The 55288-nt window shown below is 49.6% G+C and carries 63 protein-coding genes and 1 tRNA gene (2 of these 64 running past the window's edge); 32 read left to right on the top strand and 32 right to left on the bottom strand.

The genetic code is table 11. From position 1 onward, the window contains the following. Nucleotides 1-120, top strand: partial view of an ATP-binding protein gene (locus ACYQ27_RS03510; RefSeq protein ID WP_460040999.1) — the final stretch only. The gene continues 1137 nt to the left of window position 1, outside the view; the window shows 120 of its 1257 coding nt (coding positions 1138-1257); its start codon lies off the left edge, out of view; it ends in the stop codon at nt 118-120. Here ACYQ27_RS03510 and ACYQ27_RS03505 read toward each other — a convergent pair. Beyond that, nucleotides 117-821 carry a nucleotidyltransferase domain-containing protein gene (locus ACYQ27_RS03505; protein ID WP_460040998.1) on the bottom strand — a complete coding sequence of 235 codons (705 nt, stop codon included), beginning with the start codon at nt 819-821 and terminating at the stop codon, nt 117-119. The genes ACYQ27_RS03510 and ACYQ27_RS03505 overlap by 4 nt on opposite strands. Before the next feature lie 76 nt (nt 822-897). On the opposite strand from ACYQ27_RS03505, the gene ACYQ27_RS03500 reads away from it, so the two are divergent. Then, complete coding sequence (locus ACYQ27_RS03500; RefSeq protein ID WP_456393919.1) at nt 898-1326, top strand: hypothetical protein; 429 nt, start codon at nt 898-900, stop codon at nt 1324-1326. 28 nt (nt 1327-1354) lie between these two features. Here ACYQ27_RS03500 and ACYQ27_RS03495 read toward each other — a convergent pair whose 3' ends face one another. The 7 genes from ACYQ27_RS03495 to minD (ACYQ27_RS03465) all read right to left on the bottom strand — a co-directional run bounded on the left by ACYQ27_RS03495 (nt 1355) and on the right by minD (ACYQ27_RS03465) (nt 9212). Then, a complete protein-coding gene (locus tag ACYQ27_RS03495; RefSeq protein WP_456451962.1) occupies nt 1355-2539 on the bottom strand; it encodes a hypothetical protein in 1185 nt (394 codons plus the stop codon). A 72-nt stretch (nt 2540-2611) separates the two neighbouring features. Then, entirely contained in the window at nt 2612-3637 is a 1026-nt protein-coding gene (locus ACYQ27_RS03490; RefSeq protein ID WP_456393923.1) for an L-threonylcarbamoyladenylate synthase, read from the bottom strand. Between the two features lie 71 nt (nt 3638-3708). Then, complete coding sequence (locus ACYQ27_RS03485; RefSeq protein WP_460040997.1) at nt 3709-4743, bottom strand: glycosyltransferase family 4 protein; 1035 nt, start codon at nt 4741-4743, stop codon at nt 3709-3711. A 140-nt stretch (nt 4744-4883) separates the two neighbouring features. Further along, nucleotides 4884-6047 (bottom strand): cell wall-binding repeat-containing protein, encoded by a 1164-nt coding sequence (locus ACYQ27_RS03480; RefSeq protein ID WP_460040996.1) that lies wholly within the window; start codon nt 6045-6047, stop codon nt 4884-4886. 132 nt (nt 6048-6179) lie between these two features. Further along, nucleotides 6180-7622: an asparagine synthase (glutamine-hydrolyzing) gene (gene asnB, locus ACYQ27_RS03475; RefSeq protein WP_460041780.1), complete on the bottom strand. Its 1443-nt coding sequence runs from the start codon at nt 7620-7622 to the stop codon at nt 6180-6182. 109 nt (nt 7623-7731) lie between these two features. After that, complete coding sequence (locus ACYQ27_RS03470; protein ID WP_456451954.1) at nt 7732-8475, bottom strand: PRK13768 family protein; 744 nt, start codon at nt 8473-8475, stop codon at nt 7732-7734. Then, a complete protein-coding gene (minD, locus tag ACYQ27_RS03465) occupies nt 8475-9212 on the bottom strand; it encodes a cell division ATPase MinD (RefSeq protein ID WP_456393931.1) in 738 nt (245 codons plus the stop codon). The genes ACYQ27_RS03470 and minD (ACYQ27_RS03465) overlap by 1 nt, the downstream gene beginning before the upstream one ends. Nucleotides 9213-9319: 107 nt before the next feature. On the opposite strand from minD (ACYQ27_RS03465), the gene ACYQ27_RS03460 reads away from it, so the two are divergent. The 3 genes from ACYQ27_RS03460 (at nt 9320) to ACYQ27_RS03450 (ending at nt 12028) form a co-directional block, all read left to right on the top strand. Continuing rightward, nucleotides 9320-11134 carry a PINc/VapC family ATPase gene (locus ACYQ27_RS03460; protein WP_460040995.1) on the top strand — a complete coding sequence of 605 codons (1815 nt, stop codon included), beginning with the start codon at nt 9320-9322 and terminating at the stop codon, nt 11132-11134. 45 nt (nt 11135-11179) lie between these two features. Continuing rightward, on the top strand, nt 11180-11365 hold the full coding sequence (locus tag ACYQ27_RS03455; RefSeq protein ID WP_456451944.1) for a hypothetical protein: 186 nt from the start codon (nt 11180-11182) through the stop codon (nt 11363-11365). 108 nt (nt 11366-11473) lie between these two features. Continuing rightward, complete coding sequence (locus ACYQ27_RS03450) at nt 11474-12028, top strand: Maf family nucleotide pyrophosphatase (protein WP_456451942.1); 555 nt, start codon at nt 11474-11476, stop codon at nt 12026-12028. Between the two features lie 24 nt (nt 12029-12052). Here the strand turns inward: ACYQ27_RS03450 and ACYQ27_RS03445 are convergent, their stop codons facing one another. Beyond that, complete coding sequence (locus ACYQ27_RS03445) at nt 12053-12700, bottom strand: PHP domain-containing protein (RefSeq protein ID WP_456451966.1); 648 nt, start codon at nt 12698-12700, stop codon at nt 12053-12055. A 128-nt stretch (nt 12701-12828) separates the two neighbouring features. Between ACYQ27_RS03445 and ACYQ27_RS03440 the strand changes: the two genes are divergently transcribed. The 8 genes from ACYQ27_RS03440 to ACYQ27_RS03405 all read left to right on the top strand — a co-directional run bounded on the left by ACYQ27_RS03440 (nt 12829) and on the right by ACYQ27_RS03405 (nt 20457). Next, nucleotides 12829-13257, top strand: a complete 429-nt coding sequence (locus tag ACYQ27_RS03440; protein ID WP_456393961.1) for a cobalamin B12-binding domain-containing protein — start codon at nt 12829-12831, stop codon at nt 13255-13257. 43 nt (nt 13258-13300) lie between these two features. Further along, entirely contained in the window at nt 13301-14257 is a 957-nt protein-coding gene (gene meaB, locus ACYQ27_RS03435) for a methylmalonyl Co-A mutase-associated GTPase MeaB (protein WP_456393963.1), read from the top strand. Further along, on the top strand, nt 14254-14655 hold the full coding sequence (gene mce / locus ACYQ27_RS03430; RefSeq protein ID WP_456453632.1) for a methylmalonyl-CoA epimerase: 402 nt from the start codon (nt 14254-14256) through the stop codon (nt 14653-14655). Before meaB ends, mce begins: the two co-directional genes overlap by 4 nt. A gap of 135 nt (nt 14656-14790) precedes the next feature. Next, on the top strand, nt 14791-15216 hold the full coding sequence (locus ACYQ27_RS03425; RefSeq protein WP_456453633.1) for a DUF835 domain-containing protein: 426 nt from the start codon (nt 14791-14793) through the stop codon (nt 15214-15216). Between the two features lie 196 nt (nt 15217-15412). Further along, on the top strand, nt 15413-18979 hold the full coding sequence (smc, locus tag ACYQ27_RS03420; RefSeq protein WP_456453634.1) for a chromosome segregation protein SMC: 3567 nt from the start codon (nt 15413-15415) through the stop codon (nt 18977-18979). A gap of 5 nt (nt 18980-18984) precedes the next feature. Further along, nucleotides 18985-19389, top strand: a complete 405-nt coding sequence (locus tag ACYQ27_RS03415; protein WP_456453635.1) for a HEPN domain-containing protein — start codon at nt 18985-18987, stop codon at nt 19387-19389. Beyond that, nucleotides 19376-19795 carry a nucleotidyltransferase domain-containing protein gene (locus ACYQ27_RS03410; protein WP_456453636.1) on the top strand — a complete coding sequence of 140 codons (420 nt, stop codon included), beginning with the start codon at nt 19376-19378 and terminating at the stop codon, nt 19793-19795. The genes ACYQ27_RS03415 and ACYQ27_RS03410 overlap by 14 nt, the downstream gene beginning before the upstream one ends. 5 nt (nt 19796-19800) lie before the next feature. Continuing rightward, nucleotides 19801-20457, top strand: coding sequence for a segregation/condensation protein A (locus ACYQ27_RS03405; protein ID WP_456453637.1), 657 nt, complete (start codon nt 19801-19803; stop codon nt 20455-20457). Here the strand turns inward: ACYQ27_RS03405 and ACYQ27_RS03400 are convergent. Genes ACYQ27_RS03400 through ACYQ27_RS03390 form a run of 3 tightly spaced genes read right to left on the bottom strand, consistent with a single transcriptional unit; the run spans nt 20406 to nt 21587 of the window. After that, nucleotides 20406-20918 carry a PIN domain-containing protein gene (locus tag ACYQ27_RS03400; RefSeq protein WP_456453638.1) on the bottom strand — a complete coding sequence of 171 codons (513 nt, stop codon included), beginning with the start codon at nt 20916-20918 and terminating at the stop codon, nt 20406-20408. The genes ACYQ27_RS03405 and ACYQ27_RS03400 overlap by 52 nt on opposite strands. Then, nucleotides 20903-21124: a hypothetical protein gene (locus ACYQ27_RS03395; RefSeq protein ID WP_456393942.1), complete on the bottom strand. Its 222-nt coding sequence runs from the start codon at nt 21122-21124 to the stop codon at nt 20903-20905. The genes ACYQ27_RS03400 and ACYQ27_RS03395 overlap by 16 nt, the downstream gene beginning before the upstream one ends. A gap of 25 nt (nt 21125-21149) precedes the next feature. Continuing rightward, entirely contained in the window at nt 21150-21587 is a 438-nt protein-coding gene (locus ACYQ27_RS03390; protein WP_456453639.1) for a hypothetical protein, read from the bottom strand. 49 nt (nt 21588-21636) lie between these two features. On the opposite strand from ACYQ27_RS03390, the gene ACYQ27_RS03385 reads away from it, so the two are divergent. Continuing rightward, nucleotides 21637-24003 carry a DEAD/DEAH box helicase gene (locus ACYQ27_RS03385; RefSeq protein ID WP_460040994.1) on the top strand — a complete coding sequence of 789 codons (2367 nt, stop codon included), beginning with the start codon at nt 21637-21639 and terminating at the stop codon, nt 24001-24003. 101 nt (nt 24004-24104) lie between these two features. On the opposite strand, the gene ACYQ27_RS03380 is transcribed toward ACYQ27_RS03385, so the two are convergent. From ACYQ27_RS03380 to ACYQ27_RS03365, 4 genes are all read right to left on the bottom strand, one after another. After that, complete coding sequence (locus ACYQ27_RS03380) at nt 24105-24947, bottom strand: M55 family metallopeptidase (RefSeq protein WP_460041779.1); 843 nt, start codon at nt 24945-24947, stop codon at nt 24105-24107. Between the two features lie 53 nt (nt 24948-25000). Then, nucleotides 25001-26074 (bottom strand): hypothetical protein, encoded by a 1074-nt coding sequence (locus tag ACYQ27_RS03375; protein WP_460040993.1) that lies wholly within the window; start codon nt 26072-26074, stop codon nt 25001-25003. A 58-nt stretch (nt 26075-26132) separates the two neighbouring features. Beyond that, nucleotides 26133-26501: a hypothetical protein gene (locus tag ACYQ27_RS03370; RefSeq protein ID WP_456452778.1), complete on the bottom strand. Its 369-nt coding sequence runs from the start codon at nt 26499-26501 to the stop codon at nt 26133-26135. Nucleotides 26502-26667: 166 nt separating this feature from the next. Continuing rightward, nucleotides 26668-27042, bottom strand: a complete 375-nt coding sequence (locus tag ACYQ27_RS03365) for a hypothetical protein (RefSeq protein WP_460040992.1) — start codon at nt 27040-27042, stop codon at nt 26668-26670. A gap of 298 nt (nt 27043-27340) precedes the next feature. Between ACYQ27_RS03365 and ACYQ27_RS03360 the strand changes: the two genes are divergently transcribed. Then, a complete protein-coding gene (locus tag ACYQ27_RS03360; protein ID WP_456393967.1) occupies nt 27341-27580 on the top strand; it encodes a hypothetical protein in 240 nt (79 codons plus the stop codon). A gap of 17 nt (nt 27581-27597) precedes the next feature. Here ACYQ27_RS03360 and ACYQ27_RS03355 read toward each other — a convergent pair whose 3' ends face one another. Further along, nucleotides 27598-28365 (bottom strand): phosphoglycerol geranylgeranyltransferase, encoded by a 768-nt coding sequence (locus ACYQ27_RS03355; protein ID WP_460040991.1) that lies wholly within the window; start codon nt 28363-28365, stop codon nt 27598-27600. After that, entirely contained in the window at nt 28343-28804 is a 462-nt protein-coding gene (locus ACYQ27_RS03350) for a GIY-YIG nuclease family protein (RefSeq protein ID WP_456452784.1), read from the bottom strand. The genes ACYQ27_RS03355 and ACYQ27_RS03350 overlap by 23 nt, the downstream gene beginning before the upstream one ends. Before the next feature lie 70 nt (nt 28805-28874). Between ACYQ27_RS03350 and ACYQ27_RS03345 the strand changes: the two genes are divergently transcribed. Further along, nucleotides 28875-29279, top strand: a complete 405-nt coding sequence (locus ACYQ27_RS03345; RefSeq protein ID WP_456452786.1) for a DUF2095 family protein — start codon at nt 28875-28877, stop codon at nt 29277-29279. On the opposite strand, the gene ACYQ27_RS03340 is transcribed toward ACYQ27_RS03345, so the two are convergent. From ACYQ27_RS03340 to ACYQ27_RS03315, 6 genes are all read right to left on the bottom strand, one after another. Beyond that, complete coding sequence (locus ACYQ27_RS03340; protein WP_460040990.1) at nt 29276-30787, bottom strand: AMP phosphorylase; 1512 nt, start codon at nt 30785-30787, stop codon at nt 29276-29278. The genes ACYQ27_RS03345 and ACYQ27_RS03340 overlap by 4 nt on opposite strands. Before the next feature lie 201 nt (nt 30788-30988). After that, nucleotides 30989-31234, bottom strand: a complete 246-nt coding sequence (locus ACYQ27_RS03335) for a hypothetical protein (protein ID WP_456393950.1) — start codon at nt 31232-31234, stop codon at nt 30989-30991. Between the two features lie 179 nt (nt 31235-31413). Further along, the gene (locus ACYQ27_RS03330; protein WP_456394471.1) at nt 31414-31662 is read right to left on the bottom strand and encodes a hypothetical protein; all 249 of its coding nucleotides are present in this window, start codon (nt 31660-31662) and stop codon (nt 31414-31416) included. Then, the gene (gene minD, locus ACYQ27_RS03325) at nt 31662-32441 is read right to left on the bottom strand and encodes a septum site-determining protein MinD (RefSeq protein ID WP_456394465.1); all 780 of its coding nucleotides are present in this window, start codon (nt 32439-32441) and stop codon (nt 31662-31664) included. The genes ACYQ27_RS03330 and minD (ACYQ27_RS03325) overlap by 1 nt, the downstream gene beginning before the upstream one ends. A gap of 195 nt (nt 32442-32636) precedes the next feature. Continuing rightward, nucleotides 32637-33473: a slipin family protein gene (locus tag ACYQ27_RS03320; protein WP_456394464.1), complete on the bottom strand. Its 837-nt coding sequence runs from the start codon at nt 33471-33473 to the stop codon at nt 32637-32639. Between the two features lies 1 nt (nt 33474). Continuing rightward, nucleotides 33475-34812, bottom strand: coding sequence for an NfeD family protein (locus tag ACYQ27_RS03315; RefSeq protein ID WP_456452814.1), 1338 nt, complete (start codon nt 34810-34812; stop codon nt 33475-33477). A gap of 166 nt (nt 34813-34978) precedes the next feature. Between ACYQ27_RS03315 and ACYQ27_RS03310 the strand changes: the two genes are divergently transcribed. From ACYQ27_RS03310 to ACYQ27_RS03290, 5 genes are all read left to right on the top strand, one after another. Then, nucleotides 34979-35290 (top strand): hypothetical protein, encoded by a 312-nt coding sequence (locus tag ACYQ27_RS03310; protein ID WP_456394463.1) that lies wholly within the window; start codon nt 34979-34981, stop codon nt 35288-35290. Next, complete coding sequence (locus tag ACYQ27_RS03305; protein WP_456452788.1) at nt 35263-36081, top strand: DNA-3-methyladenine glycosylase family protein; 819 nt, start codon at nt 35263-35265, stop codon at nt 36079-36081. Before ACYQ27_RS03310 ends, ACYQ27_RS03305 begins: the two co-directional genes overlap by 28 nt. Before the next feature lie 14 nt (nt 36082-36095). Further along, nucleotides 36096-36440 carry a hypothetical protein gene (locus ACYQ27_RS03300; RefSeq protein ID WP_456452816.1) on the top strand — a complete coding sequence of 115 codons (345 nt, stop codon included), beginning with the start codon at nt 36096-36098 and terminating at the stop codon, nt 36438-36440. Next, nucleotides 36397-36792 (top strand): hypothetical protein, encoded by a 396-nt coding sequence (locus ACYQ27_RS03295; RefSeq protein WP_456452790.1) that lies wholly within the window; start codon nt 36397-36399, stop codon nt 36790-36792. The genes ACYQ27_RS03300 and ACYQ27_RS03295 overlap by 44 nt, the downstream gene beginning before the upstream one ends. Nucleotides 36793-36874: 82 nt before the next feature. Beyond that, complete coding sequence (locus ACYQ27_RS03290; protein WP_456452792.1) at nt 36875-39895, top strand: alpha-mannosidase; 3021 nt, start codon at nt 36875-36877, stop codon at nt 39893-39895. Here the strand turns inward: ACYQ27_RS03290 and ACYQ27_RS03285 are convergent. From ACYQ27_RS03285 to ACYQ27_RS03265, 5 genes are all read right to left on the bottom strand, one after another. Continuing rightward, nucleotides 39882-40367, bottom strand: coding sequence for a type II toxin-antitoxin system VapC family toxin (locus ACYQ27_RS03285; RefSeq protein WP_456452794.1), 486 nt, complete (start codon nt 40365-40367; stop codon nt 39882-39884). The two genes, ACYQ27_RS03290 and ACYQ27_RS03285, sit on opposite strands and share 14 nt — an antisense overlap. 83 nt (nt 40368-40450) lie before the next feature. Beyond that, nucleotides 40451-41206, bottom strand: a complete 756-nt coding sequence (locus ACYQ27_RS03280) for an aspartate/glutamate racemase family protein (RefSeq protein ID WP_456394458.1) — start codon at nt 41204-41206, stop codon at nt 40451-40453. Beyond that, entirely contained in the window at nt 41203-42465 is a 1263-nt protein-coding gene (locus ACYQ27_RS03275) for a cytosine permease (protein ID WP_460040989.1), read from the bottom strand. The genes ACYQ27_RS03280 and ACYQ27_RS03275 overlap by 4 nt, the downstream gene beginning before the upstream one ends. Nucleotides 42466-42512: 47 nt before the next feature. Further along, nucleotides 42513-44069, bottom strand: a complete 1557-nt coding sequence (locus ACYQ27_RS03270) for a hydantoinase/oxoprolinase N-terminal domain-containing protein (protein ID WP_456394456.1) — start codon at nt 44067-44069, stop codon at nt 42513-42515. Further along, nucleotides 44066-45193 (bottom strand): S-methyl thiohydantoin desulfurase family protein, encoded by a 1128-nt coding sequence (locus ACYQ27_RS03265; RefSeq protein ID WP_460040988.1) that lies wholly within the window; start codon nt 45191-45193, stop codon nt 44066-44068. The genes ACYQ27_RS03270 and ACYQ27_RS03265 overlap by 4 nt, the downstream gene beginning before the upstream one ends. A 228-nt stretch (nt 45194-45421) precedes the next feature. Between ACYQ27_RS03265 and ACYQ27_RS03260 the strand changes: the two genes are divergently transcribed. Both ACYQ27_RS03260 and ACYQ27_RS03255 read left to right on the top strand, forming a co-directional pair. Next, nucleotides 45422-45919 (top strand): Lrp/AsnC family transcriptional regulator, encoded by a 498-nt coding sequence (locus ACYQ27_RS03260; RefSeq protein ID WP_460040987.1) that lies wholly within the window; start codon nt 45422-45424, stop codon nt 45917-45919. A 15-nt stretch (nt 45920-45934) separates the two neighbouring features. Next, nucleotides 45935-46402, top strand: a complete 468-nt coding sequence (locus tag ACYQ27_RS03255; protein ID WP_456452798.1) for a hypothetical protein — start codon at nt 45935-45937, stop codon at nt 46400-46402. Nucleotides 46403-46410: 8 nt separating this feature from the next. Here the strand turns inward: ACYQ27_RS03255 and ACYQ27_RS03250 are convergent, their stop codons facing one another. Continuing rightward, nucleotides 46411-47925, bottom strand: a complete 1515-nt coding sequence (locus ACYQ27_RS03250; protein WP_456452800.1) for a sodium/proline symporter — start codon at nt 47923-47925, stop codon at nt 46411-46413. A 333-nt stretch (nt 47926-48258) separates the two neighbouring features. Between ACYQ27_RS03250 and ACYQ27_RS03245 the strand changes: the two genes are divergently transcribed. Genes ACYQ27_RS03245 through ACYQ27_RS03225 form a run of 5 tightly spaced genes read left to right on the top strand, consistent with a single transcriptional unit; the run spans nt 48259 to nt 51292 of the window. Continuing rightward, nucleotides 48259-49023 carry a LamB/YcsF family protein gene (locus ACYQ27_RS03245; protein WP_460041778.1) on the top strand — a complete coding sequence of 255 codons (765 nt, stop codon included), beginning with the start codon at nt 48259-48261 and terminating at the stop codon, nt 49021-49023. Between the two features lie 19 nt (nt 49024-49042). Next, entirely contained in the window at nt 49043-49246 is a 204-nt protein-coding gene (locus ACYQ27_RS03240; protein WP_456394451.1) for an antitoxin AF2212-like protein, read from the top strand. Then, entirely contained in the window at nt 49233-49610 is a 378-nt protein-coding gene (locus tag ACYQ27_RS03235) for a type II toxin-antitoxin system VapC family toxin (protein ID WP_456452802.1), read from the top strand. The genes ACYQ27_RS03240 and ACYQ27_RS03235 overlap by 14 nt, the downstream gene beginning before the upstream one ends. Before the next feature lie 6 nt (nt 49611-49616). Next, nucleotides 49617-50300 carry a 5-oxoprolinase subunit PxpB gene (gene pxpB, locus ACYQ27_RS03230; RefSeq protein WP_460040986.1) on the top strand — a complete coding sequence of 228 codons (684 nt, stop codon included), beginning with the start codon at nt 49617-49619 and terminating at the stop codon, nt 50298-50300. Continuing rightward, nucleotides 50297-51292 carry a 5-oxoprolinase subunit C family protein gene (locus tag ACYQ27_RS03225; protein ID WP_460040985.1) on the top strand — a complete coding sequence of 332 codons (996 nt, stop codon included), beginning with the start codon at nt 50297-50299 and terminating at the stop codon, nt 51290-51292. Before pxpB ends, ACYQ27_RS03225 begins: the two co-directional genes overlap by 4 nt. 6 nt (nt 51293-51298) lie before the next feature. Here ACYQ27_RS03225 and ACYQ27_RS03220 read toward each other — a convergent pair whose 3' ends face one another. Then, nucleotides 51299-51727 (bottom strand): UPF0179 family protein, encoded by a 429-nt coding sequence (locus ACYQ27_RS03220; RefSeq protein ID WP_456394447.1) that lies wholly within the window; start codon nt 51725-51727, stop codon nt 51299-51301. 27 nt (nt 51728-51754) lie between these two features. Further along, nucleotides 51755-52795, bottom strand: coding sequence for an NAD(P)-dependent glycerol-1-phosphate dehydrogenase (locus ACYQ27_RS03215; RefSeq protein WP_460041777.1), 1041 nt, complete (start codon nt 52793-52795; stop codon nt 51755-51757). Nucleotides 52796-52965: 170 nt separating this feature from the next. On the opposite strand from ACYQ27_RS03215, the gene ACYQ27_RS03210 reads away from it, so the two are divergent. From ACYQ27_RS03210 to ACYQ27_RS03195, 4 genes are all read left to right on the top strand, one after another. After that, a complete protein-coding gene (locus tag ACYQ27_RS03210; protein WP_456394446.1) occupies nt 52966-53781 on the top strand; it encodes a DUF63 family protein in 816 nt (271 codons plus the stop codon). A 2-nt stretch (nt 53782-53783) separates the two neighbouring features. Then, nucleotides 53784-54551, top strand: coding sequence for a bifunctional fructose-bisphosphatase/inositol-phosphate phosphatase (locus ACYQ27_RS03205; RefSeq protein ID WP_460040984.1), 768 nt, complete (start codon nt 53784-53786; stop codon nt 54549-54551). Then, nucleotides 54548-55135 carry a rhomboid family intramembrane serine protease gene (locus tag ACYQ27_RS03200; RefSeq protein WP_456452812.1) on the top strand — a complete coding sequence of 196 codons (588 nt, stop codon included), beginning with the start codon at nt 54548-54550 and terminating at the stop codon, nt 55133-55135. The genes ACYQ27_RS03205 and ACYQ27_RS03200 overlap by 4 nt, the downstream gene beginning before the upstream one ends. A gap of 89 nt (nt 55136-55224) precedes the next feature. Further along, nucleotides 55225-55288: transfer RNA gene (locus ACYQ27_RS03195), tRNA-Met, on the top strand (it continues 44 nt past the right edge of the window).

Here is a 55288-nt window from a genome sequence, read left to right as displayed (position 1 = left end):
GCCACAAAGAGGGTCGATGTCGAGAGGCTTACGGTTGTCACGTTTGCGGGGAAGGAGAGTGTTGAACTGAACGGGAGACGGATTGATGTCGTTCCTCTCCAGGATTGGCTCCTTCGCTAAACCCCTCCCCGCTCCCTTACCTTCCTCCTAACGTTTGGGTCGCGGTCGGCGATGATTTTCAGGGCCTCCTCAAAGCTCATCCAGTCGGGAACTTCCTCGTTGATGTAGATTCCTGTTCTCCCGATGCTATCTCTCCTCTTTAGGACATGGACGCGCTCGGTGACGATGTCTATGCTCACACCGAGGATTTTTGCCACCTCGCTTTCCCTTCCCACGACTTCCCTCTCGATGTGCCCCCTCTCGGTGGGGATTATCAGGATTAGCTTCTTGTTAACGCCAGGGACGCGCTGCCTGGTCTTCACTCCCCAAATGTCTATCATCCCTCCCCACCTGTAGAACTCAAGCTCCCTGTTGGTGGGGTCAATTAATGGAAAGGTAACGGTTGTTTCCTCATCTATCTCGATGACGCCCTTGATGAGGTGCCAGGGGGTGGCCATGACTATTTTTCTCCTGCTCACAAGCCCCTCAAGGGCGAGCTCGATCAGATAGCTCGGCACCCGGTAGGGGATGAAGATATCTATGTCGCTGTCCTTTCTGACGTCTCCCCTAGCGACGCTCCCGTAGAGCCCGGGGTCGAACTGCTCCAGTCTCTCCATTATTGCCAGGGCCTTCTCCCGCTTTTCCCACAGGTAGCGCCACCTCTCTGGTGGATAGAGGACTTCCCTCTCGTCCCAGACCCGGACAACCTTTTCCCTCGGCATGATAGGGAATTCAGCCCAAAAGTTTAAAGGTCTACGGATGAAGATTAAGTTAGCAAAAGGCAGGTGGTGAAAGGAGATGTCAATACTTGGAATGAACATAACGAAAATTGAATTTGAGAAGACAGCTTCCGGGGCTGTGGGCGGTAAAATCGAGGTCAATCTCTCTCCGAGAATTAAGGAAATGCGCCTCGGGGAGCTGAAAACCCCCACCGGAAAGATAAACGGCATAGAAATTCTCTTTGAATATAACATACGCTACAGCCCGGAGATAGCAAGGGCCCTTATTACGGGTGAGATATTCTATGTGCCGCCCCAGAGGGACAAAATAGATGAGCTTCTCGATGTCTGGGAGAAGGAGAAGAAGATGGATCCGCTGATGTTCGCTGAGGTTGTCAATTCAATAACCCATGAGATAACGCCCCTGATGATGGCGATAGCCAAGGAGATGAGGCTTCCATACCATGTGCCCCTGCCGAGGGTTCAGGTGACCCCCGGGCCACAGTGATTTTGGGCTTGTTTCTCCATTATTCTCTTTATTCTTTAGCAAATCCCTCAGCCCGGTACAGGAGCTTTCTTATTCCAGCCACATCATCGAGATGTCTGCTGAACGTGTCCTCAATAAGCTCCAGGGCCTCCTTATACTTGCCTTTCCTGATGTAGAAGTCCACACTCTCAATGACTCCGAGAATACCTGCATCGCTTTTTGATGCTGCGAGGTACTCCAGGATTGACTTCCTTACCTCAACCTTGTGCTCCAGATTCGTGGATATCTCAAGGACGCTTTTATAAACGTCAACGGCGTTTTCAAACTTGCCCAGGGCTATAAGGGCTTTTGACAGCTCCATCAGCTTTCTGGCCGCAACCTCAAGCTCTCCCATGGATTTATATGCCGTGACGACCTGATACAGCATTCTGCTTACGTTAAGTCCAAGGAGCTTGGCCCTGCTGAAGTTCCTTCCCAGGAGGTATGCATACTGGGCCTTTACCAGAAGCTCGGTGGTTCTGTCGAGGTCACCCTCGGCGTAGCTGAGCTTGCTGGCCTTTTCATAGTTCTTCCCCGCGGTGTCCATCATCTCCATGAAATGCAGGTCGTAACCGAAGAGGTCCTTGATGAAGAAAGCCACCCTGAAGAATATATCGGCCGCCCCGACGTGGTCATTTTTCTCAAGCCTCTCCTCGGCCATTTTGCCGTAGAGCGTGACGAGCTTTTCCGATATTGACCTTATGCCCTCCTCATCCTTTATAACCCTGTAGTGTCTCAGGGAGGCCTCATACACCCTTATTGATGTGGATATCTCCTCGGCGTTGTAGTATGCATCCCCCAGGTCCTCATACATCTGGGCAAACTCCCTCGCATATTTATGGAGATTTCTGGTATCCTCCAGGGTGGAGAATATCTCAAGCACATTCATGCAGAAATCTTCCAGCCTGTCAAGATTCACCTCTTCCTTCTCAATCTCATCGGAAATCAGGCGGATGTACAGATACGCACTCTTAAGAAGGGGTGGCCGGGATTTTTCCAGTGAGCCAGTTCGGTTCAGCATGAACATTCCGATGTACCTGTATATCCTGGCAGCCTCCAGCATATATCCCCGGGACTCATACCCCTTGGCGGCCTGAAGAAGTGTCTTTAATCCCTCCCCCGCTTTACCATTTGTAATCTTCCTGAACCCTATCTGTTCAAGGTCTTCAGGGGGCTCTGTCCCCAAGAGCGCCAAATTTCTCACCTCTTGTTATTCCAGATAGCGCTTGATTGATAAACACCCGAGTAATCTTTCTTTAGTTAAGGATTATTTAAGCATTATCGTCCTGTATCCCGCAGCTTTTTTAAGCCTGTTCATGACTGCCAGACCGAGCCCCTTCTCCTCGATGCCCTCCGCAAAGATTATATCAACATTTTCCTTGTCCAGTTCTCTGAGAGCTTTGAAGAGGTTTTTGGCGATTTCTTCCTCGCTTTTCCCGAGGTTGACGTATGCATCAGCATCATAAAACCCTCCGGTGGCCATGACCCCGACCCTGAAGCCCTTCCGGCGGTATTCCTCTATAAGCTCAGCTATCTTTCTGCGAACCCTTTCCCTTCTGCCCTCCACAACCACAACCCTGGCATTCGGGGCATAGTGCCTGTACTTCATCCCCGGAGCCTTTGCTGTGTCGGCGGCATGCCCCCTGACCGCAGGGTGTATCTCAACTCTACCAACCACCTTTTCAATTTCTTCAAGGGGCAATCCGCCGGGCCTCAGGAGCACAGGGGGGCTCGACGTCAGGTCAATCACCGTGGATTCAACTCCAATCTCGGTTTCCCCCCCATCGATTATGCACTCAATCCTGCCGTAAAAGTCATCCACAACATGCCCCGCGGAGGTCGGGCTGGGTTTACCGCTTATATTGGCAGATGGGGCCGCTATAGCTCTTCCGCTGATTCTGATCAGCGAGAGGGCGATTTCATCTGCCGGCATCCTCACGGCCACTGTGTCCAGACCGCCGGTCGTCACGGAGGGAACAACCTCCCTCTTCGGCAGCACAAACGTGAGGGGTCCGGGCCAGAATTTCTCGGCAAGGATTTTTGCTTCCTCAGGGATTTCCTCTGCAAGCCCATAGAGCTGTTCAAAATCGGCTATATGGACTATAAGCGGATTATCCGGGGGTCTGCCTTTGGCTTCAAAGATTCTCCTTACGGCAGCCTCGTTCAGAGCATCAGCCCCGAGACCGTAAACCGTCTCCGTGGGAAATGCGACGAGCTTTCCCTCCCTGATAAACCTCGCAGCTATTCTCATTTTTCTCTCATCAAGCTCCCTCATGTTTATGACAATGGTCATGCTCCCACCCCGTGCAATCAGTTCCGGTTATTTAACGGGTTAAACTGGTTAAATTAAAAAGGTTATTAACCTCATGGGCGGGAGTGCAGTTTGAGGTAGATTTCCTCAATTCTGTGTGCGATTTCCGGCCATCTGTAGCCTCCCGAGATTTCCCTGCCAAGATGTCCCATTTTTCGGGCAGATTTTCTCTCAAGGAGGAGCTCCAGAGATGACACAAGCTCATCAAAAGTCTCAAAGAGCATGCCGTTCTTTCCATCCCTCACAAGCTCGGGGATGCCCCCTGCCCTGCTGCCGAGCACAGGGACACCCAGGGAGCCCGCCTCGATAACAACAAGCCCGAATCCCTCCCTTTTTGAGGGGAGTATGAGAACCTTCGTCCGGGATAGTATCCTGTCGATGTCCCTTCTGTAGCCCAGGAATGTCACGTTTGGAGGTGCAGCCGCTTCCAGCGCGGCCCTCAAAGGCCCATCACCTACAACAAGAAACCGCTCTCCGGGGAAGGCTCCGGCAAGCTCAATCATAACCTCCGGGTTCTTGTATTTCCTCAGGGCTCCTATAAAGGTTATATACCCCCTTTCAAGACGGTAGAGGTTCATGGGTTTTATGCCGTTGGGGACAACATGAACCCTCTGAGCACCGAGGGAGATGGCCTTTTTCGCCAGATAATGGCTAACAGCTATGACGGCATCAGCTTCCATCAGGCTTTTTTTCACAAAATATCTGCCCAGAGGCAGCTTTGACATGAAGTCGAGGTCGCTTCCATGGGCGGTCACAACGAGGGGCACACCGGTTCTCTTCTTTGCAAGAAGGCCTGCATAGCTCGTGGTGCCTACAAAGTGAGCATGGAGCACATCAAACCGGAATTTCCTGTGGAGCCTCACAATTTTTCTCGAAGCCAGAATTGAGAAGCTTGTCCCCCTTATTCCAAAGACGTTCGGGACGGAGACCTGGTGCACCAGATCCCTCTCAAAATCCCTCGGCTCGATGGGACCATAGGTCAGGACATGAACCTCATGCCTCTCCCTGAGCTCTCTGACGAGGTTATCAAGGTGGTTTGCAATCCCTCCCCAGTGAGGAGGGTAGTGGCCGATCATCAAAATCCTCATGGTTATCAGAAGAACCTCGGGAAGGAAAAATAAAAGCCTTGCTCTACGGCCGGGCGTGTCTAAAAGCTGGGCATGAAGTTTTACCTTCCGAAAGCCTCGCCCTTCAGGGCGAGGAGGAGGTCAGAAACATAAACATCCCTCTACGGCCTCCTTCCCCTCCCATGTCCAACAGGCTCATGCCTGATTTTCCCTTTCTCGTTTATGAACAGAGCCCTCAGCTTTTCTTTTACGGCCTGAAGTATCTCAAGGGCGGAATCCAGATCCCCCGCCTGAAGCGCAGCCTTTGCCTGAGCCAGCAGGTTCTGGACGTCGCTAACATCAATCCCTGATCTTGAAAGGGCATTCACCTGAACCTCCAGACGCAGAATGTCATGCTCAAGGGCAACCTTCGGGAGGCCGTGGAGTATCCTGTTCCTCTCCTTTCCGGCAAGGAGTATCACCACATTTGCATGGGTTCTCGCATAGATGGAATACCTGTATGCCGCTTCATAATTTCCTCTGGCATATTCAGTCTTGGCCTTTTCCAGCTCCCTCGTTGCGAGTTCAAGCATGTTCCTTGCTCCCGGAACCTTAAGGTCGTCAAGGGTTGTTCTGGCAAGCTTCAGCAGGGCCTCAGTGCCTGAGATGGTGCTCCACGATAGGTTTCTGCCGGCCTCAACCTCCTCCTCCGAAACATGAATACCGTTCCTCTCCACAATTTCCTGGATATTCAGCATCAGATTAAGGCTCAGCAGGGGGCTTCTCACTATTACCACGCGTCCGGGCGTTATCAGGCGCCCTATAACCTCGGTCTGATTCTCAAGCCCGTAATCCACGAATATCGGAACGACCCTTCCGCCTGCCTTTTTCACGGCCTGAATTGCCCCAACATCCCTCCCGTTAACGACGAAAACATCCACACCCCTGAATATGCCCGGAAACTCCTCCTCCGCCTTCTCAATCACCTTTATGTTGGTTGAATATCTGTTCGCACCGTACCATCTCTCATATGAGATGCCGAGGTTGTTCAGATCCTGTTCGTATTCAACGGGAACCGCCACGGGCCCTCCGATTATTATAACCTTATCGGGCATTCTCTCCACAATCTCGGCGGTGATGTTGGGATTGTATATGCCCCACGGCGTTACAACAACACTCACATTGAGCAGACCCGCAAGGCTCTCGGCCACTGCAGAATCGGCTTCATTGTTGCTCACGAGAATTACTATACCGACCCCCGGTTCTGCCGCCACCCGCCCTGTGCTCATCAGACTCATGATGAGGATGAAAATAAACATCCAGCTCCATATTTTTCTGAATTCCATCTCTTCCCACCAGTAACACCTAGCGAAAAACCAATATTTAAGGCTTTTTCACGAAATCGTTTTATTCCGTTAGCATTTGAGGGTTCAAATGGAACTGGAGCCCCCCAAAAGTTAAAGAATGTTCGGGAACGTTTAGTTCTGTTTAAAAACCTCTTCAAAAACCGTCCGGGTATAGGATGAGAGCCTCATGCCATGTCTTTTTGCAATCCTCTCCAGCAGCTTCTGGGAATTTGTGCCGTACTGACAGGCCTTCTTTTCCCTCAGGGCCACCTCCTCGGGCAGCCCCAGCCTGAGAGCAGCCCTCCTCAGGATGTACTTTCTGACACCCTGATGGATTTTATAACCGGGCGGAATCCGCATGGCGATTCTGATCAGATTCAGGCTGAGGAATGGGAAGCGCCCCTCAACGCCGTTGAGCATCGCTATTTTGTCATCCCTGGCGAGATTCCTCTCACCGAGGTTCAGGATATCCTCCTCCATGAGGTGGGGGTTCTCCAGGTACTTGTAATATCCCCCGAAAAGCTCATCCGCTCCCTGACCGCTCAGAAGAACCCTGACACCATCCTCGGAGGCAAGCTTTGTGGCAAAATATAGAGGAATCCCTATTGCCAGGTTCATTGCATTCGGCTCCTCTATTGCATATATAACCTTCCCAACAGCCTCTTCGACGTCATCAATGTCGAATACAAACTCCCTCAGCTTTAATCCAAGCTCCTCACTCGTCCTTCTCGCCCATTCCAGATCCTGGCTCCCCTCGGCACCCGCTGTGTAGAGAACAACGCCGGAGTATTTCGATGCCAAAAAAGCCAGCAGCGAACTGTCAAGCCCGCCCGAAAAGAGGACACCGACTTTTTTGCCGGATCTCACACGGGTGGAGTGTTCAAGGGCTTTAATCAGCGCCTCCTCAGCCCTTCTGAATCCAAAAATCCTCCCCTTCAGCTCGTTCAGGTTGAGGAGCCTGTGGACCCTGATGCCTCCGGCGGATAGCTCGACGAGATGACCCGGTTTAACAGGGTAAGCGTCCTCACCGATGCTCCAGAGAACCTTTTTCTCGGAGGCAAAAAATCCGCCGGGGGAATAATACAGGGGTCTTATCCCGACCGGGTCTCTGAACAGGTATATCCTCTCCCTGTCCGAGAAGGCCACAGCATAATCTCCATCCAGCATTAGCATGATTCTTCTCACTGCATCGGGAGGGGAAAGCCCCCTCTCAAACAGGTGCTCAATCAGCCTGAGTATCACCTCGCTGTCAACATCGCTTTCAAAGTCAATTCCCTTCCTGCGGAGATAGCCCCTCAGGGGAATGTGATTGTATATCTCCCCGTTATGGACGAGGGCAAGTTCGTTGATAAACGGCTGGGTGTGCTCGGGCGACCCCACCATGGCGAGTCTGCACTGAAGCAGGCCTATACTGCCATCGGGTATCCCGGACACCTCGGAGAAGCTGTAGCTTTTTAAAATCCCCTCATCGGTCCAGACCCCGAAAGAGTCCCTGCCCCTGTGTTTGCCCGAGTTAATCATCCTGATGAACTTTGATTTTAATCCCCGACCAATTCCTCCCGCTATCAGACACAATTCTCTCACCACGGACATCTGGTTTTTAAAGCTAAAAAGCATTACCTCTTCCGCTCTGGATGAGTTTTCCGGCACATCACAAAGAACATGAACATTCAGGGTGTATTCTCTACGTTAAATCGCCACATGTGCAGTAGTGCTCGTGGGCCACGGATTCCAGATCCTCAAAGCCCCTGTGGCGTTTAGCGGATATGTAGAGGACTCTTGTCGGTGAAGCCACCTCCGGGAAAGTCAGGCACAGCTTATATGCCAGGTAGCCCTGCATGGAGGGATCAAATTTCAGGCGCGACGTCAGATAACCCATATCCTCCAGATACCTCCTGTAATCCTCCAGATTATCAACGGTGTCAATTTTATTCAGAACCGGGACTACAGCAGAGCCGAGCCTTAGCTCCATTAAGATGGCAAAAAATCGCACAAAGCAGAAATCATAAAGCCTCCTCAGAATTCCGGGATCAAAAAGATAAACAACCAGCGGGGCATCGAGGTCTTCCATAATCCTCCAGCCAAATTCATGAAAAAGAAAGGTTTCCATCTGGCCCGGGGTATCTACAAGCACATAATCGTTTTTTCTCTCAAGCTCTGCAATTGAGGTGGAATAATACTCAAGATGCTCCATAAGCCTGTCATAGCTCTCCACAATCGCCCCATTTGGACCGTAACCCTCTTTCATGATTTCATCCACGGTGATGCTCTCCCTGACATCAATATCAGGCAAGTAAATCAGGTTTCTGACACCGGTATCCAGATTCACATAGGCAACATTGTAGCCTTCAGTTTCGAGATATTTTCCAAATTCTCCTGTCAGGGTGCTCTTTCCGCTTCCTGCGGTTCCAAGAAAGAGGATCAGCATCAATACATCACCCTGGCTTTAAAGCCCGCAATGCGTGTTATCTCCTCCGCGAGCTTAATAAATGCCTTAGCACCTGGTGAATTGGGCTTGTACTCAACAACCGGAGTCCCTTCAAGGGTGGCTTCCCTCACCGCAGGATCCTCGGGTACGATGACAAGGAGGGGTATCTCCATGACCTCCTCCGCAGCCTCGGGCGGGATATCGTTCCTGCTCCTGCCGTATCTGTTGAAGACAAACCCCAAAACCGCCAGTCCGGCCTTTTTTAAAATGATTGCTACCTTCATGGTGTCTGTTATACACGAGATCTCTGGATTCGTAACCAGGATAACCTCTTCACCGCTGAGCATGGCATTCATGGCATCCATCTGAAGGCCGGCGGGGCAGTCTATAAGTATAAAGTCAAAGTCATTTTTCAGGGATTTGATTACCTCCGGGAGCTTTCTTGGATCAGCCTTCATAACATGCTCCCAGTCAACCGAAGCCGGGATAAGGGTCACGTTCTCATAGGAGGTTGAGTATATGGCATCGGTTATCTCAGCCTCTCCTGCGAGAACGTCGTGAATGGTAACATCAGCATCATCGATTCCCATGACAAGGCTTAAATTGGCCATCGTAAGGTCGGCATCAATAGCACAGACCCTCTGCCCATTTCTGCCGAGGGCAATAGCAAGATTCGCAGTGGTCGTGGTCTTGCCCGTTCCCCCCTTTCCCGATGCTATGGATATGATCCTGCCCATATTCCCACCTGGTTAAGTACTAATATCTAAACCTTTATGAACCTTTACCAAAAGCTTATAAACAGAAAACGATGTGGGAGAGTTCTTGAAGCGAAGAGGTGAGAAAGATGAGAATATTTGTTGCTGACACGAGTGTAATTGTGGACGGGCGGCTAATACAGTTCCTCAGAGGTATAGTGGGGGAAGAAAAGATCAAGCTCATAATACCTGAAGCTGTTGTTGCTGAGATTGAGCATCAGGCAAATGAGGGAAAGGCCATCGGCCATGTGGGGCTGGAAGAGCTTAAAAAACTGAGGAAGATGGCAGAGAACGGCGAACTCCTCCTTGAGTTCTATGGAAACAGGCCCGAACCATGGCAGATCAGCAAGGCTAAATCCGGGGAGATAGACAACATGATCAGGGAAACCGCAAAGGAGCTGAAGGCCACGCTCATCACGGGTGACCAGATACAGAGGGACATTGCAATAGCAAAGGGAATAGACGTCATCTACCTAAAAGCCAGAAAGGAAGTGAAACACCGTCTGGAGGACTTTTTTGATGAAGCCACCATGAGCGTCCACCTGAAGGCCGGTATAGCACCTCTAGCGAAAAAGGGAAGACCGGGAGAATGGAAGCTGGTTCCGATAAGCGGCGATATCCTTACGGATAAAGAGCTTGAAGAGATAGCGGATGATATAGTGGAGAGGGCAAAGAGAGACCCTGAATCATTTATCGAGCTCGATGAACCGGGTGCAACTGTTGTTCAGCTCAGAAACTACCGTATAGTAATAGCCAGGCCCCCCTTCGCTGACAGGATTGAGATAACCGCTGTCAGGCCGATTATAAAGCTCAGCATTGAGCACTACAGCCTCTCGGAGAAGCTCCTTGAAAGGCTCAAAGACAGGGCTCAGGGCATAATTATAGCAGGAGCCCCTGGAGAGGGTAAGACCACATTTGCCCAGGCGCTGGCGGAGTGGTATGCTTCAATGGGAAGGATAGTCAAAACAATGGAGAAACCAAGGGATCTGCAGGTGGGGGAGGAGATTACCCAGTACACCGCACTGAGCGGAAGGATGGAAAAAACAGGCGATATTCTCCTCCTCGTGAGGCCGGACTATACGATATTTGACGAGATGAGGAAGACGAGCGATTTTAAAATATACGCTGACCTGAGGCTTGCCGGTGTCGGCATGATAGGCGTTGTTCATGCCACAAGGCCCATTGACGCTGTACAGAGGTTCATAGGCAGGGTAGAGCTTGGGGTGATACCGCAGATAGTTGATACGGTGATATTCATCAGGGCGGGGGAGGTTCATAAGGTTCTGACGCTTGAGTATATGGTTAAGGTGCCGAGCGGAATGAGGGAGGAGGATCTGGCGAGGCCCGTCATAGAGGTCAGGGATTTTGAGACAGGGGAGCTTGAATATGAGATTTATACCTACGGCGAGGAGATAAGCGTTGTTCCCGTAAAGAAAAAGGAAAAATCCCCTGCACTGAAGCTGGCTGAGAAGAGGCTCAAACAGGAGATAAAGAAGTTCCTTCCGGATGTGTATGCGGAGGTTGAAATAGTCAGTCCCCACAAGGCCGTCATCTACGCCGATGAATTCGACATTCCCTCGATAATAGGCAAAAAGGGCAAGAGGATAACGGAGATAGAGAAAAGGGTTGGGATAAGCATAGATGTCAAGAGCTTCACTGAGAGGGAAGCAGAGATGCCAAAGGAAAAAATCCCTGTTGAGGTCGAGGAGAAAAAGAAGACGATGGTTCTGAGGGTTTCTCCGGACTATGCCAAAAAGCCGCTCAAGTTCTACGGCGGCGAACAGTACGTCTTCACCGCAACACCGAACAAGAAGGGCATCATCAAGGTGAGCAAGAGCACGCCGATAGGAAAGGAGCTGAAGAGGCTATTTGAGGCAGGGATCGAGGTGTGGGCAGCCCCATGAAAAACTTTTTATCATTTGCGTTCTTCTTTTTACTGGTGGTAATACGTGGGGAGTGAAGGGTCTCGGAACCCCGGGATCTGGAAGGATAAGGTCTTCTGGATTCTGGCAACAGGTGGGCTGGTGGCCTATCTGCTTGGCATTTTCGCCGGCACCGAGGCATTGCTCCTCGGGGATGTCCTCTGGGTGCTCGCCTTTGTGTATCTGCTGTTCCACACATTCAAAAAGCGTTGAGGCTCGGCTGCGAGGGTACTCATCACCCATCAGATAGCGAAATTATCGTCATCGCCTCCGTGGAGTTTTGGAGCTAAAACTTATTAAACCTGTGCAGTAGTCCCTAACATGCTGATACTGGCGTCGGGCAGTCCAAGGAGAAGGGAAATCCTGGGCAGATTCATCAGGGAGTTCAGGGTGGTGCCCAGCAGGGCCAATGAGAGCTGTGAGCTCAGTAATCCCAGAGCCTTTGCCATCGAAATCGCAAAAAGAAAAGCAAGGGAGGTCTTCTCCAGGACAGGGGGGACGGTTATAGGGGCGGATACCGTTGTCTCAATAGACGGAAGGATTCTCGGAAAACCCCGGGATGAGAGGGGAGCGTATGAAATGCTGAAGCTCCTGAGCGGGAGAATCCATCTCGTCACAACAGGCTACTGCATAATTCACGAAGGAAAGGAGCTCTGCGGTGCTGCTACCACGGAGGTAAAGTTCAGGAAACTGGGCGATGAGGAAATCCTGGCATACATAGAGACTGGAGAACCCATGGATAAAGCTGGGGCCTACGGAATACAGGGAAAGGGTGCCCTGTTTGTTGAATGGATTAAGGGTGATTTCTACAACGTTGTGGGATTTCCGGTTGAGATAATTCTCAGGCTGAGGGAGCTTGGATTTGAGGTTTTATAGTGGATTTCTGGAGATTCAGAACCCCTATAACAGCTCAGAAAACAGCAAATCTTCCATTCTCCCGCCTGCTTTCCTGAGGAGCTTCAGCGACCAGCCGATTCTGCCTACATCCCTCGGCATGTGAGCATCGCTCCCGAGGGTTAGCTTCACCCCCCTCTGAATGCAGGCCTTAACAAAGCTCAGCTCCGGAACCTTATAACGGGAGCTTATCTCAAAAGCCTTGCCATTTGCCTCCGCAAGCTCTATAACCTCCATGAGCTCCTCCTCTTCCGGATAACCGATATACGGAAATACATTGCCGAAGTGGCCGATTACATCAACGTTCTCATCCTGAAGGGCGGCCTTTATGAGTTCAAGATAGACATTGACCCTCCCGGGCTCAAGCCATACGTGGGCGGAGGCTATCACGTAATCAAGCCTCTTCGCCATTTCCTCTGTAATATCCGGGCCATCAGGGGTTATGTTGGCCTCTATGCCTGCTAAAACGGTTATTTCGCTCTCTTTTTTGAAGCGCTCGATAGTGGACACGTAGCGGTTGAATGTCGCGGAGGTGAAATAATGTATGTGGTCGCTTATGCCAACCATTCCGAGCATTCTCCGTTCGGCTTCAGCGATGTTGTCGGATATGCGCCCGACTCCGTCAGAAAACACCGTGTGGGTGTGCAGATCCATCATGATACGAAGTTGATGGAGGGGTTTAAAAATCATGAGTCTGGATAAAAAATCCATTGTAAAAGGGAGACTTGATTTTTGACAATCTTTAAATACCTCGCAGAACAAAAATCCTTCCGGTGGTGAAGATGGCCGAGCGCTCAAAAGTTAGGATTATTGTCGCCAAGCCGGGTCTGGATGGACACGATAGAGGTGCTAAAGTCATAGCAAGGGCTCTGAGGGATGCCGGATTTGAGGTCATATACACGGGAATCAGGCAGACCCCCGAGCAGATTGTCGAGAGCGTTATCCAGGAGGATGCCGATGTCCTCGGGATAAGCATACTCTCCGGAGCCCACATGGTTCTCATTCCGAAGATTCTCAGACTCCTTGAGGAAAAGGGCCTCAAACCAAATAGGGATGTTCTCGTAATCGCAGGGGGCATTATCCCGCCTGATGATGCTCAGGAGCTTGAAAGGATAGGCGTTGCAAAGGTTTTCGGTCCCGGGAGCCCGATAGAGGATATAGTTGCATTCATAGACGAGAACATCACGAAGCTCAGGAAGTTCTCATCCTAAAGTTTTATATTTCTCCGGTGGATAATTTAACCAAGTGGTTGGCATGATAGATGATTTAATTGATAGAATGCTCGGGGGAGACAAAAGGGCCGCCGCGAGGCTCATAACCCTCGTGGAAAACGACGATGAAAAGGCCAGGGAGATAGTTAAAAAAATCTACAGATACACCGGAAATGCCCATGTGGTTGGAATAACAGGGCCCCCAGGTTCCGGAAAATCCACGCTTCTGGACAAGCTTATAAAAGTTGTCCGTAAGGAGGGCAGTATTGTAGGGGTCATTGCAATAGACCCGACGTCTCCATTTACAGGCGGGGCTTTGCTGGGGGACAGAATAAGGATGCAGAGACACTCAACAGACCCGGGGGTTTTCATAAGAAGCATGGCAACGCGCGGAAGCCTCGGTGGACTGGCGAAGGCGACCAGCGATGCAATAAAGGTTCTCGATGCATTTGGATGTGATGTTATCTTCGTGGAGACGGTTGGTGTCGGCCAGATAGAGGTCGACATAGTAAAGACAGCAGATACGGTAGTTTTAACAACCGTTCCGGGCCTGGGAGACGACATTCAGGCCATAAAAGCGGGTTTAATGGAGATAGCCAACATCTTTGTTGTGAACAAGGCAGACAAAGAAGGGGCGGATGCAACGGTTTTTGAGCTTGAGCTGATGCTTGACCTCGAAAAGGAAAAATGGAGAAACTCATGGCGGCCCAGGATTTTAAAAACTGTTGCCATGACAGGCAGGGGCGTGGAGGAACTGTGGAGTGTTATCAAGGAGCACAGGGAATATCTCCTGAAAACAGGCAGAATAACAGAGAAAAGGAAATTCAGGGCGGAGGAGGAGGTAAAAACAATCGTGTCGAGCATGATAGCAAAAAGAATCGGCAAAAAGATGCAGGATGAAGAGCTCATGTACCTCATAGATAAAATCATCAGCAGGGAGCTCGACCCGTATTCCGCCGCCGAGGTTGTGCTGGAAAAAAGTCTGGGGGTGAAGGTATGATAAGGAAAATAGACCATATTGGAATAGCCGTCAGGAATCTGGAGGAGGCCATAAAAATATGGGAAGGGCTCGGCCTCAGGGTTGATGAGATAGAGGAGGTGCCGAGGGAGAAGATAAGGGCAGCAATACTCCACGTTGGCGAAAGCAGGATTGAGCTTCTCGAGCCCATGGATGAGAGCTCGGCGATAGCGAAGTTTATAGCCAAGAGAGGGGAGGGAATACACCACATTGCCCTCGGCGTTGAGAACATCGAGGAGCACATGAAAGACCTCAGGGAAAAAGGGTACCGCCTGATCTATGAGGAGCCGAAGGAGGGCGCCGGGGGAGCCAGGATAACATTCGTGCACCCGAAGAGCACGGGCGGAATACTCCTTGAGCTCTGCGAAAGGAAGGAGTAGCCCGGTGCATCTCTTTTGCTCTTTTTAAAACTGCAACATAACATTGAGATATACTTTATGTATTTCAAATGGACTGGGTAAAACTTATAAGATGTTATGAAAAACATTAAGTGGCCATCCGGCCGGAGGGGGAGAATGCTCGGGATTTTTCGCAGCGGAGGAATTGACCTGCAGGTGATCGATTATAGGGACGTAGAGAAAATTCTGAACAGAAATACAACCAGACACAAGATTCTAATAACCCGAAAGCACCCCCGCCTCATAAAGCCGCAGAACGTATATCCAATCTGGATAAGCAAGCTGGAGCATCCACAGGCCGTCCATCCCTCCCAGCTCTACCGTATAGAGCATCTAACGTGGGAGCATGCCCAGAGGCAGCCTTCGGATATTATTCTTGATGCCCTTGAGTACCTCATGATCGAGCACGGTGTTGTTTCCACGCTGAGGTTTGTGGGAAAGCTCAGGGATATGGCGGTTCTAACCAACTCCAACTTTTATGTTAGCGTTAGCGATGGCATAGATGAAAAGACCAAAGCCCTGATCAGGAGAATAGTGGAGTAGGGAGCTCTTCTTTGAGGGTTTTCTTGAAATATCCCGGTTCTCATAAACCATTGAAACCTGTCCTTGGGGGAATTTAATTTTGTAGAGTGCTCACATGGAGACATTCAAGGAAAACAAATGCACAACCCGAAACATGACGGGAACTGAGGTAAAGTTATATAACCATCAATGCAATTCTTAAACTTAGGTGTATAAGATGCCATACATTGAGAAGCTCGAAATGAAGGGTTTCAAATCATACGGTAACAGGAAGGTCGTAGTTCCATTTTCTAAAGGATTCACAGCGATTGTTGGTGCCAATGGCAGCGGTAAAAGCAACATAGGGGATGCTGTTCTCTTTGTTCTCGGCGGGCTCTCGGCCAAAGCCATGAGGGCCACAAGAATAAGCGATTTAATATTTGCAGGAACCAAAACAGAGGCCCCATCAAAATACGCGGAGGTTGCCATGTATTTCAACAACGAGGACAGGGGATTTCCGCTGGATGAGGATGAAGTTGTCATCAAGAGGCGCGTTTATCCCGATGGCAGGAGCACCTACTGGCTGAACGGAAAGAGAACAAGCAGGAGCGATATCCTCGATATCCTGAGTGCCGCCATGATTTCCCCCGAGGGCTACAACCTGGTTCTTCAGGGAGATATAACAAAGTTCATCAAAATGAGCCCGACGGAAAGGCGGCTGATCATAGATGAGATTTCTGGTATAGCCGAGTATGACTCCAAGAAATCGAAGGCACTGGAAGAACTGAAGCAGGCAGAGGAGAATCTGGCGAGGGTTGACCTGCTCATAGGCGAAGTTAAAAAGCAGCTGGATAAGCTGGAGCGGGAGAGGAACGATGCGCTGAGATACCTCGACCTCAAGGAGAAGCTTGAGAAGGCGAAGGTGACCCTCCTAGTTGGAGAAATCCGGATGCTGGAGAGCGAGATCGAGGAGGGCAGGCTCAGGAGCACTCAGGTGGAGGAGGAAATAGGACAGATTGAGGGCAGGTTGAGGGAAATTGCAAAGGAGATAGTTGCAAAGGAGAGGGAGCTGGAGGACATTGAAAAGGAGCTGGAGGAAAAGAGCGAGGACGGCATCCTCGATATCACGAGGAGGATAAGCGAGGTCCACTCAAAGATAGAGATGGCAAAGAAGAACATAGAACTGGCAGAGAAAGAGATAGAAGAGAGCCAGAGGAGACTGGCGAAGGCAAAGGAAGACCTCAAAAAAGTTTCAGCGGAGATAGATAAAAGCAGAAACGCCATCGAGAGATGGAAGAGAAGAAAGGAAAAGCTCCTGAAGGATATTGAGAGAAAGGAAGTTGAGAGAAACGAGCTGGTCATCAGGCTTGGGGAGATAGATAAGAACTTCTCCATCGCTAAACAGGATTTTGATAGGGTTACGGAGGAGCTTGAAGAGGCCAAGAAGGATATGTACCTGAAGGAGAGCGACATAAACAAGTTCAGCGATGAAATTGAGGGTCTGCGGGCCAAAATAGTCCAGAACAATGCCAAAAGAGCGGCCATCCGGGAAAAGATAGAAGAGGCACGGCAGGCCATGGAGGAGAAGAAGGCCGAGCTCGGCGAGATTGAAAGCAGAATGAGCAGAGCCGAGAGCAGGCTTAGAAGGATCGAGAAGGAGCTGGAGGAAAAAAGCAGGAAATACCAGAAAATCGCGGAAGAACATGAAAAAGCCAAAAACGATCTCATAAAAGCAGAGGCACAGAGGGAGGCCAGAGGGAACAGGGCCATTGAGGCCATCAAGAGGGCCAATATTGAGGGAGTATACGGCTCGCTGGGAGAGCTGATAAGGGTCAGGGAGGAGAGATATTTCACTGCGGTGGATGTTGCTCTCGGCTCCCATGCGGACAACATCGTGGTTGAAGACGACAGGGTGGCTGAAAAGGCAATAGAATTCCTGAAGAAGAACAAACTGGGCAGACTAACGTTTCTTCCCCTGAACAAGATAAAACCCCGTTCCATGAGGGAAAAACCGCCCTTTGGAACACCGGCAATGGATCTGGTGGAATACAACCCGCGCTTCAGGAATGCCGTCTCCTATGCCCTTGGAGACACCCTCGTTGTCAGTGATATGGATGAGGCAAGAGCTGTCGGCATAGGAAAGCTCAGGATGGTAACGCTGAGCGGGGAGCTCCTTGAGAGGAGCGGTGCCATAGTTGGCGGTTATTACAGACCGAGGAGCAGGCTCACCATAAACACTGAAGAGCTAAGAAAACGTGTTCAGACCCTTGAGAGGGAGAAGGAAGGCCTGGAAAGCGCAATCAACGCCCTGAAGGTTGAGCTCAAGGGGCTTGAGAGGGAACTCTTTGAGCTGAGGATGAAGAAAAGCGATGCAGGCAAAGACCTTCAGGTTCTGCAGAAGGAAATGGAGAGGCTCCTGGCCGAAGACCGGGCCTTAAAAGAGGAGATTGAAGAAAGTGAGAAAAAAATTGAGCTCCTCCAGAAAAAAATCGAAAATAGCAGGGGAGAGCTGGCGAAGCTGAAGGGAAAAATCCAGAGGCTTGAACGGAAAAAGGAGAAGCTCAAGAAGGCTCTGGATAATCCTGAAGCAAGGGAGATCAACCAGCAGATAAGGGAGGTTGAGCATGAGATCAGCAAGCTGCGGGAGGAGCTCAGCAAGATCGAATCAAAGCTTGAAGGTCTCGACATAAGAATAAACGAGGAACTGATTCCAAGAAAAGCTGATCTTGAAGAGGAAATTGAGGGACTCATAAACAGGATAAATGCCCTCAGGAAGAACATTGCCACAAATGAGGAGGCGATTGAAAAATTAAAGGGAGAGCTCAGGGAACTTGAGAAACTCGAAGATGAGGTAAAGGAGGAACTCAGGGAACTGAGAAACAGAAGGGAAGAGCTGAGAAAGGAGATTGAGGAGCTGAGGGAGGAAAAAGATCAGCTTGGAGTAAAAATGCAGAACCTCCGGATAGAGGCAAACACTCTGAAGGTGCAGATGATTCAGTTCAGGAATCAGCTCGAAGAGAGGAGAGGTGAGCTGAAGCACTACGATGCAAAGCTCATAAAGTCGGTAAAGGAAATTCCGCTTGACCTCAGGCAGCTGAAGAGGGAAATCGAGGGGATGGAGCAGGAAATAAAAGACCTTGAGCCTGTGAACATGAAAGCCATAGAGGACTTTGAGGTTGTTGAGAGGAGATACCTTGAGCTGAAATCCAAGAGAGAGCAGCTCGAAGCCGAGAAGGATAGCATAGTGGAGTTCATACAGGAGATAGAGAGCCAGAAGAAGAACGTCTTTATGCAGACCCTGATGGCAATAGCCGAAAACTTTTCGGAGCTCTTTGCCAAGCTCTCTCCGGGAGGAAGCGCAAAGCTCATCCTTGAGAACCCGGACGACCCATTCGCCGGAGGCCTTGAGATAGAGGCCAAGCCTGCAGGAAAGGACGTCAAGAGGATAGAGGCCATGAGCGGCGGTGAGAAGGCTTTAACTGCCCTTGCCTTCGTCTTCGCGATACAGAGGTATAAGCCTGCTCCGTTCTACCTCTTTGACGAGATCGATGCCCACCTCGACGATGCCAACGTCAAGCGCGTTGCGGATTTGATAAAGGAGGCCTCCGAGAACAGCCAGTTTATCGTGATAACGCTCAGGGATGTCATGATGGCCAATGCCGAGAAGATAATCGGCGTATCAATGCACAACGGAGTTTCCAGAGTGGTTTCCCTGAGCCTTGAGAAGGCCATGAAGATACTCGAAGAGGCCAGGAGAAAAAGCGATGCTGAGCACGAGGAGATGTTCGGGCATTTGAGAGGGTGAATCCAATGTTCGACAGGGAAGAGTTCGAGCGGTGGCTGTCTCAGGCCGAGTATACCCTCAGGAGTGCCGAGAATGACCTAAATTCCAAATTTTATTCATGGGCGTGCTTTAAGGCCCAGCAGGCGGCGGAGTACACCATAGAGGCTTTGCTCTTTGGGCTGGGGGTTATGGCTTACGGCCATTCAATAAAGAAACTGCTCGACATACTATCCGGGGAGATTGAGGTTCCGGAAGGGCTTTTTGACAATGCCAGGATGCTGGACAGGCATTACATCCCCCCACGATACCCAGACGCATACATAGAAGGTGCTCTCTACGAGTACTACGGGGAAAAGGACGCCCTTGAGGCCATCAATTCTGCACGCGAGGTCATCGCCTTTGTCAGGAGGGTGGCGGATGAGGTCAGGTGAACTGCCGTATTGGGGGGACATTCAGGAATACGTGGAGGCCCTCAAAGGTGCACTCCGGCCTAAATTAATATTGCTGTACGGCTCACTGGCAAGGGGAACCTTCGGGCTGGGGAGTGACATTGACATCCTCGTGATATCTGAAAACCTCCCCAAAAGTCCAAACGAGCGCCTTAAACTCCTCTACGAGCTCGACAGAACCCGGGCCCCGATAGATGCCAAGACCTACACTCCCGGGGAAGTGAAAAAGATGTTCCTCAAGGGACATCCCCTCATCATGGACGCCCTATCCGACGGAAAAATCCTCTACGCGGATGAAGATTATCTCAGAGAACTTATGGCGATGTTCAAAGTAGCCAGGAGAAAGTTCCGCCGTTTTGAGAGGGGCTGGATTAGGATTGAGAGGTGAAGCTTATGGAATCGCGCCGTGAGGAAGAGGTAACCCCCGTCGATATTCTCCTCCAGCTCGTCACCATGGGCAAGGTCGACCCGTGGAATATTGACATCGTGGATTTAACCGAGAAGTACATCGAGAGGCTCAGGGAGATGAAGGAGCTTGATCTGAGGCTCTCAGCCCGGGCCATTTTGGCCGCTTCAATTCTTTTAAGGATGAAGACCGAGGCCCTGCTCTATGGAGATGAGGAAAAAGAGGAGGAGCATGAGGAGCGCATAAGGGTTGAGGTTGAGCCCCTGGCTCCGCCGCTCAGGAGAGTTGAACGCTACTACACCTTCGACGACCTTATAGAGGCCCTCATGGATGCACTGGAGGAGGCCGAAAAGAGAAAGCCAAGGAAAAGAAAAAGGGTTGAAATCGAGGAGGAGATATTCGTTGTCGATGACTTCCGTGTGGATGTCGAAAAGCACGTCAGCAGGCTCTATGAGATAGTGAAGAGGCTCCATGAAGAGTCAGGGGAAAGGATAAACTTCTGGGAGCTTGTGTTTGACCCAACGCCGAAGATAGTGGCGAGAACCTTCCTCTATCTGCTCTTCCTTGCCAACAGGGGAAAAATTGAACTCATTCAGGAGGAGCCCTTCGGGGAGATATTTGTGGTGCCCGTGGCGGGAGCATGAGAGTCTTTTCCTTCCTTTACCCATCTCAGGAACTCAGAGGGCGTTATAACTTGGATTCCAAAATTTTTAAGGCTCTCAACGTTGTAATCTTTGGTGTTCCACGTCAGGATAACTACATTAGTGTATTCTTCTTTTAGCATTAACGCACAGGCCACAAAGGGTGCGTCTGCGGCATCCTGAACGTATTTCTCTGCCTCTTGTTTATATGGGTAGAGCTGGGAGGTTGATACCAGTGTCATTGGTTCAAATATGACTTCCATTGCAATTTTGATTTCCTCAGGGATCATCTTGGCCTTTGTTGCGATCTCATCAATGTGGTTCAGTATCTCCTCTTTAACGGCCTCAGGGTGAAAAAACGGGAGCAGTTCCGGATAAAGGGTGAGAATGTACCTATTGAGACCTCCAGATCGAATAAGCGCTGCGAAGATAACGTTGGTATCAACGACTACAGCGATTTCCATGCTTCTTTCCCCACAATCTTTGAGAGTTCCTTGGCATTCCTCATATCGAGCTTGGAGTTCATAGAGATGGCTTCCAAGACAAGAAACCGTTGAAGCGCCCTAACCAACCGTTCCTCGGGCACACCACGTATCTTGGCGAGGAGTTTAAACTCCGGAGGAATTGGAACTTCCATTGTGGAGGGAGCATGACCACTTACGTCACCCATTACTCTCACCTGAAAGTGATTATTCCTATTCCCTCTTAACCTTTTCCCGCTCCGCCCCCTTTGCCGGCCTTATCGTTATGATCAGCAGGGGTTCTTCGCTCCCTATGTAGAGGCCCTTCTTTTCCCGGTTCATGTAGAAGCAGTACCTTCCATCCGGAAGGCCTTCAACGAATTTCCGGGGGACTGTATGCCTGGCTGTTCTCCCATCGAAGAAGACGCAGTCATACACTTCCGAAATCTCTGAAACCCTCTTTTTGATTTCCTCACGGGAGAGCACCTCGCATTCGAGCCTGGCACAGACAAGGCTCTTTCTCCCGTCCGTGAAGATTACCACCCTCTCGTTCACGTCAATTCTCTGCGAGCGGTCGAGGAAGTCCCACAGTGCAGAATACATCCTTTCAGGTCTTCTCCTCTTCGCCAGCCTTTTGACGAGCCTCTCCCGGGCGTGTCTCGTGAGGAGCATGACCTAACTTCGTCCGAGAATTTATAAACTTCGCCGAGGATATAGGCACATGTATCTCCGCCGCGATATAATCGAGCCCCGCGTTTATCAGGAGGTAATCTATGCGAGATGCAAGAAAACCAACTGCCTCGTGGTTCTTCCGACGGGGTTAGGAAAGACGCTTATAGCCATGCTCATAGCCGATTATAGGCTCTCGAAGTACGGGGGAAAAGTCCTCATGCTCGCCCCGACGAAGCCTTTGGCAGTCCAGCACGCCGAGAGCTTCAGGCGGCTCTTTGACATCTCCCCAGAGAAGATAAACGTCCTTACAGGCGAGCTCTCGCCCAAGCAGAGGGCCGAGCTGTGGGAGAGGAGTGTTATCGTGACGGCTACGCCCCAGACCGTTGAAAACGACATCCTCACCGGAAAAATCTCCTTAGAGGACGTTGTTCTGCTCGTTTTTGACGAGGCCCACAGGGCGGTGGGGAACTACTCCTACGTCTTCATAGCCAGGGAGTACCTTAAAACCGCTAAACACCCGCTCGTGCTCGGCCTTACGGCATCCCCCGGAAGCGACGAGGAGAGGATACGCGAGATAATCAGGAACCTCGGGATAGAGCGCATCGAGATTAGGACGGAGAGCTCGCCCGACGTCAAGCCCTACGTTCAGAGAATTGCATTCGAGTGGCTGAAGGTTGAACTCCCCGGCATCTACAAGGAGGTGCGGAAACTGCTCCGGGAGATGCTCAAGGAGAGCCTCAAGCCCCTCGCCCAGTTCAAGCTCGTCTCGACTTACTCGCCGGACATCTCCAAAAGGGAAGTCCTACAGGCGGGCTCAAGGATAAACCAAGAGGTCGCGAGGGGCAACTACGAGCTCGGCCGGCTTAGAATGTACCAGGCCAAGGCGGTGAAGCTGCAGCACGCGATAGAACTCCTCGAAACGCAGGGGCTGACCGCGCTGAGGAACTACATTAAAAAGCTCCGTGAGGACAAAAGAACTAAATCCAGCAGGCAGCTCATGGAAGACCCGCGCATGAGGAAAGTGATATACCTCCTCGTCCAGGCGAAGGAGCTTGGCCTCGACCACCCGAAGATGGAGAGCATGCTGGAGATGGTTAAGGAGCAACTGAAGAAAAAGCCGAACTCAAAAATCATAGTTTTCACCAACTACCGCGACACCGGGAGGAAGATCGTCGAGGTTCTCCGCGGTGAGGGAGTAACTGCCGAGCGCTTCATCGGCCAGGCGAGCAGGAGCAACGACCGGGGGATGAGCCAGAAGGAGCAGAAAGAAACCCTTGAGCGTTTTTCCAGGGGAGAGTTTAACGTTCTTGTTGCCACGAGCGTCGGCGAGGAAGGCCTTGACGTGCCTGAAGTTGACCTCGTCGTCTTCTACGAGCCGGTGCCTTCTGCCATAAGGAGTATCCAGAGGCGCGGAAGGACCGGGAGGCACAGGCCGGGAAGGGTAGTTATACTGATGGCCCGGGGGACGCGCGATGAAGCCTACTACTGGAGCTCAAGGAGAAAAGAAAAGGGCATGTTCGAGGCTATAAAAAAGATAGCGCGTGAACTTGAAAAAGCTCATCCACACCGGGCTGAAATAAGGGAAAAGGTTCCGGAGCGTGTTGAGATGCCTTCGAAGGGGAAGATAACCCCGCTCGATGAGTTCCTGAAGCCGAAGGAAAAGGCTGAGAAAAAGGTGGAACAGGCCGAGAAACCCACGCCTTCCAAGGAGGAGGTCTATGAAAAGCTACCGATAAAGCCCGTCTTTGTGAAAAAACCGAAGGGGATAGTCGTCTACGTTGACAGCCGCGAGCTGAGGAGCGGCGTTCCAAAGCACCTGAAGGAGCTCGGGGGGGAGATAGAGGTCAGAACCCTCGACGTTGCCGACTACGTTGTGAGTGAGGAGGTCGGGATAGAAAGGAAGAGCGCCAACGACTTCATACAGTCCATCATAGACGGCAGGCTCTTCGACCAGGTTGAGCGCTTAAAGAAGGCCTACGAGAAGCCGGTGATAATCATAGAGGGCGAACTCTATGGCATAAGGAACGTCCACCCCAACGCGATCAGGGGTGCCATAGCCGCCGTAACCCTCGACTGGGGGGTTCCTATACTCTTCTCCTCTGGAACGGAAGAGACAGCCCAGTTCATATACCTCATGGCCAAGCGCGAGCAGGAGGAGAGGAAGAAGGAGGTAAGGCTGAGGAGCGAGAAGAAGGCTCTAACGCTGGCAGAGAGGCAAAGGCTTATAGTGGAAGGCCTGCCCAACGTCTCGGCGACGCTGGCCAAGAGGCTCCTTAAGCACTTCGGAAACGTGGAGAGGGTTTTCACGGCAACGGAAGAAGAGCTGAAAGAGGTCGAGGGAATAGGTAAAAAGAAGGCGAGGGAGATAAGGAAGGTGATAACCGCCCCCTACGTTGAGGATGAGGACAAAGCTTAAGTCAGGATTCTGGAAGATTATGTTGCCCCCGGGAAACCGCGGGGGATGAGCGCCTCGGCGAGCGGTGATTCCCCTTCGCTCCCCGGGGGCACACTCCCCGATTACCTCGTCACTATCGCATTCACCCCAGCCGCGGCCAAGGTTAGCAGCTCGAACACCTTGTAGGCTTCTTCCACCGTTTTGGTCTCGAACTCGACCGTCTTTCCATTAATGCGCTTCACGAAGGGCAGAAGTTCGGCGGTATCTGCCATGTCACTTCTGAGGAAGCGAACCCTAACGTGGACGGGCTCCTTAGTTACGAGCGGCTTTGCCTCTCCCTTCTTCAGCCTCTCAACGGCTTCTATAACCCCCTCCCTCAGCATGGCCTTTATCCTGCGCATTCCGGGGCTCTTGGCGGCGTAGCGCGAGGGGGACTCCTTGAAGGGGACGCCAACCGCCCAGGGGGTGAATGTTTTAACGTCAGTCTCTATAAGCTTCTTATCGCCGCCAACGAGGATAACCGGAATCCCCCAGCTTCCGAGGAGGTACGCGTTGAGAAGAAACTCGCTCACCTCGACGCCGTTGATTTCCAGACTGTCTATTGATGCTCCACTGTATGTGTGGTCGAAGGTTGCATAGGCCGTTCCGGCCTTGGCATGATAGCCGAGGAAGAGAGCTGCATCGCTCCCCTTTGCGAAGGCCACCATGCTGAGGGGCCTCGGAAAGCCCCTAATGAGCTCTATGTAATCTGGAGTGTCCTCGGGCAGAATGTTCACCATCGGGCCGTGACTGTCGGCTACGATGATCTCATCAAAACCGTTTTCGTGAAGCGCTTCGGCCGTGACCTTTACTATCTCCGTTGCTATCTTCCTCGCTTCCGGGTACAGGGCACCCTTTACGAACAGGTGCTCCCTGCTGACTATGTAGGGCAGACCCTCAAGGTCGAGGGATATGAATGCACGCATCGGCATCACCACGATAAAAATCGAAGCGGTGAAAGAAAAGTTTTATGGTTGGATTATTTCTTTCTCAGCATCAGAGGAAGGAGGGAGAGTGCTGCAAGGCCCCCAATACCGCATATCCTCGATGAAGCTCCGGAATGCCACGATGTTTTGCTGCTTCTCAGTTTCAATTTCTCTGGCATGTTTTGAAAATTAACCCGCGGTGTCAGTATCCGCACCCCATCATCCGAAACCTGGAGAAGGGGGAGTTCCCTGAGCTTCCCATTCCAGTAGAGATAAAGGGACAGGTTCAGCGGTCTCGGAGGACTGCTCTTTTCAAAGGGAACCAATGCTATAACGTCGCCACCCCAGTAGTTCCCTTCCCTCTGCACCCACATGCTCCTGTTGGCGAAGCCGACTCCGATACTCGGAGGGATTATCAAAAGAGTATTGTTTAAGAAGACCGCACAGCTTTTATTGACGGGTTCGACTCTTCTCCGGAGTTCATTCAGGGGAAGCTTGTGGTTGGAGGGCAGGAACTGAACGTAATTGTCTTCCACCTTTGGAACGAGGCACTCTTTATTTATCAGGGTAAAGTTCCTGAAGAGACGGGGGTAAAAGAAAGACCTGTCCTTTAACGTTAAGTTCTCACCTCTGGAGACGGGGTTTATCGAATTATCTATTTTGTATAGGGTCCTCATCCCCCTTGGATACGGAAACGTCAGGAAGTATGGCAATGAAACGTTTATGGTGTATCCGCTCGGGAAGGGCACCTCCCCAAGTCTTTGAATCACCCCATCACGGTACCGGATTACGGTTACAGTGTCGGAGGCAGGGGGTTCCCTCATCGGAAAACTCGTGTTGCCTGATGTAAGGAGGAAGATGTAAAGCCAGCCGTTGTAAAACTCAAAGGGTGGAAATTCCCGCCCGGAGAACGCCATGAAGTCGATGTAGTAAGCTCCGCTCCGGTTAACGTAAAAGAGAAAATAACTCCAAGGTAGGACCGGTTTGAGGACTCCATTTGAAAAATGTCCCGCCTTCTCGTGGTAGTTGTACTCGACCCCGATCAGGACGCCTTCTGAGTCCTCATAGAACACAAACGGCTGGAGCGATATTCCCCAGGGACGGGAATTATAGTCGGGATCTGCCAACGCCGTTGGAAGCATAGATAAAATTAGCAAAAGAGTGAAAAGACCGAATGGCCTGCCCCTAGACATAACCGCATACCCCATCAAGATATTCAAGCGCTTTAACATCCACGTCATAATAATAAGCCCTCTGTGAAGGTTTTCCGAGGACTCTAAGGTAATCGCAGGCTCTCTGTCTATAAACAGAACTCGTCAGAACCGCACCATCACACTCGAATTCATAGTATATGTTGTCAATACCTCTATAGTTATAACGGTCGCTCTTGGCTTCATCAACATATTCTTTCCAACTTTGAAGTGTTGAAATTTCCGCGGGAGTAATATACCCCTGATAATATCCCGGTTGCAGGAATACCCAGTCAAAGTAATATGCCCCATGTGTTCGTATGAACCAGGGTTGAATATCCTCAGGTCTTTTATTTTCTCCCATGATGTGGTGTGCACATATGGTATCCATATAAACTCGAAGCCTGCACTGTGTATCATAGCAGCCAACTCAGAAATTGCCTCTTCCCACGAAAGACCATTCGTTGAGGGGAACATCATAGGGGATTCAAAATTCCAGCAGAATCCCCTGAGATTTGGATCAGAGGATATCATGAACATTTCAACCCAACTTTTCCAATATTCCAGCCCCTCATGTCTTCCAAAGAGCAATCTGAGGAACTGCAGTATGTTCTGTGTTTATAGAAGAGAATCTCGACGTAATACGGCATTATCATGTTATCGCTCAAAAACTCTGAGAGACTGTACGCATCTTCTTCCGGATTGCCCGTGTATATCATATCCCTTCCTTCTCCGTGACTTTTAACTTTCTTTTTTGTGGTATCGAGTATCACGAGGCTGTTTATGCCGATATACTGAAGTTCATTCTGAACATCCTGCATCTGAGTATCCCCTCCGTATTTCATCAGGCTTCTAATGTCCTCTCCGTTCTCTGACTCCAGATACCACAATCCGGATGTTGCCATGTTAATTCCTCCGAAGGTCTTTAGTTAATTCTACATTTTGTTGGTTTATAACTATTTTCATTAAAATTTTAAATACATCATGAAACAGGAATAACTCTGAAGATGTCACCGGAGGGAGAAACCAAAGATAGCCTCATGCTCATCGAAGTCATCCTCCCAAAAACCCGGAGAAACTAAGATGCTTTCTTGAAGCCCCTTCAAAGATAACCCCCAGGAATATAACCAGTTCTCTTTAATAATCCCCACTCATGAAAAAGGTTATATAGACCTTCTTTCATAAAATAGAGTGGTGACAGATATGCAAATTGTTGAACTCGACATAAGATTGCCCTATGATGGAAGAGGGAAGGTTTTAAAGAAGATAGTCTCCCGGGTGAGGGGTAAAATAAGGGATATACACTTCTTCCCGCCCAATGTACTGGGCATCAGTGAGATAAGGATGGAAGTTGAGGCCGAAAATATCAGGAAGCTCATTAGAGAGCTCAGAAATGTCATGGAGGAAGGCAAAGTTTCATTCAAAGTCCTCAGTGATGCCTGAGAGTTTGAACATAACCCCTACGGCTCCTTGATTCCCTTTATAAGGCTTTCAAGCTTCTTTCTGACCTCCTCAAGGGACCCAGCTTTCTCTATCGCCGTACCCGTGACGACTATATCGGCTCCCGCTTTAACAGCTCTGCGGGCCTGCTCTGCACCCCTTATGCCCCCGCCCACTATAAGGGGAACGTCGATTACCTTCTTCACGGTGGATATCATCTCTGGAGGAACCGGCTCCTTTGCTCCGCTTCCGGCTTCGAGGTAAACGAGGCGCATCCCCAGATACTGGCCCGCCAGGGCGTATGCGGCCGCTATTTTTGGCTTGTGCCTTGGAATCGGCTTTGCATCCCCAATCCAGCCAACGGTCTCCCCGGGCTCTATGATGAGATAGGCCATTGGTATGGGCTCAAGTCCGTATTTTTTAACCGCGAAAGCTCCCAGAGCCTGAGCCCCCGTTATGAAGAAGGGATTCCTTGAGTTGAGAAGGCTCATGAAGAAAATTGCATCGGCGTATTTGCTCACGCCTCCGTGAGAGCCGGGGAACAGGATAACGGGCAGATTTGAGGACTCCTTAATGGCCCTTACAACACCGTCGAGCGCCTCTCCCTCCGCTCCCGTTGAGCCCCCTATCATTATCGCATCAATGCCGACCTCCTCGCTGATTCTGGCTATCCCCGATGCGGTTCCGGGTGAAACGTCATCGGGGTCGAGGAGAACGAAGTGGAGCTTTTCCTTTTCAAGCTTTTCATGTATGTACTCTTCGACCTTACCTGCTGTTTTCAGTCTCATACCTCTCCCCCATGTCTTTAATTTCGTCAGGACTTTTAATTCTTTTCCAGTCCAATTTCCTCTCCTTCAGTATGCTGATCAGGACATCATCAGGCTCATCATCAAAGCGGTACAGATTCGAAGGGACGCCTATATCGCTGGCGCCAAAGCCCTTAACGGGCTCGCCGTACTTTGAGACCTCCTTTGAGAGCACTTCCTCCAGTCTCTCACCGCTCGGGATGAGATATGCCCTCAGAAGCGTACCCTTTTCAAGGAGGAAATCTATGTGCCAGTGAAGCTTTTTCTCCCTCCTGAAATGCCTCCCGACCCTTTTCTCAAGGGAGTTCATGGCGGAGCCCACATAAACGTAGAACCCTCTGTTAAGGTCAAACTCCCTGCCCCGGGTCTTTATTCTTTTTTCCTCACCGAGCCATATGATGAGAAGGTATGAGCCCTTCACCCCCACCACCGGAAATAATCTGCAATACCCTTATATAAAGTTGGCATAGAAGAAGTTTCGGGTGCGGAATATGGAGGATGACAAGAGCGAAAAGAAAAAAGCCAAGGTTAAAGCTGCTGATGATTTTGCATGGCAGGAGTATGAGCGGGAGGAATTTGAGGAGAGATTCCCCCATCTGAGCAGGGAGCTTGAAGAAAGGGGCATCCCTATTGAAGCATACCGACTTGATGAAGACGAGGTTATTGATGAGGATATCAGGGATTTCTCGGGGTACCGCCCCACGGTTATAGACTTCCTCAGGAGATGCGAGACCGATGACGAAGCCCTTGAGATTATAAACTGGCTTGAGGAGAGGGGAGAGATAACGCCGGAGATGGCCAGAGACCTGAGGATAACCCTTGTGAAGAAGGGTGTCAGGGCCTTTGGAAGCAAAAAAGAGTGGGGATGGTATGAAAAACACAGAAAGAGGGATTAGATGTTCCCTATTCGCTGCAACACCATGCCCTCTATCCTCACCGGCTCGGCCCTCCTTGCATAAACTATAGCCTGCTCAAGCCTTGCCTCGCTGTCCGCGTGTATGGTGAATAAAGCCTCCCCCTCCTTAACCTTCTCACCCACCTTGACATGGAGCTCAAGTCCCGCCCCCTTATCCTCGGGGGCACCCGCAGCCCTTGCGATTCCTGTTATAGCTCTGTTGTTGATCAGGGTTATGTATCCGCTGGCAGGGGCCGTGAAGGTGTAGGTCTTATCTCCCACGGGAATCTCTTCGGGCTTAACGTCGGGATTCCCTCCCTGTTCCTCTATGATCTCCCTCATCTTTTCGTAGGCCTTTCCGCTTTCGAGTATTTCCCTTGCCATCTTTTTGCCCATTCCCTGCGGAGCAACTCCTCCCATCTCCAGGAGAATCCCTGCCAGCCCGGTTGCCTTTTCCACAAGGCTTCCGGGGCCCTTCCCCGTCATCAGTGTGCGGAGAGCCTCCCTAGCTTCGAGGGCAGGGCCAACGGTGTGGCCGACTGGCTGACCGCCGTAGGTTATAGCCACCTCAACATACTGTCCGAGGCGCTTTCCGAGCTCGATGAAGTCCCTCGCGAGGGAGCGGGCCGCCTCGACGCTCTCCACTTTAACACCTTTACCCGCGGGAATATCTATCAGGACATACTGGCTCCCCATGGCGTATTTCTTGGACATTATGCTGGCGAGCATCAGCCCCGTGGGGTCAATGCTCAACGTTCTCTCGGCTTTTATCGTCAGATCATCGGCAGGAGCCAGATTCAGGGCTCCTCCCCAGACGAGGCATGCTCCTATTTTCTCCACTATGCGTTTTATTTCATCGAGGGATAGCGTGACATCGGTCAGAACCTCGACCACGTCAGCCGTCCCGGCGGCACTTGTGATGGCCCTCGAAGAGGTCTTTGGAATTGTTAAACCTGCCGCAGCAACTATCGGGACTACCAGGATGTTTGTCTTGTTTCCGGGGACTCCTCCTATGCTGTGAACGTCCATTATCGGCTTTCTATCTATGTCGAGCATGTCTCCGGTTTCAGCCATAGCTATCGTGAGTGCGGCAATCTCGTCCATATCGAGGCCGTTTATCTCAAGTGAAGTCACGAATGAGCTTATCTCAATGTCCCTCAGCTTTCTATCCACTATATCCTTGATTATTGCCTCAATCTCAACCTTTCTGAGCTTTCCACCGTGCATCTTCTTTTTTATGTACCTCACGCTTTCAGGGGTTCCGGCAGGGAGTATGGTGACCATTTCGCCCTCGGAGAAGTTATGAACCCTCAGTATATCCCTGCTTATTCCTATCTCACCTTCCTTCACCATGTTGCTTATCACGACATCGCCGTAAATTGTCTTTTTGCCGGTTTCCAGCTTTATCAGGTCTTCAGGATGCAGTCTCGCCTTCTGTGCATCTTTTTCGTTTATAACTATGGAAAACCTACCGCTGTACACATCCAGAAGTTTAACCCTTGCTCTCATTTCAATCCCTCCGTTTCTCAGTAATGTGGGGTATTGAACATACCCATACTTAAACGTTTTTAACGGGATTTCGTGGATAGGAGGGGCCTAAGAAACGCATCTAATCAAAAGATTGTAAAAGAACCGGCCCATCTGAAAATCCGGAGAGGACATCATGAACAACGGGCACCTTAATGTTTCGGGGGAAATATAGTGGAGGGATCAGGTGCTGGCTTTTCTGCCGACCTCGCCCGTGAGAGAAGTCCTGATTCCCCCCTGGACATCGAGGATTGCCCTTACAACATCATGGGCCACCGCCTTGAGCTCCTCAGGAAGAAGCGCATCCCTGCCCAGATAGTAGCCAACAACCTCCTCAATGGGAGCGCTTAAGAGCTTGTTCCTAAAAACATAGACCGTTTTGTTGTCGACTTCCACAAGTCTGTGGGGATAGGCCAGTCTGAGCTTCATGGCGCCCACCCCCGGTAGAAAGTCAATTAAAAGGATTTTAAAATTTAACGCTCCAGAGATGTCCCTACTGCCGGGCCAAATGTGGTATGCTTGCCAACAGCTGATTTTAACTTTATTTAAAGCTTTATCGAATTATCCTGACAGTTTGCAAATATTCAGAGACAAAATTATAATAAAAATCAGAGCCTTTTGACCTCTTCCTCAATGGACTCCTCCAGTGTCCTCTCCCATTCCTCAACATCGAATTCCGTTAGTTCGGACTCAAGTTCGTCTTTGAGGCTTAAAACCCTCCTCTTAAGTGCGCTTTTCGTTTCTTCATCATAGACAACATAATAGGGATTGTTCTTTGCCGAGAGATAGAGGAGAATCAGGACTATGTTGAGGAGGACCAGGAGCACTATAATTCCGTAAATTATCGTGGTTACCATCATCTCCTCCCTCCAAAGAGAGCTCTAAATACTCTCTTGATCGGGCTTTCCGGCTCGGGTGGCTGCCATCTGATTCCCGCAAGCTTTGCTGCAAGCTGTTTGATTGATATAGCTGCAGGTGATGTCGGGTTTTTGACTACCAAGGGAACACCGTAGGCACTGGCCCTCTTTACCTCAGGATCCTCCGGGACGATGCCGAGAACAGGCACTTCCAGGATGGCCTCGATCTCCTCCTTCGTGAGCTCCGTTTTCTCGTTTGTAACCCTGTTCAGGATCGCACCCAGCGGCAGGGTTCCAAGCTTCTCCGCAATGAGCTTTGTTTTCAGGGAATCCGTGATGGCGGATATTTCGGGGTTCGTAACTATGATCAGCTCCTTACCGATGAGCAGGGCAGTTACGGATGTCATTTCCAGACCTGCGGGAGCGTCTATAAGAATAAAATCACCCATCTGCGAGATTTCCCTGATCAGTTCCCTGAGCCTTTCGGGCTTTGCCTTTTTGATTTTTTCAAGGCTTAAACCACCGGGAACAACTTTCACGCCCGCCGGCCCTTCGTATATGGCATCCTTGAGATCAGCTTCTCTCGCGAGGACATCATGAAGGGTTATGGGTATATCCTCCATTCCAAGAACAAGGCTGAGGTTTGCCATTGTTATATCAGCATCGATTAAAATCACTTCCTTTCCAAATTGAGCCAGTGCAACACCGAGATTTGCAACTGCGGTGGTTTTACCTGTTCCTCCCTTACCCGAAGCAAAGACTATTGAGCGGCCTTCCACAGTAACACCCCCTGGACATAGTAAAAATACCCCAACATCCTCTATAAGTTTTTCTAGGATGTTCAAAGGCGTTCAGCCGTGCATAACATTAAACACACTAATCTAAAGCATTGTGCTTTTATCTTTTGCGGTTTTCCTGGTGCTCCAAGGAAGAAACTTTCAGGAGAAAATAGGTTAAAGGTTAAAAAAGAAAAGTCATTCAGCGGCTTTCTTTTCACTTTCCTTCTTTGCAGCCTCGGTCTCATCCTCAAGCTTCTTCTTTACAACCTCTGCGGTGTCGGCGAGGCTCCGGAAGAGCTTGAGCATCTCCATCGGGAGCGGCAGTATGATAACATTACTCTTGTCCCCCGCAACATCACTGATCGTCTGAAGAGTTCTGAGCTGGAGAGCCATCGGATGCTGGGATACTATCTCAGCAGCATCCCTGAGCTTCTCCGCTGCCTGCCTTTCCGCTTCGGCGAGGGTGATCCTTGCTCTCCTTTCCCTCTCAGCCTCGGCCTGCCTTGCCATCGCCCTCTGCATTCCGCTCGGCAGCTCAACATCCTTAATCTCCACCGTGCTAACCTTGATTCCCCATGGATCAGTTGCTTCATCTATAATCTTCTGCAGCTCCATATTGAGCTTATCCCTTGCGCTCAGCAGCTCATCGAGATGGGCCTGCCCTATAACGCTTCTGAGGGTGGTCTGCGAAATCTGGGATGTTGCCATTATGTAGTTCTTGACCTGGGTGACGGCCTTTATGGGGTCAATAACCCTGAAATACACAACCGCATTGACCCTGACGGGAACATTGTCCTTTGTTATTGTCTCCTGAACCGGAACGTCCAGAACACGGGTTCTAAGGTCGACCACGTAGGCCTTTTCGAATATCGGTATGATGAAGAATATACCCGGTCCCCTGGCACCCACGACCCTTCCAAGCCTGAAGATTACTGCCCTCTCGTACTCCTTGACAATCTTTATTGCCGACGCCAGCACTATCAGCACAAACAACAAAACAATACCCACTGCTATGGTTCCAAAATTCACCACATCACTCACCTCCACTCCTGACAACAATCAGCATAAGACCCTCAACACCAACAACCTCAACTTCCTCCCCCGCCGGGATTCTCTCCCCATTTCTGCTCCTGGCCTTCCACAGCTCTCCTCTGATTCGTATCATGCCCTCGGGCTCAAGGGTCTGGATGACCTTGCCCTTCATGCCCATCATTTCCTCCCTTCCAGTTCCCGGCTTCTTCTTCCTAGCTTTGATGACAGCCGCCATGCCAAAGGCAAAGAAGACCGCAAGCAGCACCGCCATTACGATGATGGCGATCCTGAGGCTTCCATAAACCTCGTTGCTCACCAGATACTCCCTTCCCCCGCTGAACATGAAAATGCTTCCCAGAATCAACGTTATCCCCCCTGCAACTGTAAAGAGTCCGAAAGTCGGGGTCAAAGCCTCGGCAATGAAGAATATCATGGCAAGGACTATCAGGAGCAGGCCTGCACTCCTGTAGCCGAAGTATCCGAGACCTATAACTGCCAGAGCGATCATTATTGCCCCGGCTGTTTCGGGCACATGCCATCCCGGGGTTAGAAATCCGAGGATAAGCCCCCAGATGCCGAGGGTGAGCAGTATATATGCCACCGTAGGGTCGGTTATGTACTGGATTACCGTGTCCTTAAAAGAACCCCTCAGATAGACAATCCGTGCATCCCTTAAATGGAGCTTGACCTTTCCCCTCCCGGCCACCGGAATTTTTGTCTCCATCCCATCGGCTTTGTTAAGAAGGTCATTGAGGTCATATGCTACAACCTCAACAACATGGTATTTCAATGCTTCCTCGGGGGTGACGCTCCTGTCCTTCGTTATAAACTCCTCTGCAAGTGTGGCGTTTCTTCCGCTGTCCTCGGCGAGGCTTTTCAGGTAGGTTATGTAGAAGTTTGTAATCTTGGCCGGAGCCTCAATTATGCTGCCGTTCTGGGAATAGCCGAGAATCGGTCTGCAGGCACCTATAGCCGTCCCCGGAGCCATGGCTATGAGATGGGAGCCGAGAGCGATGTAAGTGCCCGCTGAGGCCGCCATTGCCCCGGAGGGATACACGTATATTATGACGGGCACGCGGGCGGACTTTATGCGCTGGACTATCTCCTGCATGGCATCCGCCCTTCCGCCGGGGGTATCGAGCTCAATGATTATTGCCCCGGCATTGGCCTTTTCAGCCTCGCCTATGTATCTGTCGAACTGGTCGTAGGTGTATGAGGTTATCATGCCCTTAATCTGGGCCACATATACAGTACTGGTATTCCCACTATCCTGGGCCCCGGCATGGGGAAGAAGGAGGAAAGTTAACAGCAGGATCACCAGCATGAAGTGATGTTTCATCGCCATCCCCTGTTAATTTATACCCCGTGGTAGTTTAAATCTTTTTCCCTTAGAGTACAAAGGGGTGCGTTCATGCCTCCAAGGGAGAATAGCCGTGCCCCGCAAATCCCCGGGGAGAGAAAACCACATAAAAAGCCATATATACAACAAACGCAGAATATGAACTATGCCAACATTAAGGGCACTGGTCAGGCATTTTAAAATCGCAAGGGGAAGGGAAAAGAAGAAGCTGGCCTGGAAGGTGGTTAAAGAAGCCGCCAGATACTCGCGCACTGAGCCATACTGGGATTTTCTGAAGAAGAACTTTGATGTTCGGGAGAGGGACATAAAAGAGGCCATGCTTTTTCTGGAGGAAAACGGGGAGCTTGAAATCATGCGCTCTCTGGACGGCAGGAGGCTCTATGTTTCAACCCTAAAGGATATAAGGGAGAACCCTGTAAAGCTCGATCGATGGTTGAAATCGACCTCAAAAAGATAACCTATGAAATGATTCCCAACGGAACGTGGAGATACGATGGAATCTTCTGGCAGGCTCTGGATTATGGTGTAGTGGGTTTTGACGGGGAGAACTTCTATTTCCCGGATTCCCTGTCGCGGAAGGAGAAGAAACATGCAGAGGACAGAATCAGATTTATCCTCGGCCTGGATACAAACCTCGATGAATTCTACAGCCAGATTGAAGATTCGAAGTTTGCATTTTTGGCTGAGGAGTTCCGGGGTTTAACCGTTCCCGCCTCCCCCTATAAATATCAGGCCCTCATTGAGGTAATAGCCCAGCAGCAGATTTCCTTTGAATTTGCCAAAAGGACGATTGCAGAGCTCGTAAAATTGGCCGGAAGGAGGATAGGAAGCCTTTACCTCTTCCCGAAACCTGAGGATATAGGAGGAATGTCGGTTGATGAACTGAGGAAAGCAAAGCTCGGGTACAGGGCGGAGTATATAAAATCGGTGACGGAGGACATAATAAACGGAAAACTCACGCTGAATCTTGAAGAGATGGAAGTGGAGGAGGCAATCAGATACCTGAGGAGATTCAGGGGGATTGGAAAATGGACGGCAGAGCTTTTCCTGGCATATGGGCTGAGGAAAAACGTTTATCCTGCAGGAGATCTCGGGCTGAGAAGGGGGATAGCAAAGATTTTTAACAGGAGGGTTAAAGAAATCAGAGAGAAAGATGTCATGGAAATTCTTGAGCCATATGGAAGATGGAAAGGTGTGCTCGCGTTTTACATCATCTGCCATGACAGGAAAACTGAAGAGAGAGGGTGAGATTTTTGGAGAGTGTGGAGATTGAAATCCATGTTCCCAGGGAGGTTTTCAGGGATCTGAAAAAGAGGGATATTAATGAGCTCATAGGGGAATCCCTTCGGAAAGTTGAACTGACACTGCAGGCCGAAGAGGAGGAGTTCCTGAAGGAGAAAAAGAAAAAACTTGAGGAGCAGCTCAAACGGATGAAGGAGGAATATGACGAGCTTTTGGAGTTCTACCGCAGGGCTCTGAACGACAGGGAGCTTATGATGAGGAAGAGGGAAGAATTTGAACTTGAGAATAGGGAGCTCAGGAAGGAGCTGGAGGCGAAGAGGCGTGAGATTGAAGGTAAAGCCCGAGAAGGGCTTCGGAAAGATTGAAGTCGAAATTGGCGATGATTTATGGGAGACAATTAAACGGATGGGCGAGAAATACGGCAGATCACCGGAACACATTCTCAAAATCATTCTTGAGGGGAAGTTCAGGGAACCCTGCGGTGAGTACGAAACCCTCAAGGAGGAAATCCAGGGGCTGGAAAAGGAGGTCTGGGAGCTGGAAAAGAAGTGGGCCCCGCTCAGATACAAAGCCTACGGAGTCAGCGAGGACAATAAAATTCTGGCGATTGAGCTTTCCGGTCTGATGGCTGAGAATTCCCAGCTTAAAAGGTTTTTAAGGAAGAAAGCCAAACAGGATTTAGAGCTGAGAAGACTCGTATCATATTACATCCAATGAACCCCGGCGGATGATGAGAGGATTTGAGCGGAGCGATGAAGAACCCTATGAGCGCTGACGCTTTGGGAGTGTGGTAAAAATGATGGGCCTAGCCGAGATTGAGAGAAAAGCCTTTGATTTGATGGCAACCTCCATCAGGAAGCACGCATTTCTTGAAGAATGGGAGTTTGAGGACAGAACCGTAAGGCTGCCCTTTCAGGAGGATGCTGAACCGAAGACGCTGTTCGTTTTTTCACGGGAAATCATGGTGCCCAGCGACGACCTAAAGTGGTTTCTGAAGGTCTCCATGGAGGGAAACGCACTTGTGAGACTCGATGGAACAGCTTACGGGACAATAGATGACATTCACACGTATATTCCTGTCCGTCCCGGAAAGCACAGGATTGAGCTCATCGTTTCTCCGCTGACAATGTTCGGTTACCACAAATGGCGCATTAAAATTGATTATGCGGCACTCATCGGAATTATGTGGGAGCCCTACGTTCTTGCCCAGAGGCTTCTCGACCTCGTGAGCTTCATTGAGGTCGCGGGGGAGGGAGAACTGAAGGACGCACTGATGAAGGAGCTGTCGGGCATTTTAATAGGGGTGAAAAGCGTCCCGAGCATAAAGCAGATCACGCTTCTCAGAATGCTTCTTCACGATGGAGGTGCGGGAATTAAGGAGCTGAAGATTGGACGCTTTGATGTAAGGGATGTCCGGCCCGATTACATGTTCCTCTCCGCGGTGTATGGAATTGGCTGCATGAAGGGCAGGGTGGAGGACACCCAGAAACCAGGGAGAGAGCCCTATCTTATGGAAGTTGAGAAAATTGAGAGGGAGCTTGAAAAGGCTCTGGCAAGGGTGAGAAAGGCATTTCCGAAAACAGGCAAAGCTTACGCCTTCGCACATTCCCACATAGACGCTGCATGGCTGTGGACGTATGCGGAGACAAAGCAGAAGATTCTGAGAACTTTTTCAACGGTTGAGAGGCTCATGCGGAGATACGGGATAACCTACATTCAGAGTTCGGCCCAGTACTATGAGTGGCTCGAAGAGCTTGACAGAGAGCTTTTTGAGAAGGTCAGGAGGTACGTCGGCGAAGGAAAGTGGATATTAGCCGGAGGGATGTGGGTCGAGAGCGATGTTCAGCTTATAGACGGTGAATCCCTCGTGAGGCAGTTCCTCTACGGGCAGCGCTATTTCCTCGAAAAATTCGGGAGGATAGCGAAGATAGGGTGGCTCCCGGATACCTTCGGTTTCTCCGCTTCCCTGCCGCAGATACTGAAAAAAAGCGGAATTGAGGTATTTGCAACGTACAAGCTCCTGTGGAATGAAAGGAATGAGTTCCCGTATCATGCGTTCATATGGCGCGGAATTGATGGAACAGAGGTGCCGGTTCATCTTATGATGAGCTACAAATCTTCAATGACCGCCAAAAGCCTGTACAAACAATGGAAACGCTATAAGAACAAATATGAAGTTCCATTTCTCCTCTACGCTTACGGATACGGCGATGGAGGTGGGGGCATTACATGGGAAATGGTCGAGATGATGAAGCACATGAACAAGGTCCCCCACATCCCGAGAATAATCAGGGGACATGAGGAGGAATACGTATCGGAGCTTAAAGCCTGCAGGGATAGAATGCCCACGTGGGAGGGGGAGCTGTACGTTGAGGTGCACAGAGGAACCTACACGACGAATCTCAAAATGAAGAAGTACATGGCGGATGCCGAATCAGTTTTGAGAAGTGCCGAAATCTGGAGCTCAATGGCGGAGATGCTTGGACTGCTCGACTATCCAAAGGAAAAGCTTGAAAAGCTCTGGAAAAGGGTTCTTCTCCATCAGTTCCATGACGTTCTGCCCGGCTCCTCGATAAGGGAGGTTTATGATGAGGCGATTGAGGACCTGAAGGACGTGATCAGGGAGGCCGAGGAGATTATCCAGAGTTCCATGAGGAGTATTGCCGGGAAGGAAGGCAGTTCCCTGGTGTTCAACGATCTGCCCTGGGACAGGAGGGAGGTGGTTGAGGTCAACGGCGAGTATTACCTGCTTGAAGCTCCACCCATGGGCTGGAGGTCATTTGAACCGATGAACGCAGGGGAAGGCGTTAAAGCCAGAGAGGAGGACGGCAACATAATACTTGAAAACGAGCATCTGAGGGCTGTTCTTAACAGAGACGGAGAGCTTATCTCACTCTACGACCGGGAAAATAAAAGAGAGGCTGTAAGGGGCACAAGCAACGTCCTGATGGCCCATATAGACACACCGGGTATGTGGGATGCGTGGGACATAAACGAGGACTTCCTCATTCAGGGAGAAAGGCTCAAAACAATCGAAGAAGCCAGGGTGGTTTATCAGAGTCCCCTGATTGCAATTGTCAGGGTTGTCAGGGGCTATGGCAGTTCAAGGGTGATCCAGTTCATAAAGCTCCGCAGGGAATCAAAGCTCCTGGAGTTTGAAACCAAAGTCGACTGGAAGGACAAGGAGATTCTGCTTAAGGCGTGGTTCAACTTCAACGCCCACAACTGGAGCACCTTCTACGATATCCCATACGGCGTTATAGAAAGACCAGCGGTGAGGAACACGCCATGGGAGCAGGCGAAGTTCGAGGTTCCGGCTTTAAGGTGGGCGGATGTGTGTGATGGCGATTACGGGGTTGCCGTGATCTGCACATCAAGGCACGGCTACACGAACTGGGACTCCAAAATCGGACTCAGCCTGCTCAAGTCGCCGATTTATCCAAATCCATGGAGCGACCTCGGCGAGGGGGAATTCACATATTATCTCTATCCCCACAGGGGAGACTGGTTCGAAGGAGAAGTCTACAAGAGAGCACTGGAGGTCTGGTCAAAACTCAGGGTTGTCAGGGCAAATGGAACCGGGGAAAAAGCCAGGGAGTTCAGCTTCATGAGGACGGATGCGGTAGTTGGGGCGCTTAAGAAGGCGGAGGATGGAAAGGGATACATTTTAAGGCTGTACAACCCATCAAGGGAGGAGCTTGAGGTTGAACTGCCGGAAGAAGGCATTGAAATGGACATGATCGAGCTGAGGGAAGCCGGGAAGGCTGATAAAAAAGTTAGGCTAAAGCCCTTTGAGATTAAAACCATCAGGATTTCTTAGTTCTCCTTTTCCTTCTTCTCGGGAGCAGCCTGAGGGGGCTCCCGCAGTCCGGACAGACGCCCTCCGGAGGCCTGCTTTCAAATTTCCTGCCGCAGCCAATGCACACATATCTCCAGAGGATTACCTTCCTTATGCCCCTTTTGAGTGTTTTGAACTTGATTCCAAGGGTTCTCGCTATGTTCTGAAGGTTGTAGTCATCGGTGAAGAGGGTCGCTTTAAGCTCATATGCGAGTGCAAGAACCTCAATATCGGCTTCGCTCAGTTCATCCAGCTCTCCGGTTTTTCCTGCTGCCCTCCTGATGGCTTCAATACTCCTCTCAGAGGGAACCAGAACCCTCACTTTGCCGGCACTGATCAGGCTCTCCAGAAAGAGCCTTGACTCGGGGTCTTTAACTTCCTCAACGACCTTCGGAGTCGTGACACCTTCGACATCTATTCCCTGGATGAAGATCGCGGCATCAATGACGGGCATGATAATTGTTCGGCGGAGGGGTTAAAGCTTTATCCTTTGATGAAAAATGGGATAAGATAAAAACCAAAACTGAATGTGAAAATTTAAAAATCAAAATCGAGTTTTCTGAATTTTTCCCTCGGCGTCATGTATGCTCTCTTGCTGTGGGTTAGGCCTGCTAAAACAACTGCAACTGCCGTGTATATTGCAGCCCTGAGCGGTTCAATTATCGGCACATTCACTCCAATCCTGTCAAAGTGCTCCCTTATCGCATCCACCAGCGGCGACATTCCTGTACAGCCCAGAACTATGGAATATGCCCCATCCTCAAGAACGGCTTTTTCCGCTGCCTCAACAGCTTTTTTCAATGTTAGCTCGGGATTGTTTTCAAGTTCCAGCACGGGTACATGAATCGTTCGTATGGATGCTAGATTCTGGATCAGCCCGTACTTAATTATGAGCGACCTGATCAGGTGCTCGGTCTCGGGTAGTATGTTTATAACCGAGAACCTGCCCGCGAGCTGTGACGCCATATGAATTGCGGCCTGATTTGCCCCTATTACCGGTATCTCTACAGCTTCCCTCGCAGCATCGAGACCGGGATCACCGAAGCAGTCCAGAACAACGGCATCATAACCGTTCTTTTCGGCCCACTTCACGTTCTTCAGGATATAGGGGACGTTCAATGCCTCATCATAGCTGCCTTCAATGGAGGCTGTCCCTTTATCTATGGACAGCACATCAAGTTTTACTAGGCCTCCAGTCTCTTCCTCAAGCATTTTCCCGAGCTTTTTTCTGTCCTCAATGGCCTCGGCTATGCCTTGGGTTTCGATAACCGGAATTAAATCGAGTATTTTCATGCTCTCTCACCGATCACCCTGTAGAGAATGTAATAAACCACAATCGCCGTAATTATGCCGTTTATTGGAGCAATTCCCCAGGAGATTTTTATTGCGGCCAATGAACCCAGGATCCACGCCACGATTCCAGCCCAGTTTACACCCGGATATTCCCTCCAGCTCTCCGGCTTTGCCCCCCTCATTATCCAGTAGTCTGCTATCAAAACACCTGCAACCGGAGGGATTGTTGCGGTTAGTATGGTGAGCCATTTGATGAAGTAGTTCAGTATCCCTGCAACAGCCAGAATTGTTCCAAGGATGCCAGCAACCGCTGTGGCCAATGCCCTTTTTTCTCCGGAGAGGTTAAACATGTTTGTTATTGCCAGACCCCCGGAATATGCGTTTATCGTGTTTGTAGTCCATGTTGCAAGGATCAGGATTATCAAGGCTATGGCAGAGAGCCCCAGCTTTGATAGAACCTGGGTTATATCGTATGTGCCGGCCACAACTGACATCACAGCTCCCATAGAGAGCATCAGTATTCCGGCAGGCCACACCCCAAAGACTGACGAAAGAACCGCATCCCTTCTGCTCCTGGCATATCTCGAATAGTCGGCTGCGATTGTAGCACCCACGGCAAAGGTTCCCACTGTTAATGCAATCCCCTGCAGCAGGGAGAAGGGGTGGGAAGGCTGGTACTTTGAGAGGTTCCCAAGTCCGAATCTGGTGAGGGATACGTATGTTCCGTATAATGCCAGGATTAACAGCGATGGAACAGCGACGTAGTTGAGATATTCAAGGGCTTTATATCCAACAATGGCCGTTGTGAGCATTATTATTCCCCAGATAAACGACGACAGGGGGACTGAAAAATGAATCCCCAGCCAGCTCTTGAGGATACTTGAAAATGCAGCACCGGCTATGTTTGCCTGAACACCGAACCATCCTATCAGAGACACGGCAATTATCAGTGAAATCACTATCCTCGCTCCAACCTCGCCAAAGGATGCCCTTGCAAGAACCGCCGTGGGCCTACCAAGATCGGCACCCTGCATTCCTATGAAGACCATGTATGCGACGACGATTGTATATCCAATTATTCCCGCGAGTATCGCGTTTCCTAATGACAATCCTGTAACGAGAGCGCCGCCTATCATAAGAGCAGGAATGCATATCATGACCCCTGTCCATATCAGTGCGATGCTGTACCACGGGCTTCGCTCATCTTTGGGTATCTCATCCAGAGCATGTTTTTCAACAAATCCTTCATCCTTTCCCATTTCCAAACCTCCCAAAATTTTTGAAAGTGAAAAATGAAAATCACGCCTCATGCCCTCAGGTAGCCCGCTGCCTTCACCCGGATTCTCGTTGCATTTCCCGGCAGATAGGCGAGGGGAATTTCCTCAAAGTTGACGATTTCAACCGTATCCGGATCCGCCCCGGCTTTGATTGCCTCTTCAATCGCTTTTTTCTTAGCATCCTCGATGGCCTTCTCCCTTCCAAGCTGTTCAAGAGAATAAACCCTGTCGACTTCTCCGCTAACCTGAGCGATAGCAGCCCCTATTGCATTCGCAACGTCGAAGTTCTGCGGCCGTATAACCCTCGACGCACCTTTTATTTTATTCGAGAGCAGTATGCTGCCTCCTCCAACCAGAATAACAGGAATTGGCTCTGGGCTTGTTTTTATCCTGTCAATTGCATCCTCAACTATAGCGTCAATCCTGGCGACAGCCTTCTCAACGAGAGATGCATCAAGATGCCGAACCCTGCTGACATCTCCAAGTTCATACCTTCCAGCAGCGACTGCAATGTCGGTTGCCGTCAGTGTATCTCCACCGAAAATAAGGGCTTCTTCAACTATCCTGTAGCCAACGCTCTCCGGGCCAACCTTCACCTCCTCTCCTTCAACCCTGACAATGCTGCCTCCCCCGAGACCTATGGATATCAAATCGGGCATTCTGAAGTTCGTTCTCACCCCCCCTATCTCAACAGCCACCGCAGATTCCCTGGGAAATCCATTGACCAAAATACCGATATCCGATGTTGTCCCTCCAACATCAACTACAACAGCGTTCTTTTCGTTTGAGAGAAAAGCCGCTCCCCTTAAGCTGTTAGTCGGCCCGGAGGCGATTGTTAAAACCGGATACTTCACAGCATAATCCGCCGACATGAGGGTTCCATCGTTCTGGGTTATGTATAACTTTGCATGCACTCCTTTCTCTTCCAGGGCGTTCTCAAAGCCGCGAACTGCGTTTTTCATTACCTTTGTAACCGCAGCGTTCAGTATAGCAGCATTTTCTCTTTCCAGCAGCCCGATACTGCCGATTTCATGGGATAACGTTATCGCCACAGAATCCCCAAGGGCTTCTCTCAGTATCTCCGCGGCCCTCTCCTCATGTTCTGAATTGACAGGAGAGAATACCGAGGAGATGGCAATTGCTTCTATGTTTCTGTCCCTTAGATCCCCCGCAATTTTCACCAGCTCTTCCTCATCAAGGGGAGCAATCTCCCTTCCATCGTACTCATGGCCTCCCTGAACAATGAATACATGCCTCCCGAGCTTTTTCCTGAGGTCTTCAGGCCATCCCGTCAGAGGAGCAATTGCCAGAGTTGCGGGCTTTCCTATTCTGATAATGGCAATGTTTGCAAGGTTCCTTCTCTCAACTATGGCGTTGGTGGCGTGGGTTGTTCCGAGCATTGCATACTTAATCTCGCCCGGGTCGACTCCGCTTTCACCCAGAACTTTTTCCAGGGAGTTTAAAATACCTGTCATAACATCGGGAGTTGTCGGAGACTTTGCCTTTGCCAGAACCTCGTTGTTTTCATCGAGTATGACCGCATCGGTGTTTGTTCCTCCAACGTCTATACCCAGTCTAAGTGTCATTCGCCTCCCTCCATGCGCTTTTCAATGGGGATGTAATCGATATCATAGCCGAAATATCTCGGTCCAGCGACTTCCAGTCCCTTGGCAGTTCTCCACTTTTCGCTGCAGGGTATCCCAATCACAACGCCCCTGTATCCGTACCTGAGGCTCTCGGTGGTGATTGGCCTGCCCGTCGTCAGGTCAAGAACGGTTATCAGGTCAGGAACACTGGCAACTATCCTGCCGTCCAGTATTGCAACGAGGTTTTCATTCTGGAACTGTATCTTCAATGTGTGCCCCTTGTATTCATCCAGACCCTCAAAAACTGCCTCACCTCTGGCAAATCCCCCTGTGGTTCTCCTTGAAACATCAATTATCTTTCCTTCAAATATCCTGAATCCACCAGAAACATCTAAAATGGCATCAACAGGATCCTCTTTTGTTTCCTTGCTCTCCCGTATCGCCTCTCCAAGCTTCTGAGCCAGTGTTAACGTCCCTGGAATGGCAGCTTCCTTCAGCTGTTTTCCGGTCATTGCATAAAGTGCGATCCACGCCGTTCCCCCAAATTTTATGGTGATGGTTCTTGCCAGCCACTCAGCCCAGTAGTTGTTGGCAGCTCTGAGAAGGACAACATTATCCCTCTCATCGGCAAGGGCCATCGGAGTCGCCGGCACGCCGTAGAGATGAAACGTCGTCATCTGAAGCTCCGGGAATGCCCTGCCCATTCCATCGGCATCCACAACCGGGATCCCTGTTCTGGCACCCACAGCCAGAGGAATTGTGGAGTTAAGGCCCCCTGCTTCTATGGGAAGAGTGGCATAAACCTCACGACCGAGGTAATCGCTGAGAACCTTAAATGCATTCATGACCTCCGTTCCCCGGGGAATCTTCTCAACTATAACGGTTGGTGCTCCCATACCGGCTGAAGGTATCACAAGTGCATCATCAGGGATCTCCCTGGGATCAAGGAGGGTTATTTCATAGCCTTCCTTCAATGCAGAGAGAGCCATCAACTTCCCTATATAGGGATCTCCGCCCCCTCCCGTTCCGAGGACGGTTGCACCCAGCGCAAGGTCCTCAATTGCCTGCTCATCTAAAGTTTTAATTTCCACCACCTCCCTGTTGAAAGTCACCAGATACAGCAAATAACGGGTTTAATTCAACGTTTTTATAAATTTTGTTCAAAAATCATCATAATTTCTGTTCATTGATACGCAGATGTTCAAAAAATATGTCGATTTTCTAAATACATTAGTGATTCGATTTATGCATTGAAGATCCTTTAGGAGTATTGGTGCAAAATTTTTAAAGAAAAGGTTTCAAGGGTGTCTGGAGATGACACCATGACCGCAGAATTTAAACATAATCATGATATGGATATCGAGGAACTGAATTTCTGGAAAAGCATCTTCAGGGGAATCCTGAGTGACATAGATATTGGAATATACTTCCTGCTAAGGGAAAACGGAAGGATGACCGATACGGAAATAGCCAAGAGGCTTGGGGTTTCGGCAACAACAATCAGGCGTAGAAGGCTCGCATTGCAGGAAAAGGGCTACCTCCAGATCCTGGGTATCCTGATTCTTCAGGAACTCCATATGGCCTACATGGACGTCCTGGTTAAATTTAACCGAAATGCATCAGGCGATGAAATTGAAAGATTCATCAACGATGCTAAAGGGAACTACAGGATATTTGAGATTGCGGAATATGCTGGCAAGTATGATGTGCTCCTGAGATTTTTTGAAAGGGATATGCATTTCCTAACAAGAAGCATACATAAATTCATGTCAAAGCATTCCTGCGTTGCTGACTACGAGCTCCTGCCGGTGACGAGAAGCCCAAAAGCTTTCGCCAAAAAGCTGAAGTAAACAGGGGGAGATTCTATGAAGATAAGAATTATAAAACCCCTCCACTCTCATGAACTTTCCAAAGAAGGTTATACCGGAGAGATATACTATCCCTTCTGGATATATGTCTTCTCATACAGAGTAAAAAGAAAAATATTTGGGGATATAAAAGGCATGATTGTCGTTATGGTAGATGGAATAAATGGAAAAGGGTACCTTGCAGATATTGTCCCGGATTTTGAGGAGATCAATTGTGATAAAAAGAACTCTAGGATCCTCAAACCATGTGTAAAAGAGGACGAAAGTCTAAAAATTGCAACAGAGAAAGCAGAGTCATTCCTTTTTAGGAAGTATGCATATTTGAAATTTACTTATGAACTAAAATATCAGACTTTTACCTATAAGCTCTTTTGGGCTAAAAAAGAAAATAACAGAAGATATATTCTCAAAGACAGCATAACTGGGGAAGAAATTGAAATAGTCTCAATAAATGGAGAAAGATAATAAAAGAATCAGAAGACTTTATCAACTACTTCAGCCAAGACTTTCAATTCAGGAGTTGCAGTACCCCCTTTTACTATGAGCTTTTTACCTCCAGCATACTCAACTATCTCTTGGATCTCTTTTGGGGGCTCCTTAGTTAATAGACTAACCACGATTATTGCAATCATTGAAAATATGAAGCCAGGAATCATCTCGTACCAAGGATGCCAGCTAAGACCCAGTTGCTTCCACAGAATTACAGTAACTGCTCCAACGATCATTCCAGCGATTGCTCCCTCCTTCGTAGCTCTCTTCCAATAAAGTCCAAGAATAACCACTGGACCAAAAGAACATGCAAGTCCTGCCCAAGCATAGAGAACAAGTTTAAAGACTGTTTCAGTAGCTCCAAGTGCCAGATATATTGAAAGTAGACTCACGACAAGTACCGAAATCCTGCTTATCCATACAAGCTTTTCTTGGTCTGCATTAGGATTTATCATTTTATTATAGATGTCCCTAGCCAATGCAGAAGCTACCACAAGCAAATAAGAATTTGCACTAGACATTATTGCTGCCGCCATTGCTGCTATGAGTATCCCAGCAAATACTGGAGGAAGCATCTCCTTGGTTAATGCCATTAGAGATAATTCGGGTTTTATATTTGGTATTAAAACTCTCGCGGCAACGCCTCCAAGAGTCACTCCATAGAGTGCAATTGCCGCCCATACTACTGCCGTGACAAGTGAATATTTCAGCATCTTAGAATTCTTGATTGCCATAAATCTCACATGGAGTTGGGGTTGCCCAAGATATCCGAGATATCCAATAGCAAGGAACCCAAGCAAGGTAATTGGTGCTACCCAGACGTTCGTAAGCTTAGGATCGATTGTGTTGAGCTTGTCATACATTACTCCAAATCCCCCAATTTTTGCTATTGCTAATCCTGGAACGACGACAGCTCCTATGAACATCAGTACTGCCTGTACGACATCTGTATAAACTGCTGCCGCAAAGCCCCCAAGGAGCACATAGATAAGAACTGTAAGTGCTCCGATTATCGCACCCCACTTATATGGAATGCCTGTTAAAAATTCAAGGGTTCTACCCATAGCAACTGTCTGTGCGGCAGTGTATGCTGTAAGGAATATGAATATAATAATCACGGACAAGATTCTCACCAAGTGATTTCTATCATAGTATCTTGCCTCTAAGAAATCTGGGATCGTTATTGCACCCACTTTTTCAGTAAACCTCCTAAGCCTCTTCCCCAAGATTGTAAAGTTCACAAGTGGACCACCAGCACTTGTCATTGGAACCCATACGCTGCCAAAGCCTAGTGAATAACCTTTCCCTGGCATCCCTTGGAACATGTAACCACTCATTGCAGTTGCTTGATGGGTTAATGCAATTGTAAATGGCCCAAAGCGTCTTTTCCCAAGAAAATATCCCTCTATGGATTCACTGCCAATCCTGTACGTCAAGATTCCTATTGCAATCATTGCTACCAAATAAATTACAAAAGACGCTACGATTACATCCATCATTCTCCCTCCTCGTCTTTGCTAAGGAAAAAGTATACCAGGGCTAATGCAACATACACCACAGGAATTCCAAACCATAAAGAAACAATTGAAGCTGGCATCGATCTGCCCCCATAGATTTTTATATGTAAATATATTTCTTAAAATATATATTTTTCGTCAATTTATTTTCAAAATTTCCTGAGATTAGTAAGATCCTATTAACGAATCTTTTGATAATACCATGTATTCTATGAATATCTTTTCAATTATTGTTTAATTATGTAAAGTAACCAGTTACATTTATTTCCTGAAAATTTTTAAATCTATAACTACTACAATACCATGGTGATCATTGTGAAAGTTGACCTCAATTCTGATCTCGGCGAAAGCTTCGGGAGGTATAAGCTCGGCATGGACGAGGAGGTTATGAAATACATCACCTCAGCCAACGTTGCCTGCGGCTGGCACGCTGGAGACCCGCTGGTAATGAAGAGAACAGTAAAGCTCGCAAAGGAAAACGGCGTTGAGGTGGGTGCTCACCCGGGCTATCCAGACCTGCTCGGCTTTGGGAGGAGATACATGAAGATAACAAGGGAGGAAGCGAGGGACTACATTCTCTACCAGCTCGGAGCTTTATATGCGTTTGTTAAAGCTGAAGGCTTAACCCTGCAGCATGTTAAACCCCATGGAGCTCTCTACAACGCCCTTGTGAAGGACGAGGAGCTCGCGAGGGGAGTCCTTGAGGGGATTGCCGATTTCGACAGGGGGCTCATTTTCGTGGGACTTTCAATCTCAAAGCCATTAGAGATTGCCGAGGAGATGGGGCTTAGAGTTGCCCACGAGGTCTTTGCTGACAGGGCATACAACCCTGATGGAACCTTGGTTCCAAGGAGCAGGGAAGGTGCGGTAATTCACGATAAGGATCTTATAGCCGAAAGGGTTATTTCAATGGTTAAGGACGGTGGAGTTAAAGCCATCAACGGCGAGTGGGTTGAGCTTAAAGCTGATACAATTTGCGTCCACGGCGACAATCCAAAGGCTCTTGAGATAGCGGCATACATCAAAAAACGCCTAGAGGAGGCGGGAGTCAGGATTGTGCCGATGAAGGAAATTATTTAAGCATCAACAATAACATAAAATGGGGAGGAAGATGGGTGTGATAGAGGCAGTTTATGAAAATGGGGTGTTTAGACCTCTAAAAAAGGTAAAAGCCCCAAAAAAAGTTAAGCTGATGATAATCAAGGATTTTGAAAGGGATTTGGAGGAAGTATTTGGAATACTCAGTGAAGGCATTGACGCCAGAAAACTGAGAAAAGAGTGGGATAGAAATGTATCTTATTGACACCGATATAATAATCGACATCCTCAGAGGCGTTAAGGGGTCAAAGGAATTTCTGCTGGATTTATCCAAAGAAGGATTGTTTCTTTCAGTTATCAGCATGGCAGAAATATTCTCCGGCAGGGAAACGAAAGATCCTGTAAAGCATGAAAAAATTCTCCGATTTTTGTCACATTTTGAGGTAGTGCCCCTAACCCAAGAAATTGCCATTCTAGGGGGAGCAATAAGGCGGGACTACCAGGTTGGCCTGGCTGATGCATTGATTGCTGCAACTGCAGTTCATAAGGGACTAACAGTGGTAACTTACAATACAAAACATTTTGAAAAAGTTGAAGGCTTGAAAATTCTAAAACCCGGATACAGGTGAGATCCCATGTTCCCCCAGTTCAAACCAGCTGGAGACTCCGCTCTGGTTATCATTTTTGGTGATAAAATAGACGAGAAAATTAACAAAAAAGTCCATGCAGTTGCCGATGCCATAGAAAAGGCCTCTCCCGACTGGCTTGTTGAGGCTGTCCCGACTTACACAAGCATCTATGTGTATTATAATCCACTCAAGCTCAGCTATCAAGAAGCCCTGAATGCCATTAAGCCCTTCCTCTCAGCGGAGCCAGAGAAGGAAAAGCAAAGGGTCGTGGAAATTCCAACGGTGTACGGTGGGGAATTCGGGCCGGATATTGAGTTTGTGGCCCGGCACAACGGTTTGACCGTTGATGACGTTATCGAGATTCACTCAAAGCCGCTCTACCGCGTGTATATGCTCGGATTTACGCCGGGATTTGCATATCTTGGCGGCATGGATGAACGCATAGCAACACCGAGACTGGAGAGGCCGCGTCTGAAGGTGCCCGCAGGGAGTGTTGGCATAGCTGGAAAGCAGACAGGTATTTATCCCATGGAAAGCCCCGGCGGATGGAGACTGATTGGGAGAACACCGTTGAGGCTTTTCATGCCGGAGAAAGACCCGCCAACTCTGTTACAGCCCGGAGACTACATCAGGTTCGTGCCGGTAAGTGAGGAGGAGTTCCGGGAAATCTACGGGGGCGAACAGAAATGATTGAGCTCATTAATGTTCCCTCCCTCACTACAATACAAGACCTTGGAAGATACTGCTACCAGAAGTTTGGAATCCCTGTCAGCGGAGTAATGGATGAGGTGAGCGCACGCCTGGCCAACTATCTGGTTGGAAATCATGACAACGCACCTCTAATCGAATTTGTCCTAAAAGGCCCTACGATAAGATTCCACTCATCAGCGGTTTTTGCAGTTGCTGGAGATGTTGATGTAAAGTTAAACGGAACCCCAATTGAACCCTGGCAGAGTCACTGGGCCAGGCGTGGAGATGTTCTTGAGATAGGAACCCTAAAGAGCGGTGTTTATGGATACATAGCATTCGCCGGAGGAATTAACTGCGAAAAAATCCTTGGGAGCTGCTCCACGTACCTGAGGGCAAAGCTCGGGAGGGCCCTGAAGCAGGGGGATAAGCTCAGTCTCGGATATGCAATCCTGACAGGGAAAGAGGGAAAAGTTTTACCTGAAGCATTAATCCCGCGCTACTCAGATGAAAGTGAAATCAGGGTGATTTTGGGCCCTCAGCTTGAGCATTTCACACAGGAAGGAATTGAGACCTTTCTGAGCTCTGCCTACGAGGTCACGCCAAATTCAGACAGAATGGGGTATCGCTTAGAAGGGCCGAGGATAGAGCACTCCGAAAAGGGAGCTGACATAATCACGGATGCAATCCCCCATGGGGCAATTCAGGTTCCGGCGAATGGAAAGCCGATAATCATGCTCGCTGACAGGCAAACCACCGGCGGCTATGCAAAAATTGGAGTGGTCGCGAGGGCTGATGTGGCAAGGGTTGCCCAGACGAGAGCGGGAGGAAAGCTGAGGTTTAGAGCGGTAACTGTGGAGGAGGCCCAGGAGCTGTTGAGAAGGAGGGAGAGAAGGTTAAAAGCAATTGAAAAGCTCCTGAAAAATGAGGCCCGTGCATATAAGATAAAAATTGGAGGGAAGGAGTTCCTTGCGTTTGTGGAAAAGGAGGAATAACAACGGCTATTCCTTCTCGCGCATCACGCGCACAATTTTGTATTTTTTTCCATTGCACTCTATTTCGCCGGTGACCTCAAGTATCTTCACGGTATCGCCTTCAAAGAGGCCTTCAGGCCGAAAAATGTCCATTTTCTTCGGGTCGCTGCACTGGACAAAATTCAGCTTTATCTTTGATCCGACTATGACAACCCGGGGGTCGAGGGCCACCTCTATGGCGGGTTCGACCACCTCAACAACCCTCATTTTTCCTTCGTGGAGGGGACACGAATGCTCCATGTTCCTTACCCTGACAACCTTGTATCTCCTTCCTGGCTCAAAATTTCCTATGCACACCCTTGCCAAGCGGCATGTTTTACAGGCCTCAGCAGGTCCGTAATAGATGAACTCCATACCGGGTTTAGCCAGCTTTTCCCCAACCAGTGTGATTACCATTTCAAACACCTCCATGAACGATGATTGTCAGATGACCCCTGTTATTTTAGCAGCCCTTTCAGCAGCCTCGCGTGTTAAACCGTCCTTTCCAAGGATTGTATAGCGCTCGGGCCGGATTTTATGGGCAACAGTGAGGGCCTCAACTATGTACTCCGGGTCAATACCCAGCTCATATGCATTTGTAGGGGCTCCGACCTTCTTTAAGGTTTCCCTGATGCGCTCCCACTTAAGTCCGTGGAGATAGGCCATTATGATAGTCCCAACACCGCACTGCTCGCCGTGAAGGGCGGGTTTTGGTGCTATAGCATCGAGGGCATGACTGAACAGATGTTCAGCACCGCTCGCAGGTCTCGATGAGCCTGCTATACTCATTGCCACACCGCTCGAAATCAGCCCTTTTATAACTTTCCTGACGCTCTCCTCGTTGCCCAGCCTTATTATATTTGCGTTCCTTATCACCATTTTGGCACTCATGAGCGACAGAGAAGCTGCATACTCGCTGTAGTACTCTCCCCTTATTTTATGGGCCAGCTGCCAGTCTTTCACCGCAGTCAGGTTGGAAATCATATCTCCAACACCGGCGGCGAGGTAGCGGTATGGTGCGGTTTTTATGACCTTAACATCGGCTATCACCGCTATGGGAGGCCTGGCTTTCATGGATGTCTTCATTCCAAGGTCTTTTATGGAGGCGTTTGCACTCGCTATGCCGTCGTGGGATGCTGTTGTCGGGAAGCTGATGAAGGGAACATCCGCCCTGAAGGAGGCGAGTTTGGCAACGTCAATTATGCTCCCCCCTCCGACCGCTATGATCCAGCCCGCACCTTCCTCCCTGATTTTCCGCTCAACCCTCACAACTTCCTCCATGCTTGCTTCCTTTATGAGAACTCCCCTGACATCGAACTCCCTCTTCAGGTTTTCCTCCACCTCTCTACCCGCGATTTCTCTCGTTTTCGGCCCGTAGAGAATCAGAGCTTTTTCAGGCAATTTAAGCCGTCTGGCAACATTCAGCACTTCACCCTTCAAGTCCTCTCCGAGAAGAACTTCCCTCGGCAGTTCCATTAAATGCATGGCTCCCATCACCTCTTCCCCTTAACCAAATCCCTCTGTATTATCTTTTCCTCAGGCGTGCTTCCATCAGGCCTATCTCCGTTATAATGCATGAGCATCACCCACAGGCTTAACTTTTATACGGAAAGAAAAGCTTTAAGACTATCGGAACTATTCAGTGTGGTGGTACGATGAGCCTCTGGCAGTGGTTTTACGAATATTTCATCAAACCGATACAGGCCAACGAGGGATACAATATCGTGAATACCCTCACCTACGCCGTGATCCTTGGCATCATGGCAATTCTGCTCTACAGAAGGCTGAAGAAGATTGGAATTAAATTTGACGAGAGATTCTTCAAAGCTCTAATCCCCTACATAATCCTCGGCCCGCTCACAAGGGCTATGACAGATGCCCTTATCTATCCGAGAACATACCTCACGGTAACCCCCGGGATATACTTCGTCATAGCCGCAATTGCCCTTACCTCGCTTTACATCGTGTGGAGAAACTGCGGGAGCGGGGAAAAGTTCTATCCTCTGTACAGGGACATAGGCTGGCTGCTCGTTGGACTCGATGTTTTTATCCTCCTGCTCAATCTGGGTAAGGTGCATTTTGTATGGAAGACACTTTATTACTTTGTCCCGGCAGTTATAGTTGCGGAATCGTTCATCTGGGTTCTCTCAAAGAAATTCGCTCTAATCAGAGATAACAGCCTGCTTTTCTATGCACACTTTTATGACGCCACCAGCACGTTTGTGGGCATACAGTTTATGGGCTACTGGGAGCAGCACGTCCTTGCCAGGTTTCTCATAGAGCACACCGGAACCGCAGCGAGCATGTATGCCCTCAAATTCGCCGTGATATTCCTCGTGGTTTACCTGCTTGAGCAGGTCATTGAAAGCGAGGAGGAAAGGGAGATGGCAAACTTCATGAAGATGGTTATATTTATCCTCGGCTTCGCCCCGGGGACGAGAAATCTTTTGAGAATGCTTATGGGGGCCTGAAAATGAAAATGGAGTGGAATGAAATTGCTTTGGGCATGGCGAAGGAGGTCGAGAGACAGGTCATGCCCATTTTCGGCACGGCAAAAGCCGGCCAGAAAGTTGGGATGAATGTGAGTGGAGATGTAACGAAATTCGTGGATAAGGTGGCAGAGGACATAGTTCTGGGCTATCTCTCCCCCCTGAATATCAACATAGTGAGCGAGGAGGTTGGAAACATAGACAGGGGAAGCGAATACACCGCCATCATAGACCCCATAGATGGCTCTTACAACTTCGCCGCTGGAATACCGATATTCGCCTTCAGCTTTGCCGTGTTTAAGAACGAGAAGCCAGTATATGCCATGATATACGAGTTTGCAACGAAAAGCGTTTATGAGGGAATTCCCGGGGAAGGGGCGTATATGAACAGCAATCCAATCCATGTCAGAAAGCCTGTCAGGGGAAAAGAAGCTTTGAGCTTCTACACCCGTGGCAGAGGATACGGGATAATACGGAGGGTCAAGAGGGTCAGGGTGCTTGGAGCCGTGGCTGTGGAGCTAACATATCTTGCAAAGGGTGCCCTTGACGGTGTTCTCGACATAAGGAACTATGTGAGGCCCACGGATATATCGGCCGGCGTTATAATAGCGAGGGAAGCCGGTGCCATTGTGACAGATGAAAATGGGGAAGAGCTCAGGCTTGACTTCGATGCCGCCAAGAAAACCAACATAATAGCAGTTAACGATAGATACCTGCTGGATTTAATCCTTGAGGAGTTGGGGAAGAAGTGAAGCACGGAAGGATAACTTCAGTTCTTGTGGCTCTGAACATCGCCATGTATCTGCTTGAGGTCTTTATGAGCGGAAGCTTTGTATGGATAAACACAGCTGTGCTCGCAAAACTGGGTCAGGTAAATTACTATGTCCTCCACGGGGCATGGTGGCAGCTCATAACCGCCATGTTCGTCCATGTGGGAATCCTCCATATAGCCCTCAACATGTTCTTCCTCTACCAGCTCGGCTCGCAGCTGGAGAACCTCTTCGGAGGGAAAGTCCTCCTCATTACATATCTGATTTCGGGACTTGCGGGCAATCTGCTCACCCTGCTGTTCCTGCCGCCCTATACGATAAGCGCAGGGGCGAGCGGAGCCGTCTTCGGGGTTGTCGGAGTGCTCATAATGGCCACGGGCATAATGGGAGGCAACATGGCGGCTGCAGTTTTAAACGCCTTCATACTATTCGCAATCAACAGCATATTTCCCGGTGTGAATGCGTATGCGCACCTCGGGGGTTTGCTCACGGGCAGCGTAATAGGTCTCTACGAGGGAAAAGAGCTGAAGAGGAAGATGTTCGAGAGGATGTATGCAGGATTATAATTATGTTTATTTGCTGGAGGGTTGCTCATTCCATCAGACCATGGCAACGAAAGATTTAAAAATGGGCTTTGAAAGGTATAAGCGGGTCTGCCGGGGTAGCTCAGCCTGGTCAGAGCGCTCGGCTCATAGGGCCGCTCCCCTTAGGGGGAGCCT

The sequence above is a fragment of the Thermococcus atlanticus genome (genome assembly GCF_054657855.1).
This window is presented reverse-complemented; position numbering and strand designations above follow the sequence as displayed.

Bases quoted from the DNA above. Each gene is read 5' to 3' on its own strand.
- ACYQ27_RS03505 (WP_460040998.1), bottom strand. From the start codon at position 821: ATGCCGAGGGAAAAGGTTGTCCGGGTCTGGGACGAGAGGGAAGTCCTC.
- ACYQ27_RS03500 (WP_456393919.1), top strand. From the start codon at position 898: ATGTCAATACTTGGAATGAACATAACGAAAATTGAATTTGAGAAGACA.
- ACYQ27_RS03490 (WP_456393923.1), bottom strand. From the start codon at position 3,637: ATGACCATTGTCATAAACATGAGGGAGCTTGATGAGAGAAAAATGAGA.
- ACYQ27_RS03485 (WP_460040997.1), bottom strand. From the start codon at position 4,743: ATGAGGATTTTGATGATCGGCCACTACCCTCCTCACTGGGGAGGGATT.
- ACYQ27_RS03480 (WP_460040996.1), bottom strand. From the start codon at position 6,047: ATGGAATTCAGAAAAATATGGAGCTGGATGTTTATTTTCATCCTCATC.
- ACYQ27_RS03470 (WP_456451954.1), bottom strand. From the start codon at position 8,475: ATGCTGATCCTCTTTCTTGGAACCGCAGGAAGCGGAAAGAGCACCCTG.
- minD (WP_456393931.1), bottom strand. From the start codon at position 9,212: ATGGGCAGGATCATATCCATAGCATCGGGAAAGGGGGGAACGGGCAAG.
- ACYQ27_RS03460 (WP_460040995.1), top strand. From the start codon at position 9,320: ATGAGAATATTTGTTGCTGACACGAGTGTAATTGTGGACGGGCGGCTA.
- ACYQ27_RS03450 (WP_456451942.1), top strand. From the start codon at position 11,474: ATGCTGATACTGGCGTCGGGCAGTCCAAGGAGAAGGGAAATCCTGGGC.
- ACYQ27_RS03445 (WP_456451966.1), bottom strand. From the start codon at position 12,700: ATGGATCTGCACACCCACACGGTGTTTTCTGACGGAGTCGGGCGCATA.
- ACYQ27_RS03440 (WP_456393961.1), top strand. From the start codon at position 12,829: ATGGCCGAGCGCTCAAAAGTTAGGATTATTGTCGCCAAGCCGGGTCTG.
- meaB (WP_456393963.1), top strand. From the start codon at position 13,301: ATGATAGATGATTTAATTGATAGAATGCTCGGGGGAGACAAAAGGGCC.
- mce (WP_456453632.1), top strand. From the start codon at position 14,254: ATGATAAGGAAAATAGACCATATTGGAATAGCCGTCAGGAATCTGGAG.
- ACYQ27_RS03425 (WP_456453633.1), top strand. From the start codon at position 14,791: ATGCTCGGGATTTTTCGCAGCGGAGGAATTGACCTGCAGGTGATCGAT.
- smc (WP_456453634.1), top strand. From the start codon at position 15,413: ATGCCATACATTGAGAAGCTCGAAATGAAGGGTTTCAAATCATACGGT.
- ACYQ27_RS03415 (WP_456453635.1), top strand. From the start codon at position 18,985: ATGTTCGACAGGGAAGAGTTCGAGCGGTGGCTGTCTCAGGCCGAGTAT.
- ACYQ27_RS03410 (WP_456453636.1), top strand. From the start codon at position 19,376: ATGAGGTCAGGTGAACTGCCGTATTGGGGGGACATTCAGGAATACGTG.
- ACYQ27_RS03405 (WP_456453637.1), top strand. From the start codon at position 19,801: ATGGAATCGCGCCGTGAGGAAGAGGTAACCCCCGTCGATATTCTCCTC.
- ACYQ27_RS03400 (WP_456453638.1), bottom strand. From the start codon at position 20,918: ATGGAAATCGCTGTAGTCGTTGATACCAACGTTATCTTCGCAGCGCTT.
- ACYQ27_RS03395 (WP_456393942.1), bottom strand. From the start codon at position 21,124: ATGGGTGACGTAAGTGGTCATGCTCCCTCCACAATGGAAGTTCCAATT.
- ACYQ27_RS03390 (WP_456453639.1), bottom strand. From the start codon at position 21,587: ATGCTCCTCACGAGACACGCCCGGGAGAGGCTCGTCAAAAGGCTGGCG.
- ACYQ27_RS03385 (WP_460040994.1), top strand. From the start codon at position 21,637: ATGTATCTCCGCCGCGATATAATCGAGCCCCGCGTTTATCAGGAGGTA.
- ACYQ27_RS03380 (WP_460041779.1), bottom strand. From the start codon at position 24,947: ATGCGTGCATTCATATCCCTCGACCTTGAGGGTCTGCCCTACATAGTC.
- ACYQ27_RS03370 (WP_456452778.1), bottom strand. From the start codon at position 26,501: ATGGGAGAAAATAAAAGACCTGAGGATATTCAACCCTGGTTCATACGA.
- ACYQ27_RS03365 (WP_460040992.1), bottom strand. From the start codon at position 27,042: ATGGCAACATCCGGATTGTGGTATCTGGAGTCAGAGAACGGAGAGGAC.
- ACYQ27_RS03360 (WP_456393967.1), top strand. From the start codon at position 27,341: ATGCAAATTGTTGAACTCGACATAAGATTGCCCTATGATGGAAGAGGG.
- ACYQ27_RS03355 (WP_460040991.1), bottom strand. From the start codon at position 28,365: ATGAGACTGAAAACAGCAGGTAAGGTCGAAGAGTACATACATGAAAAG.
- ACYQ27_RS03345 (WP_456452786.1), top strand. From the start codon at position 28,875: ATGGAGGATGACAAGAGCGAAAAGAAAAAAGCCAAGGTTAAAGCTGCT.
- ACYQ27_RS03340 (WP_460040990.1), bottom strand. From the start codon at position 30,787: ATGAGAGCAAGGGTTAAACTTCTGGATGTGTACAGCGGTAGGTTTTCC.
- ACYQ27_RS03335 (WP_456393950.1), bottom strand. From the start codon at position 31,234: ATGAAGCTCAGACTGGCCTATCCCCACAGACTTGTGGAAGTCGACAAC.
- ACYQ27_RS03330 (WP_456394471.1), bottom strand. From the start codon at position 31,662: ATGGTAACCACGATAATTTACGGAATTATAGTGCTCCTGGTCCTCCTC.
- ACYQ27_RS03315 (WP_456452814.1), bottom strand. From the start codon at position 34,812: ATGAAACATCACTTCATGCTGGTGATCCTGCTGTTAACTTTCCTCCTT.
- ACYQ27_RS03310 (WP_456394463.1), top strand. From the start codon at position 34,979: ATGCCAACATTAAGGGCACTGGTCAGGCATTTTAAAATCGCAAGGGGA.
- ACYQ27_RS03305 (WP_456452788.1), top strand. From the start codon at position 35,263: ATGGTTGAAATCGACCTCAAAAAGATAACCTATGAAATGATTCCCAAC.
- ACYQ27_RS03290 (WP_456452792.1), top strand. From the start codon at position 36,875: ATGGGCCTAGCCGAGATTGAGAGAAAAGCCTTTGATTTGATGGCAACC.
- ACYQ27_RS03285 (WP_456452794.1), bottom strand. From the start codon at position 40,367: ATGCCCGTCATTGATGCCGCGATCTTCATCCAGGGAATAGATGTCGAA.
- ACYQ27_RS03280 (WP_456394458.1), bottom strand. From the start codon at position 41,206: ATGAAAATACTCGATTTAATTCCGGTTATCGAAACCCAAGGCATAGCC.
- ACYQ27_RS03275 (WP_460040989.1), bottom strand. From the start codon at position 42,465: ATGGGAAAGGATGAAGGATTTGTTGAAAAACATGCTCTGGATGAGATA.
- ACYQ27_RS03270 (WP_456394456.1), bottom strand. From the start codon at position 44,069: ATGACACTTAGACTGGGTATAGACGTTGGAGGAACAAACACCGATGCG.
- ACYQ27_RS03260 (WP_460040987.1), top strand. From the start codon at position 45,422: ATGGATATCGAGGAACTGAATTTCTGGAAAAGCATCTTCAGGGGAATC.
- ACYQ27_RS03255 (WP_456452798.1), top strand. From the start codon at position 45,935: ATGAAGATAAGAATTATAAAACCCCTCCACTCTCATGAACTTTCCAAA.
- ACYQ27_RS03250 (WP_456452800.1), bottom strand. From the start codon at position 47,925: ATGATGGATGTAATCGTAGCGTCTTTTGTAATTTATTTGGTAGCAATG.
- ACYQ27_RS03240 (WP_456394451.1), top strand. From the start codon at position 49,043: ATGGGGAGGAAGATGGGTGTGATAGAGGCAGTTTATGAAAATGGGGTG.
- ACYQ27_RS03235 (WP_456452802.1), top strand. From the start codon at position 49,233: ATGTATCTTATTGACACCGATATAATAATCGACATCCTCAGAGGCGTT.
- pxpB (WP_460040986.1), top strand. From the start codon at position 49,617: ATGTTCCCCCAGTTCAAACCAGCTGGAGACTCCGCTCTGGTTATCATT.
- ACYQ27_RS03225 (WP_460040985.1), top strand. From the start codon at position 50,297: ATGATTGAGCTCATTAATGTTCCCTCCCTCACTACAATACAAGACCTT.
- ACYQ27_RS03220 (WP_456394447.1), bottom strand. From the start codon at position 51,727: ATGGTAATCACACTGGTTGGGGAAAAGCTGGCTAAACCCGGTATGGAG.
- ACYQ27_RS03215 (WP_460041777.1), bottom strand. From the start codon at position 52,795: ATGCATTTAATGGAACTGCCGAGGGAAGTTCTTCTCGGAGAGGACTTG.
- ACYQ27_RS03210 (WP_456394446.1), top strand. From the start codon at position 52,966: ATGAGCCTCTGGCAGTGGTTTTACGAATATTTCATCAAACCGATACAG.
- ACYQ27_RS03205 (WP_460040984.1), top strand. From the start codon at position 53,784: ATGAAAATGGAGTGGAATGAAATTGCTTTGGGCATGGCGAAGGAGGTC.